This is a genomic window from Ammonicoccus luteus, from assembly GCF_050880385.1.
GTDB lineage: Bacteria > Actinomycetota > Actinomycetes > Propionibacteriales > Propionibacteriaceae > Enemella.
In genome coordinates this window covers 1-54,884 of the sequence record NZ_JBNZCI010000008.1, presented here as the reverse complement: position 1 = coordinate 54,884, position 54,884 = coordinate 1, and the positions used below count along the sequence as shown (strand labels likewise).

General features: G+C 67.8%; 60 protein-coding genes (1 of these 60 running past the window's edge). 32 read left to right on the top strand and 28 right to left on the bottom strand.

Going from position 1 to position 54,884, the window contains the following annotated elements; translation table 11 throughout:
* A protein-coding gene (gene dnaB / locus ACQ260_RS15415) for a replicative DNA helicase (RefSeq protein ID WP_432560433.1) crosses the window boundary here: on the top strand, positions 1 to 177 show its 3' end. It extends 1,137 nt beyond the left edge of the window; only the last 177 of its 1,314 coding nucleotides appear in the window; its start codon lies off the left edge, out of view; it ends in the stop codon at positions 175 to 177.
* A 22-nt stretch (positions 178 to 199) separates the two neighbouring features.
* Here the strand turns inward: dnaB and ACQ260_RS15410 are convergent, their stop codons facing one another.
* Positions 200 to 1,117 (bottom strand): Gmad2 immunoglobulin-like domain-containing protein, encoded by a 918-nt coding sequence (locus ACQ260_RS15410; RefSeq protein ID WP_432560354.1) that lies wholly within the window; start codon positions 1,115 to 1,117, stop codon positions 200 to 202.
* A gap of 142 nt (positions 1,118 to 1,259) precedes the next feature.
* On the opposite strand from ACQ260_RS15410, the gene ACQ260_RS15405 reads away from it, so the two are divergent.
* On the top strand, positions 1,260 to 2,624 hold the full coding sequence (locus tag ACQ260_RS15405; protein WP_432560353.1) for an MFS transporter: 1,365 nt from the start codon (positions 1,260 to 1,262) through the stop codon (positions 2,622 to 2,624).
* Here ACQ260_RS15405 and ACQ260_RS15400 read toward each other — a convergent pair.
* Positions 2,532 to 2,978, bottom strand: coding sequence for a nuclear transport factor 2 family protein (locus ACQ260_RS15400; protein ID WP_432560352.1), 447 nt, complete (start codon positions 2,976 to 2,978; stop codon positions 2,532 to 2,534). The genes ACQ260_RS15405 and ACQ260_RS15400 overlap by 93 nt on opposite strands.
* A gap of 234 nt (positions 2,979 to 3,212) precedes the next feature.
* A complete protein-coding gene (brnQ, locus tag ACQ260_RS15395; RefSeq protein ID WP_432560351.1) occupies positions 3,213 to 4,712 on the bottom strand; it encodes a branched-chain amino acid transport system II carrier protein in 1,500 nt (499 codons plus the stop codon).
* A 160-nt stretch (positions 4,713 to 4,872) separates the two neighbouring features.
* On the opposite strand from brnQ, the gene ACQ260_RS15390 reads away from it, so the two are divergent.
* From ACQ260_RS15390 to pflA, 3 genes are all read left to right on the top strand, one after another.
* Positions 4,873 to 6,450 carry a DUF4139 domain-containing protein gene (locus ACQ260_RS15390; protein WP_432560350.1) on the top strand — a complete coding sequence of 526 codons (1,578 nt, stop codon included), beginning with the start codon at positions 4,873 to 4,875 and terminating at the stop codon, positions 6,448 to 6,450.
* A 109-nt stretch (positions 6,451 to 6,559) separates the two neighbouring features.
* Positions 6,560 to 8,821 carry a formate C-acetyltransferase gene (gene pflB, locus ACQ260_RS15385; RefSeq protein ID WP_432560349.1) on the top strand — a complete coding sequence of 754 codons (2,262 nt, stop codon included), beginning with the start codon at positions 6,560 to 6,562 and terminating at the stop codon, positions 8,819 to 8,821.
* A gap of 13 nt (positions 8,822 to 8,834) precedes the next feature.
* Positions 8,835 to 9,641, top strand: coding sequence for a pyruvate formate-lyase-activating protein (pflA, locus tag ACQ260_RS15380; protein ID WP_432560348.1), 807 nt, complete (start codon positions 8,835 to 8,837; stop codon positions 9,639 to 9,641).
* A gap of 745 nt (positions 9,642 to 10,386) precedes the next feature.
* Here the strand turns inward: pflA and ACQ260_RS15375 are convergent.
* The 8 genes from ACQ260_RS15375 to ACQ260_RS15340 form a co-directional block, all read right to left on the bottom strand.
* Positions 10,387 to 10,995, bottom strand: coding sequence for a response regulator transcription factor (locus ACQ260_RS15375; RefSeq protein ID WP_432560347.1), 609 nt, complete (start codon positions 10,993 to 10,995; stop codon positions 10,387 to 10,389).
* Positions 10,992 to 13,025, bottom strand: coding sequence for a sensor histidine kinase (locus ACQ260_RS15370; RefSeq protein WP_432560346.1), 2,034 nt, complete (start codon positions 13,023 to 13,025; stop codon positions 10,992 to 10,994). The genes ACQ260_RS15375 and ACQ260_RS15370 overlap by 4 nt, the downstream gene beginning before the upstream one ends.
* A 9-nt stretch (positions 13,026 to 13,034) precedes the next feature.
* Positions 13,035 to 13,745, bottom strand: a complete 711-nt coding sequence (locus tag ACQ260_RS15365) for a hypothetical protein (protein WP_432560345.1) — start codon at positions 13,743 to 13,745, stop codon at positions 13,035 to 13,037.
* 129 nt (positions 13,746 to 13,874) lie between these two features.
* The gene (locus ACQ260_RS15360) at positions 13,875 to 14,270 is read right to left on the bottom strand and encodes a type II toxin-antitoxin system VapC family toxin (protein WP_432560344.1); all 396 of its coding nucleotides are present in this window, start codon (positions 14,268 to 14,270) and stop codon (positions 13,875 to 13,877) included.
* A complete protein-coding gene (locus ACQ260_RS15355; protein WP_432560343.1) occupies positions 14,267 to 14,500 on the bottom strand; it encodes a type II toxin-antitoxin system Phd/YefM family antitoxin in 234 nt (77 codons plus the stop codon). The genes ACQ260_RS15360 and ACQ260_RS15355 overlap by 4 nt, the downstream gene beginning before the upstream one ends.
* 117 nt (positions 14,501 to 14,617) lie before the next feature.
* Entirely contained in the window at positions 14,618 to 15,256 is a 639-nt protein-coding gene (locus ACQ260_RS15350; protein WP_432560342.1) for a response regulator, read from the bottom strand.
* Complete coding sequence (locus ACQ260_RS15345; protein WP_432560341.1) at positions 15,253 to 15,579, bottom strand: sensor histidine kinase; 327 nt, start codon at positions 15,577 to 15,579, stop codon at positions 15,253 to 15,255. Before ACQ260_RS15345 ends, ACQ260_RS15350 begins: the two co-directional genes overlap by 4 nt.
* Positions 15,580 to 15,602: 23 nt before the next feature.
* A complete protein-coding gene (locus ACQ260_RS15340; RefSeq protein WP_432560340.1) occupies positions 15,603 to 16,814 on the bottom strand; it encodes a histidine kinase in 1,212 nt (403 codons plus the stop codon).
* A gap of 206 nt (positions 16,815 to 17,020) precedes the next feature.
* Between ACQ260_RS15340 and ACQ260_RS15335 the strand changes: the two genes are divergently transcribed.
* Positions 17,021 to 17,359, top strand: a complete 339-nt coding sequence (locus ACQ260_RS15335; RefSeq protein WP_432560339.1) for a hypothetical protein — start codon at positions 17,021 to 17,023, stop codon at positions 17,357 to 17,359.
* A complete protein-coding gene (locus ACQ260_RS15330; RefSeq protein WP_432560338.1) occupies positions 17,347 to 17,787 on the top strand; it encodes a hypothetical protein in 441 nt (146 codons plus the stop codon). The genes ACQ260_RS15335 and ACQ260_RS15330 overlap by 13 nt, the downstream gene beginning before the upstream one ends.
* 357 nt (positions 17,788 to 18,144) lie before the next feature.
* Here ACQ260_RS15330 and ACQ260_RS15325 read toward each other — a convergent pair whose 3' ends face one another.
* Complete coding sequence (locus ACQ260_RS15325) at positions 18,145 to 18,522, bottom strand: hypothetical protein (protein ID WP_432560337.1); 378 nt, start codon at positions 18,520 to 18,522, stop codon at positions 18,145 to 18,147.
* Positions 18,523 to 18,733: 211 nt separating this feature from the next.
* Between ACQ260_RS15325 and ACQ260_RS15320 the strand changes: the two genes are divergently transcribed.
* A complete protein-coding gene (locus tag ACQ260_RS15320; RefSeq protein ID WP_432560336.1) occupies positions 18,734 to 18,991 on the top strand; it encodes a hypothetical protein in 258 nt (85 codons plus the stop codon).
* A 4-nt stretch (positions 18,992 to 18,995) separates the two neighbouring features.
* Here the strand turns inward: ACQ260_RS15320 and ACQ260_RS15315 are convergent, their stop codons facing one another.
* Positions 18,996 to 19,307 (bottom strand): hypothetical protein, encoded by a 312-nt coding sequence (locus ACQ260_RS15315; RefSeq protein WP_432560335.1) that lies wholly within the window; start codon positions 19,305 to 19,307, stop codon positions 18,996 to 18,998.
* 10 nt (positions 19,308 to 19,317) lie between these two features.
* Here ACQ260_RS15315 and ACQ260_RS15310 point away from each other — a divergent pair, with 10 nt between their 5' ends.
* Entirely contained in the window at positions 19,318 to 19,632 is a 315-nt protein-coding gene (locus ACQ260_RS15310; protein WP_432560334.1) for a response regulator transcription factor, read from the top strand.
* Between the two features lie 59 nt (positions 19,633 to 19,691).
* Here the strand turns inward: ACQ260_RS15310 and ACQ260_RS15305 are convergent, their stop codons facing one another.
* Complete coding sequence (locus tag ACQ260_RS15305; RefSeq protein ID WP_432560333.1) at positions 19,692 to 20,396, bottom strand: hypothetical protein; 705 nt, start codon at positions 20,394 to 20,396, stop codon at positions 19,692 to 19,694.
* Positions 20,397 to 20,531: 135 nt separating this feature from the next.
* On the opposite strand from ACQ260_RS15305, the gene ACQ260_RS15300 reads away from it, so the two are divergent.
* The 9 genes from ACQ260_RS15300 (at position 20,532) to ACQ260_RS15260 (ending at position 29,810) form a co-directional block, all read left to right on the top strand.
* Positions 20,532 to 21,704, top strand: coding sequence for a sensor histidine kinase (locus tag ACQ260_RS15300; protein WP_432560332.1), 1,173 nt, complete (start codon positions 20,532 to 20,534; stop codon positions 21,702 to 21,704).
* Positions 21,701 to 22,354: a response regulator gene (locus ACQ260_RS15295; protein WP_432560331.1), complete on the top strand. Its 654-nt coding sequence runs from the start codon at positions 21,701 to 21,703 to the stop codon at positions 22,352 to 22,354. The genes ACQ260_RS15300 and ACQ260_RS15295 overlap by 4 nt, the downstream gene beginning before the upstream one ends.
* A 143-nt stretch (positions 22,355 to 22,497) precedes the next feature.
* Positions 22,498 to 22,731 carry a cation transporter gene (locus tag ACQ260_RS15290; RefSeq protein WP_432560330.1) on the top strand — a complete coding sequence of 78 codons (234 nt, stop codon included), beginning with the start codon at positions 22,498 to 22,500 and terminating at the stop codon, positions 22,729 to 22,731.
* Between the two features lie 138 nt (positions 22,732 to 22,869).
* On the top strand, positions 22,870 to 24,816 hold the full coding sequence (locus ACQ260_RS15285; RefSeq protein WP_432560329.1) for a heavy metal translocating P-type ATPase: 1,947 nt from the start codon (positions 22,870 to 22,872) through the stop codon (positions 24,814 to 24,816).
* Between the two features lie 103 nt (positions 24,817 to 24,919).
* Positions 24,920 to 25,840, top strand: a complete 921-nt coding sequence (locus ACQ260_RS15280) for an NADP-dependent oxidoreductase (RefSeq protein ID WP_432560328.1) — start codon at positions 24,920 to 24,922, stop codon at positions 25,838 to 25,840.
* Between the two features lie 128 nt (positions 25,841 to 25,968).
* Positions 25,969 to 27,594 (top strand): catalase, encoded by a 1,626-nt coding sequence (locus ACQ260_RS15275; protein ID WP_432560327.1) that lies wholly within the window; start codon positions 25,969 to 25,971, stop codon positions 27,592 to 27,594.
* 149 nt (positions 27,595 to 27,743) lie between these two features.
* Complete coding sequence (locus ACQ260_RS15270) at positions 27,744 to 28,424, top strand: alpha/beta fold hydrolase (protein WP_432560326.1); 681 nt, start codon at positions 27,744 to 27,746, stop codon at positions 28,422 to 28,424.
* 61 nt (positions 28,425 to 28,485) lie between these two features.
* The gene (locus ACQ260_RS15265) at positions 28,486 to 29,391 is read left to right on the top strand and encodes a hypothetical protein (RefSeq protein WP_432560325.1); all 906 of its coding nucleotides are present in this window, start codon (positions 28,486 to 28,488) and stop codon (positions 29,389 to 29,391) included.
* An 83-nt stretch (positions 29,392 to 29,474) separates the two neighbouring features.
* Positions 29,475 to 29,810 (top strand): YnfA family protein, encoded by a 336-nt coding sequence (locus ACQ260_RS15260; protein ID WP_432560324.1) that lies wholly within the window; start codon positions 29,475 to 29,477, stop codon positions 29,808 to 29,810.
* Positions 29,811 to 29,910: 100 nt separating this feature from the next.
* Here ACQ260_RS15260 and ACQ260_RS15255 read toward each other — a convergent pair whose 3' ends face one another.
* Together ACQ260_RS15255 and ACQ260_RS15250 are read right to left on the bottom strand one after the other, a co-directional pair.
* Complete coding sequence (locus ACQ260_RS15255; protein WP_432560323.1) at positions 29,911 to 30,387, bottom strand: cupin domain-containing protein; 477 nt, start codon at positions 30,385 to 30,387, stop codon at positions 29,911 to 29,913.
* Between the two features lie 487 nt (positions 30,388 to 30,874).
* Positions 30,875 to 31,150 (bottom strand): hypothetical protein, encoded by a 276-nt coding sequence (locus ACQ260_RS15250; protein ID WP_432560322.1) that lies wholly within the window; start codon positions 31,148 to 31,150, stop codon positions 30,875 to 30,877.
* 149 nt (positions 31,151 to 31,299) lie between these two features.
* Between ACQ260_RS15250 and ACQ260_RS15245 the strand changes: the two genes are divergently transcribed.
* Entirely contained in the window at positions 31,300 to 32,037 is a 738-nt protein-coding gene (locus tag ACQ260_RS15245; RefSeq protein WP_432560321.1) for an SDR family NAD(P)-dependent oxidoreductase, read from the top strand.
* Between the two features lie 25 nt (positions 32,038 to 32,062).
* Positions 32,063 to 32,404 carry a TfoX/Sxy family protein gene (locus tag ACQ260_RS15240; protein ID WP_432560320.1) on the top strand — a complete coding sequence of 114 codons (342 nt, stop codon included), beginning with the start codon at positions 32,063 to 32,065 and terminating at the stop codon, positions 32,402 to 32,404.
* Positions 32,405 to 32,407: 3 nt separating this feature from the next.
* On the opposite strand, the gene ACQ260_RS15235 is transcribed toward ACQ260_RS15240, so the two are convergent.
* A complete protein-coding gene (locus ACQ260_RS15235; RefSeq protein ID WP_432560319.1) occupies positions 32,408 to 33,634 on the bottom strand; it encodes an alpha-amylase family glycosyl hydrolase in 1,227 nt (408 codons plus the stop codon).
* A gap of 319 nt (positions 33,635 to 33,953) precedes the next feature.
* Between ACQ260_RS15235 and ACQ260_RS15230 the strand changes: the two genes are divergently transcribed.
* On the top strand, positions 33,954 to 34,715 hold the full coding sequence (locus tag ACQ260_RS15230) for an SDR family NAD(P)-dependent oxidoreductase (protein ID WP_432560318.1): 762 nt from the start codon (positions 33,954 to 33,956) through the stop codon (positions 34,713 to 34,715).
* A gap of 56 nt (positions 34,716 to 34,771) precedes the next feature.
* Here ACQ260_RS15230 and ACQ260_RS15225 read toward each other — a convergent pair whose 3' ends face one another.
* From ACQ260_RS15225 to ACQ260_RS15210, 4 genes are all read right to left on the bottom strand, one after another.
* The gene (locus ACQ260_RS15225) at positions 34,772 to 35,458 is read right to left on the bottom strand and encodes a CDGSH iron-sulfur domain-containing protein (protein WP_432560317.1); all 687 of its coding nucleotides are present in this window, start codon (positions 35,456 to 35,458) and stop codon (positions 34,772 to 34,774) included.
* 89 nt (positions 35,459 to 35,547) lie between these two features.
* Positions 35,548 to 36,576 (bottom strand): pyridoxal-phosphate dependent enzyme, encoded by a 1,029-nt coding sequence (locus ACQ260_RS15220; RefSeq protein WP_432560316.1) that lies wholly within the window; start codon positions 36,574 to 36,576, stop codon positions 35,548 to 35,550.
* Positions 36,577 to 36,617: 41 nt separating this feature from the next.
* Positions 36,618 to 37,262 carry a response regulator transcription factor gene (locus ACQ260_RS15215; RefSeq protein WP_432560315.1) on the bottom strand — a complete coding sequence of 215 codons (645 nt, stop codon included), beginning with the start codon at positions 37,260 to 37,262 and terminating at the stop codon, positions 36,618 to 36,620.
* Complete coding sequence (locus tag ACQ260_RS15210; protein WP_432560314.1) at positions 37,259 to 38,806, bottom strand: GAF domain-containing sensor histidine kinase; 1,548 nt, start codon at positions 38,804 to 38,806, stop codon at positions 37,259 to 37,261. Before ACQ260_RS15210 ends, ACQ260_RS15215 begins: the two co-directional genes overlap by 4 nt.
* Positions 38,807 to 39,024: 218 nt before the next feature.
* Between ACQ260_RS15210 and ACQ260_RS15205 the strand changes: the two genes are divergently transcribed.
* A complete protein-coding gene (locus tag ACQ260_RS15205; protein WP_432560313.1) occupies positions 39,025 to 39,414 on the top strand; it encodes an ArsR/SmtB family transcription factor in 390 nt (129 codons plus the stop codon).
* Complete coding sequence (locus ACQ260_RS15200) at positions 39,411 to 39,893, top strand: SRPBCC domain-containing protein (protein WP_432560312.1); 483 nt, start codon at positions 39,411 to 39,413, stop codon at positions 39,891 to 39,893. Before ACQ260_RS15205 ends, ACQ260_RS15200 begins: the two co-directional genes overlap by 4 nt.
* Positions 39,894 to 39,941: 48 nt before the next feature.
* On the opposite strand, the gene ACQ260_RS15195 is transcribed toward ACQ260_RS15200, so the two are convergent.
* The 4 genes from ACQ260_RS15195 to ACQ260_RS15180 form a co-directional block, all read right to left on the bottom strand.
* Positions 39,942 to 41,153, bottom strand: a complete 1,212-nt coding sequence (locus tag ACQ260_RS15195) for an ABC transporter permease (protein WP_432560311.1) — start codon at positions 41,151 to 41,153, stop codon at positions 39,942 to 39,944.
* Positions 41,153 to 41,908: an ABC transporter ATP-binding protein gene (locus tag ACQ260_RS15190; protein ID WP_432560310.1), complete on the bottom strand. Its 756-nt coding sequence runs from the start codon at positions 41,906 to 41,908 to the stop codon at positions 41,153 to 41,155. Before ACQ260_RS15190 ends, ACQ260_RS15195 begins: the two co-directional genes overlap by 1 nt.
* Positions 41,905 to 43,041, bottom strand: a complete 1,137-nt coding sequence (locus ACQ260_RS15185; RefSeq protein WP_432560309.1) for an efflux RND transporter periplasmic adaptor subunit — start codon at positions 43,039 to 43,041, stop codon at positions 41,905 to 41,907. Before ACQ260_RS15185 ends, ACQ260_RS15190 begins: the two co-directional genes overlap by 4 nt.
* Positions 43,042 to 43,138: 97 nt before the next feature.
* Positions 43,139 to 43,786: a TetR/AcrR family transcriptional regulator gene (locus tag ACQ260_RS15180; RefSeq protein WP_432560308.1), complete on the bottom strand. Its 648-nt coding sequence runs from the start codon at positions 43,784 to 43,786 to the stop codon at positions 43,139 to 43,141.
* A 74-nt stretch (positions 43,787 to 43,860) separates the two neighbouring features.
* On the opposite strand from ACQ260_RS15180, the gene ACQ260_RS15175 reads away from it, so the two are divergent.
* From ACQ260_RS15175 to ACQ260_RS15160, 4 genes are read left to right on the top strand one after another with little or no spacing between them, the layout of a single operon-like run.
* Entirely contained in the window at positions 43,861 to 44,265 is a 405-nt protein-coding gene (locus ACQ260_RS15175; protein WP_432560307.1) for a VOC family protein, read from the top strand.
* A gap of 41 nt (positions 44,266 to 44,306) precedes the next feature.
* The gene (locus tag ACQ260_RS15170; RefSeq protein WP_432560306.1) at positions 44,307 to 45,122 is read left to right on the top strand and encodes a helix-turn-helix domain-containing protein; all 816 of its coding nucleotides are present in this window, start codon (positions 44,307 to 44,309) and stop codon (positions 45,120 to 45,122) included.
* Between the two features lie 4 nt (positions 45,123 to 45,126).
* A complete protein-coding gene (locus ACQ260_RS15165; RefSeq protein ID WP_432560305.1) occupies positions 45,127 to 45,534 on the top strand; it encodes a VOC family protein in 408 nt (135 codons plus the stop codon).
* Positions 45,535 to 45,580: 46 nt separating this feature from the next.
* The gene (locus ACQ260_RS15160; protein WP_432560304.1) at positions 45,581 to 46,288 is read left to right on the top strand and encodes an alpha/beta fold hydrolase; all 708 of its coding nucleotides are present in this window, start codon (positions 45,581 to 45,583) and stop codon (positions 46,286 to 46,288) included.
* Between the two features lie 14 nt (positions 46,289 to 46,302).
* On the opposite strand, the gene ACQ260_RS15155 is transcribed toward ACQ260_RS15160, so the two are convergent.
* A complete protein-coding gene (locus ACQ260_RS15155; RefSeq protein ID WP_432560303.1) occupies positions 46,303 to 46,779 on the bottom strand; it encodes a nucleoside deaminase in 477 nt (158 codons plus the stop codon).
* 247 nt (positions 46,780 to 47,026) lie between these two features.
* The gene (locus ACQ260_RS15150) at positions 47,027 to 47,572 is read right to left on the bottom strand and encodes a pyridoxamine 5'-phosphate oxidase family protein (protein ID WP_432560302.1); all 546 of its coding nucleotides are present in this window, start codon (positions 47,570 to 47,572) and stop codon (positions 47,027 to 47,029) included.
* Positions 47,573 to 47,731: 159 nt separating this feature from the next.
* On the opposite strand from ACQ260_RS15150, the gene mutA reads away from it, so the two are divergent.
* From mutA to meaB, 3 genes are read left to right on the top strand one after another with little or no spacing between them, the layout of a single operon-like run.
* Entirely contained in the window at positions 47,732 to 49,627 is a 1,896-nt protein-coding gene (gene mutA, locus ACQ260_RS15145) for a methylmalonyl-CoA mutase small subunit (RefSeq protein WP_432560301.1), read from the top strand.
* Positions 49,624 to 51,825: a methylmalonyl-CoA mutase gene (gene scpA, locus ACQ260_RS15140; RefSeq protein WP_432560300.1), complete on the top strand. Its 2,202-nt coding sequence runs from the start codon at positions 49,624 to 49,626 to the stop codon at positions 51,823 to 51,825. Before mutA ends, scpA begins: the two co-directional genes overlap by 4 nt.
* Positions 51,822 to 52,820 (top strand): methylmalonyl Co-A mutase-associated GTPase MeaB, encoded by a 999-nt coding sequence (meaB, locus tag ACQ260_RS15135; RefSeq protein WP_432560299.1) that lies wholly within the window; start codon positions 51,822 to 51,824, stop codon positions 52,818 to 52,820. Before scpA ends, meaB begins: the two co-directional genes overlap by 4 nt.
* 32 nt (positions 52,821 to 52,852) lie before the next feature.
* Here the strand turns inward: meaB and ACQ260_RS15130 are convergent, their stop codons facing one another.
* Complete coding sequence (locus tag ACQ260_RS15130) at positions 52,853 to 53,209, bottom strand: hypothetical protein (RefSeq protein WP_432560298.1); 357 nt, start codon at positions 53,207 to 53,209, stop codon at positions 52,853 to 52,855.
* A gap of 252 nt (positions 53,210 to 53,461) precedes the next feature.
* Here ACQ260_RS15130 and ACQ260_RS15125 point away from each other — a divergent pair, with 252 nt between their 5' ends.
* On the top strand, positions 53,462 to 54,256 hold the full coding sequence (locus ACQ260_RS15125) for a hypothetical protein (RefSeq protein WP_432560297.1): 795 nt from the start codon (positions 53,462 to 53,464) through the stop codon (positions 54,254 to 54,256).
* A 350-nt stretch (positions 54,257 to 54,606) separates the two neighbouring features.
* Complete coding sequence (locus ACQ260_RS15120) at positions 54,607 to 54,831, top strand: hypothetical protein (RefSeq protein ID WP_432560296.1); 225 nt, start codon at positions 54,607 to 54,609, stop codon at positions 54,829 to 54,831.
* Positions 54,832 to 54,884: the final 53 nt, after the last annotated feature.

Genomic DNA, 54,884 nt, shown 5'->3' with positions numbered 1-54,884 from the left:
CTCGAACAGGATGCAGACATCGTGATCCTGCTGCACCGCGAGGACATCTATGACAAGGAGTCCCCGCGCCTGGGCGAAGCGGACTTCATCGTCGCTAAGAACCGAAACGGCCCCACCCGGACCGTCGTCACCGCGTTCCAGGGCCACTACAGCCGCTTCGTGGACATGCAGCACTGACGAATAGCCGGAGGTTCTCGCCTCAGCGGACCGTTATCCGGCGGGTATCGACGTCGAGCGGGCCGGCCTCACCGACCGAGGGGTCGTCTTCTGTGACCTCGATGATGTATTCCCCGGGCGACAGGACCACCTCGAGGCGATACGGCGCCATCGTCATGCCCTGCTCGGTCATCGCGGTCCCCTGCTGCACGATCGCGCCGGTGGGTGTGAGCACCCGCCACGGCAAGGTGGCTTCGAAGACCGCCGCCTGGCCCGTGACCACCACTGGAGAGGACACGCTTGCGCGCTCGGCGGGTGAATCGATCCCCACCAGCAGAAGCGTCTCGGACCACTCGCCACGAGCTTCCGGAGAGGTCCAGTCGACAGCGCCCCACAACTCCTGTGCCGGCGCGCCGTCGATGTGCAGCTGCACGCGCTTCTCCGCACCCAATTGCTCCGTCACCGTATGAATCAACTGTTGCTTCATCGCCGCGGCCGCTGGCGACCCCACGTTGGCCGTCCGCGCCTCGCCGGACAGGTCCACGGTGACCACGCCGTCGTTGTCGGAGATCCCGAGCACGCGGGTCGAGCGATTCCAAGGCCCGACGTAGTCCGGATCCTGCGGTCCGTCGATCATGGCTTCCACGGCACCGCGGGCGGGCGTATCCCCCGCGACACCCCGGGCCTCCCGGGCCAATCGGATCCCGTTCGGGGAATCGACCAAGAAATAGACGAGCGCCTCACGCTGTCCGGCACCCGTCGGCGAGGCTGACCCGGGCGAAGGGGCGGCGGACATCCGTGCCGGGGACTCGGCAGCCGCTGGCTCCGCCGACGTGGCCGTCTCGGCGAGCGAGGGAGGACTGGGGTGTGGTGTCGGACCGGAGGAACCGCCCGGCGTGCATCCCGCGACCACCACGCCACCCATCACCGCGACAACCGTCGCAGCGCGAATCGTCATCATGAGACCCCTCCTCGGGAGAGAGCCCTCGATGTGAGGAAGCTTCCAGGATACGCCCCGACCTGCCGGGACGGAAGCCGCACAGAGGCTCGCGCGCAGGGGCTCCTTCGCCGATGCCCCCACGCCATGCCCTTAGGCTCCCCGCATGACACGCGAGCAACGCCTGGTCCTGGCGATCGCCATCCTCGGCTCATTCGTGTCGTTCCTGGATGGCACGCTCGCGAACGTCGCGCTCCCGGCGATCCGCGCCGAGCTCGGGGGCGGCCTGAGTGCGCAGCAGTGGATCGTGGATGCGTACCTCATCACCCTTGGCGCCCTCATCCTCATCGCCGGGGCGCTCTCGGACGTGTTCGGCCGAATCGGCGTCTTCCGCGCGGGCCTGATCGGCTTCGGCATCACCTCCGCGGCGATCGCTCTCGCTCCGAGCGTCGAACTGTTGATCGTCTTCCGCGCCTTGCAGGGTGCCGCCGGCGCCCTGCTCGTCCCCAGCTCGCTCGCGCTCATCATGGCCAACTTCCGTGATGCGGCCCAGGCTCGCGCGATCGGGTCCTGGACGGGCTGGACGTCGGTGGCCTCGCTCGCCGGCCCGGTCATCGGGGGCGGATTCATCGACCTGCTGTCGTGGCGGGCGGCGTTCGCGATCAATCTGGTCCCCATCGCGGTGGCGCTGGTGTTGATGTCGCGGTTGGCGCAGCGTGACGTACGCCGAGCGGGCGCTGCGGTCGACTTTCCCAGTGCGTTCCTGGTGGTTGCCGGGCTCGGCGGCGTGGTGTTCGCCCTGATCGAGCAGGGCAACTTCGGGTGGTCGCACCCGGGCATCTGGGGCCCGCTGACCGTCGGCGCGGTCGCTCTCGGGCTCTTCGGCTGGCGGCAAACCCGCGTGGACCACCCGATCATGCCGATCAGCCTGTTCCGGGCCCGCAACTTCTCCTGGGGCAACGTGGCGACGGTGTTCGTCTATGCGGCGCTGTACCTCTCCGGCTTCCTCATCGTCGTCTATCTGCAGCAGTCCGCCGGCTTCGGTGCGACCGCCGCGGGGCTCGCACTGATCCCGTCCTCGATCGCGATGATCCTGTTGTCCTCCACCATCGGCAAACTCGCCGGGCGCTTCGGGCCGCGGCCCTTCATGACCGCCGGTCCGCTGCTCATGGGCGCCGGGTTCCTGCTCATGCTCATGATCACCGACCCGCTGAACTATTGGACCCAGTTGCTCCCCGGTGCCGTGGCCTTCGGACTGGGCCTGGCGATCACGGTCGCGCCGCTGACCTCCGCCATCCTCGGTGCCGTCGACACCGCCCGATCCGGCATCGCGTCAGCGGTGAACAACGCGGTGTCCCGGATTGCCGGCCTCGTGGCGGTGGCGTTGGTGGGTTTGATCGTGGGTGCACGCCTGGACCTCGCAGGCCTGCACCGCGGTTTAGTCGTCTGTGCTGCTCTCAGCATCATCGGCGGTGTGGTCTCGTGGATCGGCATCCGCAGACAGCCGGTCGGGAGCCACAGCGCCGGCTGACCGAGACGTGACGTTCAGCGAGGGCTGATCCACCACCCACCGCCACGAGCCGTCCGACTGGCGGCGGGCGATCTCAACGGTGACGCCACCGTCTGGCATCACGGTGGAGGTGAGGGCGAGTTCGCCGGCGATCAGCGGCGGGCTCTGCGCACCCACCTCGACCGCCACTCCACTCGCCACGAAGCTGTCCCAGAACTCCCGGAGCGCAGCCGCTCCACGCGCCACGCCTCCTCCGGTGTCCAGAGCCGCATCGTCCTCGAACAGCGCGACCAGGCCCTCGACGTCACCGTCGGCGACCCGTTCCACGAGCAACTGCAGCAATTGATTGGGCTCGTGCGCCCGCGTTCTGTCCATGTGCGCTCCTCGACGACACCAGCGTGCTCGAGGCACACGTTAGCCAGTCGGGCCCACCACCGAGCCCCGACGCCTCCACCTTGCACCCCGTTGCCGACCTCGCACACGTCCCTTTCGGGTGCGAAGACTGCGACGGTGTGCATAGTCAGCCGTGAGCAGTACGCAGGGTCAGCCGTGAGCAGTGCGCAGGGTCAGCCGTGAGCAGTACGCAGGCCAGTGCCACACCGGCAGCCCTCACGTCGAGGATGTGTCCCGGTCGGTCTCATCCTCGCGTGGGGGTGCGGGCACTCCCGGCTGCGCCAAAGTCGCACCGGAGCGCAGGATGTGCGCGTCGGCGAACCGCTCCGCGTACTCCTCCTCCGCCACCGACCGCCGATCGAACTCCTCGTCCTGCTCCTTGCAGATCGAGCGCCAACCCGTGACCTTCCACAGGACGCCACCCGCGATCCCGCCCACGATTGTCGGCACGATCCAGCCGAAGCCCTGCGCGGCGAGCGGAATCAGGTGATAGATCGACTCCAGCCACGTCGGCATGGTGGCTCCGACCATGCTTACGACGACCGCAGCGGATTCATAGAGACTCACGATGAGTGCCAGCAGCGCCGCGCCCTTCCAGACGCCATCGTTGGGGATGATGCGCCGGGTCAGGCCGAGGACGACGAGGAGGATGGACACCGGATACATCGCCATGAAGATCGGACCCGCGATGGCCACGATGCGCTCGACGCCTCCCATCGCCTGGAAGACGCCGACGACCGCCACGGCCGTGAGGGCGACCCGATAAGGCACTTTGCCCTTGGTGCCTTCTTCGACGAAGCCCGCGACCACCGTCATGAGCCCGATCGCCGTCGTCAGACAGGCGAGTGCCACGGCAACCGCGAGGGCATAAGTGCCGATCGATCCGGAGAGAAGGTGAATCAGCCCGACCAGCAGTGTGGTGCGCTCGGTGTCCGCGGGGAAGTGCGAGTTGCCCGTCGCGCCGAGATATTCCAGCCCCGCATAGACCACCCACAGCGCGGTCGCGCCCACCGCGCTGGCGCCCAGAATCATGACGATGTTGCGCTTGGGCGAGCGGTATCCCTTCTTCACCATGGCCGAAACAAAAATCGTCGCGCAGAGCAGACCGGTCAGAATGTCGCCCATCTGATAGGCCTCGACGAATGCCATATAGAACGGGTTCTCGAGGCCCGTCGCGACCGGCTCCCCCACCGGGCGCACCACGGCGAGGATGACCAGCGTGAACAGGATGAGCAGCAGCACCGGCGTCAGGACCTTGCCGATCCGGTCCGCGATGGACCCTTGATCGAACCCCACGAACGTGGCGATGGCAAAGAACACGACCACGGCAATGAACCGGCCGACGGAGTTGTCGGAGGCAGGAATGAGTGTCCGGACACCGATCTCGAACGCCACCGCCGAGGTTCGCGGAATTGTGATCAGAGTGCCGACCCCGATCATCACGAGGATGTTGTAGACGATGTAGAACCACGGTGCGATCGGCTGCGCGAGGGACTTGAACGTGCCACCGCTGTTGGCGACCGCGGCCACGGCGAGGACCGGCAGCAGGATCCCCGCCAGAGTCAGGCCGAGGAGGCCGATCTGCCAATTGGGGCCCGTCGAGGCGCCGATATAGGGCGGGAAGATCAGATTTCCGGCGCCGAAATAGATCGCAAAGATCGCGAATCCGACCACGAGCGCATCAATCAGTGCTTTGCGACGACTCACCTTGGCCATGGTCGTTCTCCCGGGGGATTTCAACAGATGAGTCATCGTAAATGGATCGCCCGGAACCGAGAGGAAAAGGGACGAATCTTTCACCGGGTCGCCGTGACCGTGCGGAAACGCCCTCGAAGAAGATCCGACGCGTCGCCCCGGGCCGCCCTATCGTTCACGCATGACGCAGTTCTCCACGTCGGTGGCCTCGGTGACCGTTTATCCCGGCCAAGCCCGCATCACACGACACGGCCGAATCACCCTTCCCCCACGCAGCCGGTCGGAGGTGCTGGTGACCGACCTCCCGCTCACGCTGATCCACGAATCGGTCCGGGTGACGGGCCGGGGCCCGGGGTCCATCACGGGCATCGACGTGCGCACCACCCACCACGCAACCGACAACTCTGCCCGGACCGCGGCGCTCCTGGCGGAGCGACAGCGTTTGGCGGTCGCCGCGCAGGAGGTCGTGGACGAGCGGCGTGCCCTGGACGTGCAGCTCACATTGCTGGAGTCGGTGGCGAGTTCCGCCGGCCTGCCCTACGCGAGAAAGCTGGCCACCGGCCTCGCCCCGGATGACCTCGGGCCGGTCGCCGAGCGGATCGCCGCGCAGGTGTCTAACGTGCTGACCAGCCGTCGCGCGCTCCTCGACAAGGAGAAGCGCATCAGTGACGAGCAGGCCCGCGTCGATCGGGAACTCGGCTCCCCCGTCCAGCCAATCCCGGACCGCACCGAGGTCGCGATCGCGGTCAGGACCGCAGACGATGCTGAGGGCAGCGAGATCGAGCTCGAGGTGTCCTATCTGGTCGAGGGCGCGACGTGGGAGCCCCGATACGACCTGCGGCTCGACGAGACCACGGGCGAAGTGGCGGTGACATGGTTCGGGATGGTCCGCCAGTGGTCCGGGGAGGACTGGCCCGCGAGCGAACTCCGCCTCAGCACAGCCCGACCGGCCGCGGCGATCACGATCCCCGAACTCGCCCCGTGGTTCCTGACCGAGCCGGTCGCACACCGTGGCATGCCTGTGCCTTCCGGCCCGGTCGCCGGCGCACCGGCGCCGATGCTGGCCATGGCCGATGCATCCCGGTCGGCGAAGCTGGAAATGGCCGAGCCAGTGGCGTTCGACGAAGCGTCGATGGAGATGGGCGCGACCGCGGCGACCTATGCGGCCCAGACTCCAGTCGCGATCCCGTCGGATGGATCCGAGCACCAGGCGCTCATCACCGATTTCCGTTTGCCGGCCGATGTGGATCATGTGACAGCGCCGGTGCGCAGCGAGGACGTCTTCCTCCGTGCGACGGTGACGAACTCTTCCCCTCACACGCTCCGCGCAGGCAGGGCGTCACTCTTCCATGGCGCCGAGTTCGTGGGCGTCTCGGATCTCGAGGTGCTGGCACCCGGCGAGGAGGTCGAGCTCGCACTCGGCCTGGAGGACCGGATTCGCGTCAAGCGCGAACTGGTCGCCAGGCATGCGGACAAGGCCTTCCTGGGCGCCACCGCACGCCATGAGGCACGCTGGCGCACCACCGTGACGAACCACTCGGGCAAGCCGGCGAAGGTCACCGTCCTCGACCAGGCCCCGGTGTCGAAAGCGCCCGGCATCACGGTGCGCGACGTGAAGACTTCGCCCGGCACGGACGTGAACGATCTCGGGGAAGTGACGTGGCGCCTGGAACTGGCCGATGGCCAGCAGGCACAGGTCGAGCTCGGGGTCCGAGTGGAAGTCGCCCGCGGCGTGAGCCTCAGCGGCTGGCGCGACTGATTTTTCCCGGAGTTCCCAGTGTCAATCCTGAAGGCGCCCGTTCAATTTGGGGCAGGAAAGCGTACCCTTAATAGCGATCGAATGTCCGTCTCACACCCCGAGGGATCACATGACGAGCACGCTTTCGTCCTCCGCCCAGCTCAATGAAGAGTGGGCCGAATTCACCGCAGGTCCGTGGCAGGACCAGATCGACGTCCGAGATTTCATCCAGCGCAACTACACCCCCTACGACGGCGATGCGTCCTTCCTCGCCGGCCCGACCGAGCGCACGCTGGGGATCTGGAACAAGCTCACCGCGATGTTCCCGACCGAACGGGAAAAGGGCGTTTATGACGTCGATTACGAGACCGTGTCCGGCATCGACGCCTTCAAGCCGGGCTATATCGACAAGGACAACGAACTGATCGTCGGCCTGCAGACCGATGCCCCGCTGAAGCGGGCGATCATGCCCTACGGCGGCTGGCGCATGGTCGAACAGTCGCTCAACACCTATGGCTATCCGGTGCTGCCGGAGTTGAAGACGGCCTTCACGAAATATCGGAAGACCCACAACGTGGGCGTCTTCGACGCGTACACGAGCGCCATCCGCGCGGCCCGCTCGAGCCACATCATCACCGGGCTTCCCGATGCCTACGGTCGCGGCCGGATCATCGGCGACTATCGCCGGGTCGCGCTCTATGGCGTCGACGCGTTGATCAACGACAAGAGGCTCGACCGGATGGAACTCGACGCCCAGGCGTCGATCGAAGACGTCATCCGCGACCGCGAGGAGAACGCCGAGCAGATCCGCGCGCTCGAGGAGCTCAAGAGGATGGCGACGTCCTATGGCTATGACATCAGCCGCCCCGCTGCCACGGCGCGTGAAGCGATCCAATGGCTCTATTTCGGTTACCTCGCGGCGGTGAAGGAGCAGAACGGCGCGGCGATGTCGATCGGCCGCAACTCGACGTTCCTCGACATCTATGTCAGCCGCGACCTGGCCAACGGGAGAATTACCGAGTCCGAGGCCCAGGAACTCATCGACGACCTGGTCATCAAGCTCCGGATTGTGCGCTTCCTGCGGACGAAGGAGTACGACCAGATTTTCGCCGGTGACCCGACCTGGGTGACCGAGTCGATCGGCGGCATGGGCACGGACGGCCGCTCGATGGTCACCAAGACCTCGTTCCGCTATCTCCAGACGCTCTACAACCTCGGCCCTGCGCCGGAGCCCAACCTGACCGTGTTCTGGGCGACCGACCTGCCGGACGGTTTCAAGCGCTTCTGCGCCGAGGTGTCGATCGACACGTCCGCGATCCAATACGAGTCCGATGACCTCATCCGCTCCACCGCCGGTGACGACGCCGCCATCGCGTGCTGCGTGTCTCCGATGAAGCAGGGCAAGGCGATGCAGTTCTTCGGCGCGCGGGTGAACATCGCCAAGGCGTTGTTGTATGCGATCAACGGTGGCCGCGACGAGGTCAACGGCAAGCAGGTCTCCCCCGCCGCCACACCGCTCAACGACACCACCAAGCCGCTGGACTACGACGAGGTCTACGCGCGCTATCTGGAGACCCTCGACTGGGTCGCCAGCATCTATGTGAACGCCCTGAACATCATCCACTACATGCATGACAAATATGCATACGAGCGGATCGAGATGGCGCTCCACGACCGCGAGGTGCGGCGTACGCTCGCGTGCGGAATCGCCGGCCTGTCGGTGGCGGCGGACTCGCTCGCGGCGATCAAGTACGCCAACGTCACGCCCGTGGTCAACGAGGACGGGCTCGTCACCGACTATGTGATCGACGGCGACTTCCCGAAGTTCGGCAACGACGATGACCGCGTCGACGACATCGCAGTCGACCTGGTCAGCAAGTTCATGGAGAAGATCCGCCAGTTCGAGACCTATCGCGGGGCGATCCATACCCAGTCGGTGCTCACGATCACCTCGAACGTGGTCTATGGCAAGGCGACGGGCAACACCCCGGATGGCCGCCGTGCGGGCGAGCCGTTCGCTCCGGGCGCCAATCCGATGAACGGACGCGACACGCACGGCATGCTGACTTCGGCGCTGTCGGTGGCGAAGCTGCCGTACGCCGACGCCGAGGACGGCATCTCCCTCACGAATACCGTCGTGCCGAGCGGCCTCGGCCGGGACCAGCAAGAACGGGTCGACAACCTCGTGGGACTGTTGGACGCTTATGTCGGTGAGGGTGGTTATCACCTGAACGTCAACGTCCTCAACCAGGAGACGCTCGTCGATGCCATGGAGAACCCGGACAAATATCCGCAGTTGACCGTGCGGGTGTCCGGCTACGCCGTCAACTTCGTGCGCCTCACAAGGGAGCAACAGCTTGACATCCTCAACCGGACCTTCCACCAAGGCTAAACACCAGGGGGACGTGACGCTGCTCCCGCTCGGCGACGAACTCGCGCCGTTCGGGGTCCGGTCCGAGGAGTTAGAAGCTCTTCGGACCGGACAGGCCGCGCAGATCCACTCCTGGGAACTCGTGACCGCAGTCGACGGACCCGGGACACGCCTGAGCATCTTCTTCTCCGGCTGCCCGTTGCGGTGCGTGTTCTGCCACAACCCGGACACGATCTTCGCCCGCTTCGGGACCATCCGCACGTTGGATCAGGTGAAGGCACGGATCAAGCGCTACAAGGCGATTTTCAAGGCCAGCGGTGGTGGGGTGACCTTCACCGGTGGCGAGGCCATGCAGCAACTGCCGTTCATCGCGAACCTGATCGACTTCTGCCATGAGGAGGGTGTGCACACCGCGCTGGACACGTCCGGGTTCTTGGGCGCCGCCGCCAGCGACGACCTGCTGAGACGGCTGAACATGGTCCTGCTCGATGTGAAGTCGGGCGACGAGGAGACCTATCACCGCGTCACCGGCCGGCAACTGCAGCCGACGATCGATTTCGGCGACCGCCTCAATGCGCTCGGAGTCACGATCTGGATCCGGTTCGTCCTCGTCCCCGGCTGGACCGATGACCCGGAGAACATCAAACGGGTCGCAGACATCGTGACGCGCTGGCGGCACGTCGTGGAGCGGGTGGAAGTGTTGCCCTTCCACCAGATGGGGCGTGACAAGTGGTCGCAGATCGAGTTGGATTATCAACTCCATGACGTTGAGCCGCCGACGCCGGAACAGACCCAAGCAGCCCGGGCGTTCTTCCAGTCCAGGGGGTTCACCACCTTCTGATCCGTTGGGCCGCGCTCGGACATCGGTCGCTCGTCCGAGGCTTGTTGGCCGAGGCTTTGGTGGCTGATAGGACCCCGCTGAAAGAGCTTTAGCTCTCTATCGATAACCTTTCAGGACATCGATTTGAGGAATGGAGGCATGACAATGAGCCGTGGACTTATCGGAACACTGATCAGCATCTTGGTCGTCGTCATCCTGGTCATCGTGATCATGCGACTGATCTGACTGCGCAGGCTGCCTGAGGCAACGACGCCGACGGCACCGAGCCGATTCGGGCCAACGCCGGACTGGAGAGTCCCGCGTTGGCCCGAAGTCGTTTCACGAAGCGCATGGTCCTCGAGAGCGAGTGGGCCGTGCGCTCCACGCTGGCGGCACTGCGCGTGATGAACCGGTTGCCGTTCAGCGACGCGCTGGGGACTGGCGATGCGGCCTCTGCAGTGGGCGGCCAACTCGATCGACCTGGACGCGGCAGCGCAATCGGGTGCATGGCGGCGCGGGGCACTGGTTCCCCTCCCGACCGGGGGTCGCCAAGACCGAGCCGGGCGGCACGCGACGCCTGCCACCCGGAGACGACGTCACAAACCGCGCGCAGAGCGGGGTCCATCGACACAGTCGACGTGGCCCCCACTCTCGTTGCGGTTTGTGACGGGCTGCCGCGCAGCAACCTTTCGGGCCCAGCAGATCGGGACAGGGAGAACCAAGAACACGGCCCGGACGATCAAGATCCTGTTCGCCGGGCGCCGGATCAGCCGCGGGCAATGAGTTGAATACGCGAGCTGACCTGCAGTTTGGTGAGCAGAGCGCTGACGTTGTTCTGCACGGTTTTCACCGATATGTGCAGGCGACGGGCAATCTCGGGATTGTCCAGGCCCTGGCGCACCAACTCGAGCACCTCACGTTCGCGGAGCGTGAGTCCGTCAGCACCGGCCAGGCTCTGGGTGGCGACAGCGGTGCGCACCGATCTGCCCAGGTCGCCCGCGATCACCGTGTCCCCGTCGGCGATGGCGGCGACCGCGCGTGCGATGGCGCCGGCCCCGGCCCCCTTGAGGATGTAGCCGCGCGCGCCCGCCCGAAGACACCGGGTCAGGGATGCGGTGTCGTCGTGCATGGTCAGGATGAGCACGCCGGCGTCGGCGCGCAGCCGCAGGATCTGCTCGGCCGCCGTGGCCCCGTCGGCTCCGGGCATATCGAGATCGATCACCGCGACCTCGAAGTCGGTGCTCCGGGCCAGGTCGATCAGCTCGGTCCCGTCCGTGGCCGACCCGACCACGTGGATCCCCTCGACAGTGTCCAGCAGAGCCTCCAGGCCGGCCAGGAATACCGGATGGTCATCGGCGAGAATCACGCGGATCATCGGTGTCCCTCCGGGCGCAGGGGCAGTTCGGCCCGGATCCGGCAACCACCGTCCACCGGCGAATCCAGCGTGAGCGATCCGCCGAGTTCGGTGGCCCGTTCGGTCATCGCGCGGATCCCCACCCCGGGCGTCGACCCGGCGAGGCCGCGGCCGTCATCGGTCACCGTCAACACCAGCCGATCATCCTCGACCCGGCCGGCGACTGCGACCCGGGTCGCCTCCGCGTGCCGGGCGGCATTGCGGACCGCCTCGATCACGATCCGGAAAGCAGCGACCTCGACCGCCGACTCCAGGTCGGCCGGCAGCTCCAGGGTCACGGTCCGGTGCAGGTGATCGGCGACCTCCGGGATCGCGCGGGCGAGCGCGTCGGAGAGCCCGGCCTGCTCCAGCGCGGTCGGGCGCAGTTCCTGGATGAGCCGGCGCACCTCGGCGATCGCGCCGGTGGCCTGCTGCCCGATGGCGTCGAGCTGGGCGGTGATCCGCGCGGGGTCGGCGCCCGCCTCGGTCAGGTTGCGGGCGGCCTCCGCGCGCAACTGGATCCCACCGAGCACCGGCCCGAGCCCGTCGTGCAGATCCCGCTGGACCCGGGCCCGTTCCTCGGAACGGATGGCCGCCAAGCGGTCACGGCTCTCCGCGAGCCGCCGGTCGATCCGGATGCTGTGCAGCACCAGCGCCGAGACAGCGGCGACCTCGCTGAGGACGCGGAGATCGCGCGGGGACAGCCCTTCCCCCGGTGCCCGTTCGGCGCTCCGCAGCAGGCCGACCTCGGCGCCGGCCACCACCAATGGCACTTCGGTCACGCCGTGGCGGTCAGCCGGTCCGGTTCCGCTGGCCGCCACCACATCGCCGCCCTCGTCGGTGAACGCGACCCACGGCACCCGGAGGGTTCGGGCGAGTTCGGCGGCGGCATCCTGCAGCACCTGTCCCGGTTGGGTACGCGACTGGTTGGCCACCCGGTCGGCGATGGTGTTCGGGTCGCCGTTGGTGCCGAGCAGGAAACGGTCGAGCAGGAACCGGATGAGCCGGTGGACAGGGAAGGCCAGCGCAGCCACGGCCAGCCCGGCAACCACGGGCCACATCGAACCTGGCAGCCAGCGGACCGCGGCGGCATAGGTTGTGACGAGCACCAGGCCGGTCAGGCCGGCCGTCACGGCGAGGTGGGCGACCACCCCCAGCTCCCAGAGGCGGCGCCGCAACACCGCCACCGCGATCGCCGCCGGGAGCAGCAGCAGGGCGACTGCCGCGGGCGCTTCCGCGGAATCGGTGCCGAACAGCACCAACGGCGCGGTCACGATCGCGATGATCGCGGCAGCGGCCACCCAGCGCAGCCGCTGCCGCTCCCCTGCATCCGCCCCGCGCCACCGCCAGATCAGCGCGGCCGCGGCCACGACGTTGAGCACGGGCAGGAGGAGAAACAGCCCACTGAGCAGGCCGTCGATCACCCCGATCAGGCCCTCCCAGCCATAGGGATTGTCGAACTGCTCCAGGCTGCTCGAGCCCAGTGGACCCGGCGCCAACGCGGTCGCGAGCAAGGCCAGCGCGCCCCAGGCGAGCACCGCGCCCTCCACGACCCGCCAGCCGCGACCGGCGAGGCGCCCCTCGGGGAAGCGCAGCAGCACCACCAGGACGGCCACCTGCGCCGGCACCCAGACCCAGTTCGTGATCCACAGGATCGGGTCCAGCGGTCGAGCCCCGGCGGACACCGCGTACGGCACCCAGCCGAGCGTCAGCATCGTCGACAACTGGGCCAGCCCGGCCACCGTGAGCAGCCGGCCCATCGGGTGCCGCGGTTGACGGTGCAGGAGCACGGCGCCGGTGGTGGCCAGAATCGCGAAGCCGAGCACCGACGCCCCCGCACTGATCCGGGACAACACGGTGTCCTGGGCGCCTTGGCGGGGCAGCACCGCCACGATCGTGAGGGTCGGGATGGCCAGGGCCACGGTCAGCACGAACGCACCCGCGCCGACCCCCGCCCCTCCGGTGCGCGCGGGGGCAATCGCGCCGCTGCGGCGCACGACGGCTTCTCCCACTCCTGGATTCTAGGCCTGAGCTGCGACCCGCGCGGGCGCCGTGGTGGGCTCGGCTTCAGTCTCGTCGGGGGCGGTTCGGCGCAGGATGCGGGTCAGGGCCCAGTACGCCAGCCCCGCGCCGATGAGCAGGGCACCGGCAGGTCCGAGCATGGGCATGGAGAGGGCGCCCAGGGCGATAACGATGGCGGCCACGACCGGGATCACTCGCCGGATCGCGCCGATGACCGCAATGGCCACGACGGCCAGCGAGAACGCCGACCAGATGACCATCATCGAGATCGCGAACAAGTCGATGGATTCGATGTCGAGAACGTGCGGCGCCACCGCGGCGAGGTGCGGCACGACGAAGGCCTGGGCATACACCGTCGCGGCCTGCAGAATCGTCACCGCCATCAACACGACCGGAACCCATGGCGGCAGGGACCGCCCGGTCCGGCCGCGGAGGTGCCCGAGCCGGGAGACCACGACGGCCAGCGCCACCAGGGCACAGAGGTGAATGGTCTGGAACAGCTGGAACGGGAGCTCACCGCCGTACTGGGAGAGCTTCGTGTCGGGGCTGATGCTGAACATCAGCGGGGCATACCAGGCACCGTTGGCCACCAGGACCAGTCCGACCGCAGCCAGCGCGATGCCGGTGGCCCGGGTCGTCCGAGCGGTGGAATGGGCGGTGGAATGCAGGGATCTGGTGAGTTGCGTGGATCGGCTCGATGGGGCGCTCATGGGGGTTCCTTCCGTGACTGCCGCCGGATTCGGGGCGTGTCATAACGGTCTCCCCAGGGCATTCCCGGCCGACAGAGCTGGAACTCCCGCCGCTGCGGGAAGTCCTCCCGGACCGTTACCTCCGGCTGCTCACCGGCGGGGATCCCGTCGAGCGACCGGCGGGACCACGTCGGCTCCGAGCAGCACCGCATCTGCGGTCACCAGCGTGAGGGACTCCTGGTGGGCTTGAGCGAGCAGCATCCGGTCGAAGGGGTCGCGATGCGGCAATCCCGACACTTTCCGGACGGTCCACGAGTGGATCGGCGCGACCGGCAGCCAGTCCAGCCCGCTCCGCTCGATCAGGTCCGGAAGTTCGTCAGGGGTGGTGATCTTGCCGAGTTCCTGCTTGATGGCGATCTCCCACACGCTTGCGGCCGAGACGAAGACGCGAGGCTGGCGTTGCAGCCAACCCCGCGTACCCTCACCCAGTCGTGGAGAATCCTCCAGCAACCAGAGCAGAACATGGGTGTCGAGCAGAGCGGTCATGCGTCCTCGAACAGATCCTGAATCTCCGCCATCGGCTCGTCGAAGGCGTCCGGATCATAGGTCAGTTGATCGCCGGCAAGCCCGAACACCAGATCGACGCGGACGTGTGGCACCAAGTCGGCCACCGGCTTGCCGGCACGGGCGATCGTGATCCGCTCACCGGCCTCGACCCGCTCAAGCAGGCGCGACAACGAAGTCTTCGCCTCATGCACATTGACCGTCTGACTCATGAATCTAGCTTAGCCAAGCTTAGCCAAGCCAGCAAGGTGGCCGCTCTCATAGGCGTGGATCAGGTCGTCCGGGTCAACGTCCTTGAGCAGCAGGACTCACCGGCCGTTCGCGGGGCCTCACACCCCCCGGTCACGAGCGAGCGCAACGAGTGCGGCCCGGACCCGCACACCGAGCTTTGCGAGGATGGCTGCCACGTTGTTGCGCACGGTCTTCTCGGCGAGGAAGAGTGTCCGGGCGATCTCCTGGTTGGACCGACCGGTCGCGACCTGCCGGACGATGTCCCGCTCACGGTCGGTCAGTTCCGGGAAGGGGCTGTCCGCTCGGGCCGGCTCGGCGGTGACATGTTCGACGAGGCGGCGCCCGATCGCGCCGGCATAGACCGTCCCGCCCGCTGCGACCGTGAGCACGGCGCGAGCGATCTCGTCCCGGTCGGCATCCTTGAGCAGATAGCCACGGGCACCCGCTCGCAGCGCACCCAGGAGCTGCTCGTCCGAGGCGTTCATCGTCAGCACCAGCGTCGGCACCGCCGGGAACCGGCTGGTGAGTTCACCGATCGCGGTAATGCCGTCCACCCCGGGCATCGCCAGATCGCTGAGAACGACGTCCGGTGCCAGCTCGGCCACCAGCGCCAGCAACCCTGCACCATCAGCGGCCTCGCCGACGACCTCAAGCTGGGGGTACCCGGCCAAGGCGGCGCGCAGGCCGAACCGGAACATCGGGTGATCGTCGACAATGACGACGCGCGCCCGGTTCACGACCGCACCCCGGCTCGCAAGGGCACGGTGAGGGTGACCCGGGTGCCGGCGGGTGACCTGTCCAGGTCGAGTCGTCCACCCAACTCAGCAGCCCTCGCCCGCATCGAGGCCAGCCCGATCCCGGGTTGCGCCGTCGCGGCGAGACCGGTCCCGTCGTCGACGATCCGGACGAGGAGTTGACCTTCCGGTGCCGAGACCGCGACCGCGATGTCACCGGCCGAAGCATGCTGGTGGGCATTGTGGACGGCCTCGGTGACGACCCGGAACACGCCATCCTCCACGAGGGCCGGCAGGCTGGGGATGTCCTCGAGCGCGATCCGCACCGGAGTCGACCCAGCCGGGCCGGCTACGCGCCGGCGCAGGGCGGTCGCAAGGTCGACCCCGACGAGATCGGCGGGCCGCAGACCGTCGAGACGCGGCGTACCTCGACGACCGATCGATTGGCCTCCTCGGTGAGGGCGGCCGTGATCGTCGTCGCCGTCGCGGTATCCCCGGCTGCCAAAGCGTCGGACAGCGCGTTGAGCCCCAGTCGCATCCCGGTCAGCGATGGCCCCAGCCCGTCATGGAGCTCACGCTGGAGTTGCGCCCGCACTTCCTGGCGGCCATAGAGGAAGCGGTCCACTCCGGCGCGCAGGCGGTCCCGCAGTGGCCCGAGCACGATCGCGACGACGAGCGAGGCCAACAACGCCGAACCGACCCGGCCCACGCCCGCAAGCTCACCGATCCCGGTGGAAATGAGATACACCACGGTGATCGCCAGCGCCAGCACCCCGGCCGTGACCGTGCGTGGGACAGCGGTGTCAATGCCGAGCAGGCCATAGCGGACGACGCCGACGGCAATGGCCACCGGCAACAGCCACAGGGTCACTGCTTGCAGGGCGCTGGCCAGCGGCGAGGATCCGAGCGACTGGGTCACGATGACGGCCACGACGCTCACCAGGAGCCAGGCCCGCTGCAGCCGTTCCGGATGGCCGGCCCGCACCAACCGGACCACACTCAGCGCCCAGCCACCGGCCACCCCGGTCCCGGCGAGCAGCAGCGGAATCCAGGCCACCCACGTCCGGGCAGGTTGATCTCCCAGCGGCCAGGCGTACGCCGGATCGAGCTGGGCCCGCAACCACTGGACCTGGAGCAGAATCGCGCCGATTCCGGTCAACGCCGCGACCGCCCGTTCGGGCCACTGACCGAGCCGACCCGTCGGGTAGAGGACGGGCAGCAGCCCGATCAGGAGATAGAGCCCGAGCCCGCCGAGAAGATCCACGCCGAGGCCCACCGCAGTCCCCTCCCACACCAGCCAGCCGACTCGGCCGGCGTTCTCACCGGCGACACCGGCCTGGGCGAGAGAGCCCGCCGCCAGGAAGAGCCAGCCCACACCGAGGCGAGGACGGGCACGCACCAACCACGCTCCGACGAGCGCGAAGCCGAGCGCGACCACCGAGAGCGCGACCGGCCCGAGCGCAGCGCCGAGCAGCAGACCGGTGCGGCGCTGCACGGTGATCTCCGCTGCCGCCGCGATGCAGCCGAGAGCGACCGCCACGACGACGATGGCGACAACCACCACCCCGAACCTCGGCACCGGCCGGGGCCGCTGAGGGTCTTGTACGGACCACATACCAGACATCATCGGCCCGCTCACCCGGTTCGAACAGGGGCGACGGTCCCGAATCCGCGGGGCGGAACGCCCGAAAATCAGGGCTACTCGACCCTGGTGGCCCATCCGGCGAGCAGGCGATGGTGAGGATCACCACCACCGAAGGAACCGACATGACCACCGTCCGCACCACCACCCCGAAGGCCGGCACCCGCAGGGCCGCCGGCTCATGGCCGATTGCCGTCAGAACCATCGCGTTCCGGATCCTTGCCGGGCTGTTCGCACTCCTGCTCGTCGTCGGGTTCGGCGCCTGGCGCCAGATCCTGTCGCCGTGGTTCGTCGCCACCGACAGCACCGACCATGGCTGGCCGCGTACGCCCGAACTGCATCTGATCGCCGACGCCTCGGCGGCGCTGCTGTTCTCGATGATCGGGACGGCGCTCGTTGTCTGCGTCCTCCGGCCCGCGGACAGTCCGGTCTGGCCGCCTGGGCCGCCGGCATGCTCGCGCTGACCGGCGGGTTGGCCTGGGTCTCCGCTGCCATCCAGGGCCATGATGCCCAGCCGGCCCTGGTGACCTCGCTGGTCTGGCTCGCCCTCGTCGCCGTCCTGTTCCTGGTGCTGCACCCGGAGCGCGATCGCGTGCGCCGACTCGGCAGCCCCGACACCAATCCGCCCGGACCACGGACCCGTCCGGGCCTCCTTCTCGCCGGGGCCGCCGGACTCGTTCTGGCAGCAGGCGCGGTCGCGTGGCGGCTCCGCGGCGGGATCTTCGAGAGTCCGCTCGAGGACGACGTGCTCTCACTCAGCTATCTCGGCCTCGGTTGGGCCCTGGCCGGATGGATCGCCCGGTCCGGCCGGGCGGGCTGGCGCACCTTGGCCGCGATCGTCGCGATCTCCATGGTGTACGCGGCGCTGGCCGTGGTCTCGCTCGCTGCCTGAGCCATCGACACGACCGAACCCAGAAATCGCAGGCACCCACGAGGCCTGGACGGTGAGGCAAGGCAACGTTGTGCGTTGGCAACTGGCCGGGATGGTCACAAACCGCATTCTCAGCGGGGTCCATGACAACTATTGCGATGAACCCCCCTGAGGACGCGGAAATTTGCACGCTGCGCGACAGCCAGACTGTCGAATGCTTCAGCCGCGGCTCCCGTCCGGTGCAGGGATAGGACTCCGCCCGGTGCAGGAGTGGCTCGCCACGGCTTGGCCCCCCGGCTCCGCCTCACGGTGCCCGCGCTGGCCAGGAGGGATGACGCCCAAGGGCTGAAACGCCGGCACCGGGCCGGCGGTGGCGCTTCAGCCGACGCTGCCCCGCTTGGGTTTCGGCTTCACGACCGGCTTGCCCTCGAACTTGATCGGAATGGGCCCGCCGATCTCAATGGACCGTGGCAGCGTCCTTCCCTCAGCCAGGGCGGCGAACATCGAGGGCATCCAGCGTTCGGGGGTTTCCACGGTGTGCCACACATTGGGCAGATCGTTCTCGGGCATCTCGCCGAGGCTGAAGACGATCACCATGCAGCCCGGCGGCACCTGAGTCGGCACCCCGTCTCCGTCGACAACCCAAACAACCGAGTCGTCGGGACCGGACAGATGGTCCCGGACGCGTTCGGGCAATGCGCCCCGCCAGGCCTCGGCTGCCGGTCCGAAAAGGGCAACCCGCACGTCAGCAGTCATCGGAACTCCTTGGGACGCAATTAATCACGATCCGCCGTGATAAAGATAGGATCCCGAACGCGACGGCCTTTTGGCAAGAGGCACAGAGAACCGTGCCATGACGCGGACACGTCGCCGATCACCCCCGGGGCGCGACAAACCCGCATTCGCACGCGAGCACAACCACCTGCACCCGATCCCGCAGCCCGAGCTTGGTGAGGATGCGACTCACATGGCTTTGATGGCTGCCTCGCCCAGGATCAATTCGGCGTTCGACGCCTGGGCGTTCCACACGATCATCTTCGCGCCGTTCCTGCTCGGTCTCCTGCTCGCGCCGGTGCTGGCCGCGATCGCCCTGTGGCGGGCCAAGGCCGTGCCGGTGTGGGCGATCCCAGTCGCCGCAGTCTCCTCGATCGTTGCGGGCCTGGGCAGCGACCAGCCGCCGATCGCCTTCGCCCCCGCGCTGCGGCACGTGTCGAGACGTCGCTGAACGGTCAGCGACGCCGCAGTTGGGGCAGCACCAGCAGGGCGACGCCGAAGTGCACGGCTGTTTCGGGGTACGCCGGGTGCACCCAGCTCGGTGCGGTGAGGCCGAGCACCACCATCAGGGCGATGCCGGCCAGGATGCCGGTCAGCGCCCAAGCGGCCGGGGTGCGCCGGCGGGTCGCGAGCAGGGCGATGCCAAGGGCGGTGCCGAAGAGGAACATGCCCACGAATGCGGCGCTGCCCACCATCCCGCCGATCTCGCCCATCATCAGGGCACGGACAACGGTGCCCATCAGGAACACCGCGGCGAGCAGCCCCATGCTGACGGCCGTGAGACGGCGGAACCACCGCACCGCACCCCTGCCACCGTCCACGGTGCTCGCGCGGTTGGTGGAATCGTTCGTCGAACGGTCCAACCACCGCGCGGCGCCGGAACCGAGCGCACTGGCCCGCCTCACCGGACGGGAACTCGACGTCCTGCGCGCCATGGCCGACGGGCTGTCGAACGCCGAGATCGGTGGTCAGCTGTATCTCGCCGAGACCACGGTCAAGACCCACGTCAGCCGGATCCTCGACAAGCTCGGTGCCCGCGATCGCGTCCAGGCCATCGTCATCGCCCACCGGGTCGGGCTGGAGCCGGAATAGCCGATCACGGCGGACGAATCCGGGAGCCGGTCGCGAACGGCGCTCGGGGCCGAACAGGGCTAGCCGGCCACCGGGTCGGCGGCGACCGCTGCTCGCGGCCGGACCCGAGCCCGGCGCACGAGCAGGATCCCGACCCAGACCACCCACAGCCACCACATCACCACCCCGAGCGAGAGCACGCCGGCGATCGGATAGGTGGCGGGTGCACCGGCGAGCAAACCGTTGGCGATCAGCACCAGCCCCAGGACGAGACCCACCACCGGGATGGCCGGCGGAAAGCCGCCGTCGCGCCACAGCCCCACCCCTGACAGCGCGACCGCCAACCCTGCGGGCGCAGCGATGCTCGCACCGAGGTGCCAGGCGATTCGGTCTGCGGCAATGACCGCGTCCAAGCCGGCTCCATCCGCCACGAGCCCCGCGGCGGCCGCGATCCCGGCGATCGAGGCAACCTCGAGAACGACGGACACGACCATCGCCGCAACGGCCCAGTCCAGCAGTCCGGACCGGCCGACCGCCTCCCGGATCCCGATGATGATGAGGATCCGCCCGGTGAGCACCAGCGCCATCCACCCGGCCAGGAAACCGGCTCCGTCGGCGATGCCGACATAGACGTCGGGAACCTGCGCGATCGGCGTACCCGGCTCGTTCGACGGGAACCCGCCGGCGATCGCCATGCCGACGAACTCGGTGAGATAGGTGACCAGACCGATGAGAATGAGGCAGCCACCCTTGGTGGCGCGCCGGGCGGAAGTTTTCGTATTCATGTCCATGCCTCTACGGTCGGCCTCCGCTGGGCATCACGACATCCGCCAATCACGGTCGACCGATCATCCCCGAGGACGATTCGGTGTGTCCGCCGGACGACGGCGTGCGGCGCGGGCAGCCAATACAGTCTGGGCATGCGACACAGCGTGCGGACCCGGGTCGTCGACGGGGCCATCGCGGCGCTGCTCCTCTGCCTCGCGCTCGTCGAGGTGCTGTCCGCGCACGGGATCATCGACGGGCTGGTCGCGGATCCGGCCGCGACCCGCGGCGCGCTCAGCCTCGACCTCGCTCTGGCCGCCCTCACCATCCTCCCGGTCGCGGCCCGCCGCGCCCAGCCGGCAGCCGTTCCCGTCGCGGTCTTCGGCTTGCAGATCATCGTCAACCTTGCCGTCGCCCATCACTTCCCGTTCTTCGGCGGGATGATCTCCTTGGGGCTGCTGACGTACACCCTGGGACGGCACGCCCCAGCACGCGCGGCCCGCTGGGGGTGGGTGGGTCCGGTTGGCTGGGCCGCCACATTCCCGGTGCACACGGTGTCGGCCCGGGAGCCGGCCAGCTTGGTGTACGCGGGGATCCTGCTCAGCCTGCCCTGGGTGGTCGGGCTGGTGATTCGGCGTCTTGCCGCGCAGCGCGACGCATTGGACAACGCGCTGTCGCAGTTGACCCAACTGGAGGCGGCGCGGCAGGAAGCAGCCCTGCTGAGTCAGCGGGCACAGATCGCGCGCGAGATGCATGACGTGCTCGCGCACGGAGTGAGCGTGATGGTCGTGCAGGCCGGCGCGGCCCGGCTGGGCGTACCCAAGGATTCACCGGCGCACGAGCAACTCCTCGCCGTCGAGCAAACCGGCCGACGGGTTCTCGGCGAGTTGCGCCGCACGGTCGGGCTGCTTCGCTCCGGGGGCGCGGACGAGGGGATTCAGCCCGCTCCTGGCCTGCGGGATCTGCCGGATCTCGTCGACTCCATGCGCGCTGCCGGTCTGACGGCGGCCTTCACGCCCAGCCCGATCGGACGGGTGGATGCGCCGCGGGAGCTGGTGGCCTATCGGGTGGTGCAGGAGGCGTTGACCAACTGCGTGCGCCATGCCGGCCCAACAACCGTGACCGTTGACGTCACCGACGAGGGTGATTCACTCTGGGTGCGCATCGCGGACGAGGGCGGTCGGCCGTCGGCACCGGCCGAGGGTGGCGGGTTCGGGCTGGCCGGGCTCCGCGAACGAGTTGAGCTCTATGGCGGCACGCTGCGCGCCGGACCGCACGGTCGGGGCTTCGAGGTCAAGGCTGTGATCCCCTGGGAGGCTCCGCGGTGACGAAGGTGTTGCTGGCCGACGATCAACAGCTGGTGCGGGCCGGGTTCCGCTCGATCCTCGAGCACCAGCCCGATCTGAGGATCGTGGGTGAAGCCGGTGATGGGGCCGCGGCCGTGCGGCTGGCGGCCGAGTTGCGGCCGGATCTGATCCTGATGGACATTCGCATGCCGGTCATGGACGGGCTGACGGCCACCCGGGAGGTGCTGGCGCTGCCCGATCCACCCCTGGTGGTGGTCCTCACCACGTTCGATGCCGATGAGTATGTGTACCGGGCCCTCCGCGACGGGGCGGTCGGGTTTCTGCTGAAGGACACCTCGCCGGAGGAACTCGTCGCTGCGGTCCGCAGTGCCATGGCCGGCGACCGGATCCTGTCACCGCAGATCACCCAGCGGCTCATTGCGGCATACACCTCGACCCCCGATCCGGTTGCAGCCCACCGGGCGACCGAACGGCTGAGCGAACGCGAGATCGAGGTGCTGCGGCTGGTCGGCAGGGGTTTGTCCAACTCCGAGATCGCCGGCGCTCTGTTCATCGCCGAGGCAACGGTGAAGACCCACATCGCCCGACTGCTGCAGAAGCTCGGGTTGCGCGATCGCGTGCAGGCCGTGGTCTTCGCCCATGAGCACGGCCTGGTGCGGGTCGCGGAATGAGGCCGCCGGTTCTCCCGGGACCGACGTGATCGCTGCCGAATGGAACTTCCCGGGCGACTTGATCTGCGTCAAGGAACAGAACGCCGGATCTTCGTAATTTTGAATCAACGAAGAACACGTCGCACAAGAGAAGGAAGCGCCAAATGAGCACCGCAACCACCAAGAAGACCGTCCTCCGCGCCGAGGGCTTCTCCTGCCCGTCATGCGTGAGCAAGATCGAGAAGCAGGTCGGCCGCATGAAGGGCGTCGAGTCGGTGAAGGTCCATTTCGCCTCGGCACGCATTGAGGTCATGCACGACCCCGCCACAGCCAAGGTCGATGACCTGGTCGCCACGGTCAAGAAGGCCGGTTACACGGCCACCCCGTCCGCGTTCTGACCCGGCGCGCGGACGCCATAACGCAAACCCACCCCCAGCTATCCCCTTCAGCAGCCGGGCCCGGACACCCCCGCCGGGCCCGGCGCAATGTCGGGGCCCTCGGGCACCAACCCACCCCCATCACCCGAAAGGAAAGTCATGAACAAGGTCCACGCGTGGCTTCGCAGCCACTGGGCCGTGCCCACGGTCTCGGGGCTGCTGATCCTGGCCTCGCTGACCGCGAGCCGGGGTTTCGGCTCCGAGCTGTGGGGCGACATCCTCATGGTCGCCGCCGCCGTCGTCGCCGGCACCCCTGTCGTGCTCAAGGCCGTGCGCGCTCTCACCGCCAAGGTGATCGGCATCGACCTGCTGGTCTCGGTCGCAGCTATCGGCGCGATCCTGGTCCGCAACTATTGGGAGGCCGCCGCGGTGACCTTCCTGTTCGCGATCGGCCACGCGCTGGAGGCGGCGACGCTCAACAAGACGCGCTCCGCGCTGGCCGAGCTCATCGCCGTCGCCCCCGACACCGCGATCGTTCTCCGTGACGGCGAGCAGGTCGAAGTCGGTGCGGCCGACGTGATCCCCGGCGAAACCGTCCTGGTCAAGAACGGCACCAAGGTGCCCGTCGACGGCGTGGTGTCCGGCGGCACCGGAGCACTCGACGAGGCCTCGATCACCGGTGAGTCCATCCCGGTCGAGAAGGTCGCGGGCGACAAGGTCTTCGCCGGCACCATCGCGACCGGCGGTTTCCTGCAGGTCACCGCGACCGGCGTCGGCGCCGACACGACGCTGGCGCGGATCATCCACCGGGTCGAGGAGGCCCAGGACGCCAAGGCCAAGACCCAGGCGTTCATGGACCGGTTCTCGAAGTGGTACACCCCCGGCATCATCCTCCTCGCCCTCGTCGTCGGCCTGCTCACCCGCGATGTCGTGCTCGCCCTGACGCTGCTGGTCATCGGCTGCCCCGGAGCGCTCGTCATCTCCATCCCCGTCTCGATCGTCGCCGGCATCGGCCGCGGTGCCCGCGACGGCATCCTGATCAAGGGCGGCGAGTTCCTCGAGACCTCCGCGAAGATCAACGCGGTCGCGTTGGACAAGACCGGCACGCTCACCGAGGGCCGTCCCCAGTTGACCGACGTGATCGCCCTGGACCCGGACTTCTCAGAGGACGACGTCCTGCGCCTGGCCGCCCGCGCCGAGGCCGGATCCGAGCACCCGCTCGCCCGCCCGATCGTGACCGCGGCCACCGACCGGGGCCTGCCGGTCCTGGGCCTGCCCGAACACACCGAGCCCGTCCCGGGCAAGGGCATCGTGGCGCTCGTCGACGACCAGCGGATCGCCGTGGGCAACATGGCCCTGATCCGTGTCGAGCAGGCCGACACCCGGGAGACGACCGACGCCGGCGCCACCGCGGTGGTCGAGGAACTGGCGGCGGCGGGGCGCACCCCCATGGTCGTCGCCCGCAACGGCCACGTCATCGGAGTCGTCGCGGTAGCCGATCAGATCCGCCACGATGCGGCCGAGATGGTCCGGCGCCTCCACGGCGCGGGCGTCAAGAAGGTCGTCATGTTGACCGGCGACATCGAGCCGGTCGCCCGGGCGGTGGCCGCGCAGGTCGGCGTCGATGAGGTACGCGCGGGTCTGCTGCCCGAGGACAAGCTCGAGGCGGTTGCGGAACTGCGGCGCCAGGGGTACACGGTCGCGATGGTCGGCGACGGCGTCAACGACGCACCGGCCCTGGCGACGGCGGACATCGGCGTCGCGATGGGTGCCGCCGGCACCGGCGTGGCGATCGAAACCGCGGACATCGCGCTCATGAAGGACAACCTGCTCAAGCTGCCCGAGGCGGTGTCGCTGGCCCGGCGCACGGTCAACAACATGCGCCAGAACATCACGATCGCGCTGCTGACCGTTGCGGCCCTGCTCGCCGGCGTGCTGTTCGGCGGCGTGACGATGGCGATCGGCATGCTCGTCCACGAGGCATCCGTGCTGGTCGTGATCGTGAACGCGATGCGGCTGCTGCGCAAACGCGCCGACAAGGCGGACGCACGATTCGCCGAGGCCGGCGTACCGTCCCCGGACCGCGCTGCCGCACAGCGCGCCTGAGCCACCCACCCGACACGCACGCAGCTGACCCCCGCACTATGAAGCGGGGGTCAGGCTGCGTGCGGGCCCATGCGCTCAAATCACCTATAGAAGAGGAAATGACATGTCCCGTGTATATGTGTTCGGGGAGTACGGCGGCCCGGAGACCGAGGCGCTGATCGAGCGCCCGGTCCCGACGCCGGGGCCCGGCGAGATCCTGGTCGAGGTCCGGGCCGCCGGGGTGAACCCGGTCGACTGGAAGATCCGGGCGGGCCTCCTCGGGCAGTCACCCAGCCGCAAACTGCCGGCGCCGATGGGCCGGGAGGTCGCGGGAGTCGTCGCGGCGACCGGGGCCGGGGTCGAGGCCTTCGCCCTCGGGGACGAGGTGCTCGGCCCGGTCGCCCCCGGCCAGGGCGGGTTCGCGGACCACGCGCTGCTGCGGGCTGACGAGGCCGTCGCGAAGCCGGCGGAGCTGTCGTTCGAAGCGGCGGCGACGATTGCGGTGGCGGGGACGACTGCGTACGACCTCACCCACGCCATCGAACTCGACGCCGGCGCCACCGTCGTCGTGCTCGGCGCGGGTGGCGGGGTCGGTTCGCTCGCCGTGGAGATCGGGCGGGTGCACCGGTTCCGGGTGATCGGCATCGCGTCCGAAGGAAAACGGGAGCTCGTCGAGGGTCTGGGCGCGGAGTTCGTGCCCTCGGGCGACGGCGCCGCGGCAGCAGTGCGGGAACTCGCGCCCGACGGTGTGGATCTCATCGTCGATCTCGTCGGCGGGGAGGCGTTGCGGGCGCTGGCGCCGCTCGCGAAATCGGGCGACCACATCCTGTCCGCGCCGGATCCCCGGACCGCCGAAGAGTTCGGCGGCGGCGGGCGACCGAACGACCCGGACGCGTTGCGGAAGATCACCGAGGTCATCGGCTTCGGCGTCATCACGCCGCGGGTGTCGGCGACCTATCCCTTGGACCGGGCGCGCGAAGCGCTTGCTGCGGTCGAGGCCGGACATGCCCTGGGCAAGACAGTGATCGTTCCGCAGGAGCGGTGAAAGGCGATCGACGCGGCCTATCACTGCGATCGGTTCAATCTGGCCGGGGGGTCATTGTGCGCCGTCAAAGGAGCCTCATAAGCTCAGGATTGCCAACGATGTCAAGAATCGAGCGATGCGGAGTCACAATGACCCAGCCAGAGGACTATCAGCAGGCCCCGACGCGTCAGGAAGCCGCCGAGTTGCAGCGCAAGCTGACCACGACGCCGGAAGAAAACCACGGGACCTGCCCCGTCACCCACCTGACCACGAATGCGGGCGCGCCGGTTCCGGAGAACCAGAACAGCCTCACCGCCGGTCCGCGGGGGCCGCTGCTCGCGCAGGACGTCTGGCTGCACGAGAAGCTGGGCAACTTCGTTCGCGAGGTAATCCCCGAGCGTCGCATGCACGCGAAGGGCTGGGGTGCGTACGGCACGTTCACCGTGACCCACGACATCACGAGGTACACGCGGGCCAAGATCTTCAGCGAGGTCGGCAAGCAGACCGAGATGTTCGCCCGGTTCACCACGGTGGCCGGCGAACGCGGCGCGGCCGACGCCGAGCGTGACATTCGCGGCTTCGCGCTGAAGTTCTATACCGAAGAAGGCAACTGGGACATGGTCGGCAACAACACGCCGGTCTTCTTCATCCGTGACCCCAGGAAGTTCCCCGACCTCAACAAGGCCGTCAAGCGGGAGCCGCGCACGAACCTGCGCAGCCCAACGTACAACTTCGACTGGTGGTCGCTGCTCCCCGAGTCGCTGCTCCAGGTCTCGATCATCATGAGTGACCGTGGCATCCCGCGCACGTTCCGCCACATGAACGGGTTCAGCTCCCACACCTACAGCTTCTGGAACGAGGCCGGCGAACGCTTCTGGATCAAGCTCCACTTCATCACCCAGCAGGGCATCGAGGGCCTCACCGATGCGCAGGCCGAGGTGCTGGTGGGCAAGGACCGCGAGAGCCACGGCCGGGATCTGTCGGACGCCATCGAGCGCGGCGAGTTCCCGAAGTGGACGATGTATGCGCAGATCATGCCCGAGGCGGAGGCGGAGACCTATCGCATCCACCCCTTCGACCTGACCAAGGTCTGGCCGAAGAGCGACTATCCGCTGCACCAGATCGGCGAGTTCGAGCTCAACAAGAACCCGGACAACTTCTTCTCCGACGTCGAGCAGGTCGCCTTCGCGCCCAGCAACCTGGTGCCGGGCATCGGCGCATCGCCCGACCGGATGCTGCAGTCGCGCCTGTTCAACTATGCCGATGCGCAGCGCTATCGGCTGGGCACGAACTTCCACCAGATCCCCGTGAACGCTGCGCGCTGCCCGGTCAACAGCAACCACCGCGACGGCATCGGCCGGGTGGATGGCAACTACGGCAGCCTGCCCCACTACGAGCCCAACAGCTACGGCCAGTGGCAGGAGCAGCCGGAGTTCCGCGAGCCGCCGCTGCGGATTCGTGGCGACGCGGACTTCTGGAACTTCCGGGAGGACGACGACGACTACTTCAGCCAGCCCGGTGCGTTCTTCCGGTCGATGGACGACGCCCAGAAGCAGCGTCTGTTCGACAACACCGCCGCCGCCATGGACGACGCCCCGGACTTCATCAAGGAGCGTCACGTCGCCAACTGCACCAAGGCCGATCCGGCATATGGTGCCGGGGTCAAGGCCGCGCTGGAGGCGTATGCGGCGGCCGACCACGACATGTTCACCCCGCCCGAGGTCGAGAAGGAGTTCCCCAAGGCGTCCCCGGGCGCTGAGGACATCGAGCTCTGAGTTCCTGACATTCGCATAACAGCGGGCGGCTCCTTCGCGGGAGCCGCCCGTTTGCGTGTCCGACAGACCGAACGGGTCTGCGGGCACCTGCATCCTGCGCGTTGAGCCGTTCGACTTCGAACCCGGCCGCAGGGGTGATCGAATGGACCATGCGGCTTCTGTTCTTGCACGGCGCGGGCGGGTTCATCGACGACGGTCCCCTGGCTGCGGCTCTCGGCGACGCCGTCGGGCTGACCCCGGACATGCCTCGCCTGCCGGATGACGACATGTCTTTCGAGGCTTGGGCCACACCCATTCGGGAACACTTGAGTCATCTGGATGCGGACGATCTCGTGATCGCGCATTCGTTCGGGGCGTCGATCCTTTTGCGCGTCCTCGCCGAAGGGTCCGCACAGTTTCCGCGCGCCCACCAGCGGGCTCGTGTCGCCCTGCTCGCGATGCCGGATTGGAGCGACGCCGGCTGGGACGTCTCGGACTATGCGTTCCACGGGCCTGAACCAGAGATGATTCTGTCACTCCATCATTGCCGCGACGACGAGGTCGTGCCCTTCGCGCATCTGTGGCTCCATGCCTCCCGGTTGCCTGCGGCGCGGGTGTGGGAGTACAGATCGGGCGGACACCAGTTCACCGGGCTGGCGAACCGAATCGCCGCAGACGCAGGATCAAGAAGCGGGGTGGCGCGGGCTCGGGTGTTTGACGGCCCGCCAGCGTTTGTGGGCGGGCAGGCCATCCGCGGCCCGAGCCGTCGAACTATCCGGCCAACGTCAGCCCGCACGCGTTGCGTTACGCCTTGTCAGGATTTGTCCCCAGGTCCGACCTTGGCCGGATAGTTCTACACAGGTGAGGTATCCGCTCCGGTCCGGACGCGGGCCGGCCACCCATGGTCCGGACATGACTCACCGCATGCAGGAGATCGACGCCCATTTCAACCACCACGGCCTGCTTAAGATCCAGCAGGTGCCGCATCTGCGACCGGCAGTGTTTCGCCTCGCCCGGCTGGGCCGCATCGTTCGTGTGCTTCCCGGGATCTATGCCACTGCCGACACAGCCGGCCAGCCGCGGACCCGGATGGCGGCACTGGTCCTGAAGGACCCCGATGTCGTCTTCACCGGGATGTCCGCCGCAGGCCTGCTCTGGGATGCCGCCCTGCTGCCGGACACGGTGGAGGCCGCCGGCCGACTCCGCTGCTCTGCCCCCGGATTCACGGTCCGACCCCGGAGAATCAAGGACGACTGGATCGCGGAGGTCGACGGTGGAGTGCGTGTCACGAACCCTGCGCTGACCGCGATCGACCTGATTCCAACCGAGGGCGGCCGATTCATCGACCACCTGTTCCGCGAGGCACCCAGGCGCGGCGCCGACGTGCTCGACCTGCTGTGGGCGGCACTCCACGCCCACCCTCGGCGTTCGGGCAACCAAGCCCGCATCGAACTCCTCCGACAATCGCGAGCGCTCCCATGGTCCGAGGCCGAGCGACTCGCGCATGAGCAGCTGCGCACGGCGGGCATCACGGGATGGCTGACCAATCACCCGATCTCGATGACTGGCGCGACCCATCGTGGAGACCTGGTCTTTCCCGCCCTCCGACTGGTGGTCGAGTTGGATGGCTTCGAGTTTCACAGCAGCCGAGCGGCATTCGAGAAAGACCGGGCCATCCAGAACGCGCTCGTGTTGGCCGGGTGGCACGTGCTCCGATTCACTTGGCCCGTCATCGAGAACGGTTCCTGGCTCGCTGACCTGAGAAGCTTTATCGATCACCACCCCAATCGTGAGGCCGTCCTGCGTGATGCCCCATGACCTGCCCGGCCCAGCCCAGACCAGACCCGCCCCAAAAGAGCACTATCGCTTGCAGCGCGCAGCGTCATGACACACTCGCGATCATGACGCTGCGATCCATCATCCTTTTCGTCCTGGCCGCTCTCACCGAGATCGGCGGCGCATGGCTGATCTGGCAGGGCGTGCGGGAGCACCGCGGCTGGATATGGATGGGCGCCGGCGTCGTGTCGCTGGGCATTTACGGCTTCCTGGCCACGCTGCAACCGGACGCCAACTTCGGGCGGATTCTCGCCGCCTACGGCGGTGTCTTCGTCGCCGGCTCGCTCCTCTGGGGCATGGCCGTCGACGGGTTCCGTCCGGACCGCTGGGACGTGGCCGGCGCGCTGGTCTGCTTGGTGGGCGTCGCGATGATCATGTATGCCCCACGTGCAGCCGCCTGATGCCCCTATCGATCCTCCGAACAGGACACGGAAAAGGGAAACGCCGCCCACCGGCGGGGTGGGCGGCGTTGATTGACGAACAGATGGTCCGGATGGGGCCTCAGGCGTGGCCATCCGCCTTGCCGGTGCCCGGCTGAACGGTCCAGCTCGGCGGCTCGTCCTTGCCGGACTCCTCGTCGGCTTCGGCATCCTCCGCCGTGGCCTGGACGATGCCCTGGGCGTGGTGCACCGGCGCATAGACCGCATACAGCCGCATCGGCTCGTCGCCCGTATTGATCACGTCATGCCAATATCCGGCCGGGACCTGGATCGACCAGTCGTCCTCGACGTCCTGCTGGAAGTCGAGATCGTCCTCCGCCGGGCCCATCACGCAGCGGCCCTTGCCGGACTCGAGCCGCAGGAACTGATCGGTCTCGGGGTGAACCTCCAGACCGATCGATGCCCCGACAGGGATCGACATGAGCGTGACCTGCAGATATTTCCCAGTCCACGCCGTCGTCCGATAGTTCTCGTTCTCGACCGTGGCCTTCTCGATGTCGAAGGCATTGGGCTTGGGGCCGGGATCGTTGATGTCCATGATCGCTTCGAAATCCTCTCTCAAGCTTTGGCCAACCACTCGAACCTCTCACACGGCGTGGCCGCGGCAGCAGGCGGGTGACAGCCAAGGGAATGAACTGAGCTCAGTGGTCGCGAAGCGATGGCGGGACATAGCCCGGAATGTCTTTCCGGCTCCGCTCGAAGGCCTCAGCGAATCGTCGCTTGAGCCTTGCCATCTCGTCGCTGGTCACCTTGCGCATGAGTGCTTCCCTTCTGCAATCGGGGCCTCAGGGGCCGCATCGATCGCCACCGGCCGAATGGACATCGCCGGTCGGGTGAAAGGAGCCGTACAGGGTGAACGGCATACCCCATGGGGCATCGTTGCGCCAAAAATACTACCAGGTAACTTCGTGGATCAATGTCTCGATCTGGCCACGATTTCGACCCGACGCCGCGCATCCACGGGTGCGCCGGCACGGCGCGCTGACGGAGGGGCGCGCCGGGGGCGGACCCCCGGCGCCCCGGCCTCACTTCTTCTTGGCGCCCTTCTTGACGGCCTTGGCCTGCTTCTTGGCCGCCTTCTCGACATCCTTCGCAGCCTTCTTGGAGTCGCGCTTCGCGGACTTGCGGGCCTTGGCGTCAGCCTTGGCGGACTTCGAGTCGAGCTTGGCGAGCTTGGACTGCTTCTTGGCCAACTTGGCGTCCTTGTCGGCGTTCTTCTTCAGCTTCTTGGCAGCCTCCTTGCCGTCCTTCTTCAGCGCCTTGGCGTCCTTCTTGGCGAGCTTCTTGGCGTCTTTCGCCATCGGATACTCCTTCGTATCGACAAGTGAATAATGTCCCGAGTCAACCAGTGGGTCGGCGAACCGTCAATAACCAGTTGCCGATTGCCCGGACAATACCCGTCTCCGCCGATCATTCGAAGGGCGCCTCCGCACGGGCTAACGTGGAGGTCATGGCGCGGATATTCATCACAGGATCTGCCGACGGGCTGGGCCGCAACGCGGCGGAGGCGCTGCTCGCTGACGGTCACGACGTGGTGGTGCACGCCCGCTCCCACGAACGGCTCAATGCGGTGGCGGACCTGCGGGAACGGGGGGCGTACGCGGTCGTCGGCGACCTGTCCGATCTCTCGGCCACGCGCGAGTTGACCGAACAGGTGGACTCCCTCGGGCAGATCGACGCGGTCATCCACAACGCCGGGGCCGGCATCGGGTCGGGCAAGATCCTGCTCCCGGTGAACGTCGTGGCCCCCTATGTCCTGACCGCCTCCATGCAGCGTCCAGGCCGGCTCATCTATCTCAGCAGCGGAATGCACCGCGGTGGCTCCGCCGCCTTGGACGGCCTGGATTGGTCAGGTGCCACCGAGACCGCGGACTATTCCGACAGCAAGCTTCTGGTCACGGCGCTCACGATGGCAGTCGCCCACCGGTGGCCGGACGTGCTCAGCAACGCCGTGGACCCCGGTTGGGTGCCCACGCGGATGGGTGGCCCGAATGCGCCTGACGACCTCGATCAGGGCCATGTGACGCAGGCGTGGCTCGCGGTGAGCGGCGATGAAGAGGCGATGACCTCGGGTGGCTATTGGCACCACCAGCGGCGGGAGGACCCGCACCCGGCCACGCTGGACCCGGCGTTTCAGGGCGCGCTGATCGAGGCGCTGACCCGACACACAGGCATCCCCCTGCGCTGACGCCACCGACACAAGAGGACCCGCCATGATCCCGACCGACGCCGCCGAGCTGGCCAATCGCATCCGTGCCGCTCTGTCCACCCGGGACGGGGTGCGGGAGGTCCGGATGTTCGGTGCCCTGTGTTTCATGCTCGACGGCAAGATCCTGGTCGGCACCATGTCCGACGGCAGCCTCCTGGTCCGCATCGACCCCGAACGGAACGCCACGCTCCAAGAGCGACCCGGCACCTCCACCCCGGAAATGGGCAGGGGAAGGTCGATGGGGCCGGGCTGGCTCCGCGTGGAGCCCGCGTTGGTGGACGACGACCTCGACTTCTGGATCGACGAAGCGATCGCCTTCAACCCGCGGGCGAAGTCGTCGCGCTGAGTTCTAGTCGGCCTGCCAGGCGTACGCAGGCGCCCCGTTGACCAGGACCTCCGCGCGGGGGCGCGAGCCGAGGTCGAGGCGCACCGACATCCGGCCGCCGTCGCCCATCACGTCATAGGTGATCCATTCGTCCTGCTTGCCGGTCACCTCGAGGCGGCCGCGGGTGACCCAGGCGTTCCGCCGACGCAGACCGATGAGGTCCTGATAGATCCGGAACAGCCACGCCCCGTTGGGAGCGAGGTCGGCCGGTGCGGGTGGCAGCGGCGGCCGGACCGGCGCGTCGGCCCATTGGCCGTCCACCTTTTCGCCGCGGAATCCCTGCTCGTCCCCGTAGTACACACTCGGCATCCCCGGCACCGTCATCAGCACCACTGCCGCCAGAGCGGCGCCGACGTCACCGACCTTGCTCGCAATCCGATCGACGTCGTGGTTGCCGACGAACGTCTGGGTGACGAGCTCGCGGGAGAACTCGTCATGGCGCTGCAGGGCCCAGGCGAGTTCCCACATGTTCTGGTCGACGAGTGAACTCCAGATCGCCTTCCACAGCTCGTATTGAGTCACGGAGTCGAGCGACGCAGCGCGGGCGATCTCGGCATAGTCCCCGTGAATGACCTCCCCGATGAAGATCGCGTCGGGATGATGTTCGCGGACGCGTCGGATCACCGCGGTCCAGAACTCGGCGGGGACGGCGTACGCCACATCGAGCCGCCAGCCCGCCGCTCCGCGACCGAGCCAATGCACCATTACGTCGACGACAAAATCCGCCACCCGGGGGTCGGAGTGGTCCAGCAGCGCGAGGTCACCGTGGCCCTCCCATGGTTCGGGCACGCCGTCGCGCACCCGGACCATGCCGCCGCCGGCAGCCACGCATTCCTCGACCAGGGGGTGCAGCACTCCAACGTGGTTGAACACCCCGTCCAGGACGATCGCGAGCCCGCGTCGATGACATTCCGCGACGAAATGGTCCCAGTCCGCGTCGTCCCCCAGGCGGCCGTCGAGCCGCAGGTGGTCGACGGTGTCGTAACCATGCGCCGTCGACTCGAAGATCGGCCCGAGCAGCAGCCCGGAGCACCCCAGCTCGATCGCATAGTCCAGCCAGGCGTCGAGCTGCCGCAGCCGGTGGCCGGCGTCCTCGCCCGGGAAGTGCAGGACACGGCGTCCGTGGATCGGTGCGCCGACGGCGCCGAGCGGATAGATCTGCCACCAGATGGCGTGATCGAGCAGGGACACGGGACCTCCTGACCAACGTAACCGACAACGTTAGCCCTCACCGCTCGCACCACCCACCCGGCCCCGGGAGTGCATCCGGCGGCGTTGGGGACCGTGCAAGCGCATGTCCAGACACCAAGGCGCATTCAGGAGATCCGAGGACGAGAACGGATCGAACGACCTTGCGAGAAGCAATCTTCGAAAGTTAGCAGGATCGCCCCCCTCTCAGCTAACCCGCCATTCTCTGGACGAGAGGGGGTCCAGATCTGAGCAGAGCATGAGATCCGTTGAGTTCTGGCTAGGTTCAGCAGCGTTCAACCGAACGTTAGGAGCTCTCGATATGTTCGATCTTTCCGGCCAAGTCGCGGTCGTCACCGGTGCCTCGAGTGGGCTTGGACTCCAGATGTCCCACGGGTTGGCCGAGCACGGTGCCGAGTTGGTCATGCTGGCGCGTCGCATGGACAGGCTGGAGGCTGCCGCCGCGGAGGTCGCCGAGCAGTGGGGAGTGCGCACCCATGCAGTGACCTGCGACGTCACTGACCTCGCGCAGATTCAGGATGCGGTGAAGAAGGCCAAGGAGTTGTGTGGGCGGATCGACATTCTCGTCAACAATGCGGGCGCGGGCGCGGTTACGCCCGCCCTCGACATGACCGATGAGCAGTGGAACTGGGACCTCGCGGTCGACCTCTCCGGCGTCTTCCGGATGTCCCGCGAGTTCGGGCGGGAGATGGTCGCAGGCAACTACGGCCGGATCATCAACATCGCGTCCATGTACGGCATGGTCGGCAACACCACCGCGCCGGCACCTGCCTATCACGCCGCGAAGGGTGGCGTGATCAACCTCACTCGCGCTCTGGCGGCCGAGTGGGCACCCAACGGCGTGACCGTGAACTGCCTCTGCCCGGGCTATTTCGAGACCGAACTCACCGCGCCCATCCTCGAGAGCGACTCGTTCCAGGAGCACATGGGGCGCACGGTGCCGCTGCAGCGCCACGGACAGTCGGGCGAACTCAACAGCGCGTGCGTGTTCCTCGCGGCCAAGGAGTCGACCTATATCACCGGACAGGTGGTGACGGTCGACGGCGGCTATACCGCCGTGTAGCCCTTGGAGCCGGATCCGCGCGAACGACCGGAATGCAGCCGTTCGCGCGGACCGGCTCACCTGTCTGCGAACCCGACCTTCTCGTGGGTGCCGTCACAGAGCGGCTTGATATCGGAGTGCCCGCAGCGGCACAACGTCCGGCGGGCTCGCGTCTCCACCGTCTCCCCGTTCACGACCACCGGCACCGATCCGGTCACCCAATAGGACGAATCGTTGACGACGGCGATGCGGACCGGATAGTCCGGTTCGTCGGCCTCGGCGTCCTCACTCGGTCGATAGGACAGCGCGCCCGACGGGCAGCGGTGGATCATCGACTGCATCTCCGCACGCACCGCCTCGTCCTCGGTGCGGCCAACCATCTTCCAGACGTTGTCGCGGTGCTTGGCGCAGAACCCGGCGTGCTCGCAGATCGAACGGTCGTCATGCACGACGACCCCCGTGCCCGGATAGGCCTTGGCCCGCTCGGCATAGGTGCCTTCCGGAGGGTTCGGCGTGCCGTCGAACCCGATCTCCCGGTGCGTGAGATCGCAGAACGGCTTGGTCTTCGATTCCCCGCAACGACACAGCCAATAGTCGCCGTTCGGCTTGCGGTGCTCCTCGGTGTCGATCTCGGCCCCGATCTCCCAGTCGGCGGAGTGCTTGTCCTCCACTTTGATCGAAGCACGAACGAGCGGAATGCCGCCGCTCACGATCAGCGGCCCGCCGGAGACAGTGATCTGGGGATTGATGTCGTTGTCGCTCATGGGCGTCCTCTCTCGGGCGTCCGGGGCCACGCCGCCCCTCACGCGGTCAGCCTAACCACCCGCTCCGACACCGGCAGCAGGCGGCCCAGTCAGGTCGGGCTCGGCCCCTCGGTGTTGATGAGGACCACGACGGCGTCGCCGGCAAGGTGGGCGGCGACCCTCCGTTCGGGGTCGGCGAGGAACGCACGCACACCGGCCAGTGTTGCCGCGCCGCAGGGCCCGGCCGCTATTCCCTCGGCGGCGAGTTCGTCGACGGCGTCGAGGACCTGGGCGTCCGCCACCGCGACAGCCGCGTCGCAGCCGTCCCGCAGCACCGGCCACGCCGTCGCGGACACCGTTGCACAGTTCAGTCCGGCCATCACCGTGCTCGCCGTTGTCACGGAAGTCGGCGATCCGGCGACAAGACTGGTCAGGACGCAGGCCGCGGTGTCGGGTTCGACCAACAGGACGGTCGGGTGCTCGGTCGCCGGCTGGCGATAGTGCCGGACCACCGCCTCCGCCAATGACCCGACCCCCACCGGCACCACGACCAGATCCGGCGCGCGCCCCAACTCCTCGTCGATCTCCAGCAGCAAGGTGCGATAGCCGGCAACGATCCGGGCGGGGACCTCCGCGTACCCCTCCCACGCCGTATCCTGCACCAACTCCCGGCTCCCGTCCGCCGCCGCGAATCCGGCCGCGGCGGCCACCGCGGCGTCATAGTCCCCGTCCACCCGGACGATCTCGGCGCCCTCCGCCGCAATCAGCGCTGCGGTGTCGGCGCGCATCGTGCGGGGGACGAAGATCCTGGCGGGCACGCCGAAGTGGCCGGCCATGCGCGCGATCGCACGCCCGTGGTTGCCCTCTGTGGCGGTGACCAGCGTGGCGCCCGGGTTCCGCTGGAGAACGTGATGGCACGCCCAGGAGGCGCCCAGAATCTTGAACGCCGGCAGACCCAGCCGCTCGGACTCGTCCTTGACGAGGACCCGCCCGACGCCCAGCTCCGCCGCCAGCCCCGGCGCCGGGCGCAGCGGTGTGGGCCGATAGCCGGGCAGCGCCCGATGAAAGCCGCGGGCCCCCTCGCTGGGTGGCTCGGCGAGCCAGCGACGGGCTTTCGGAGCGGCATAGCAGGAAGTCATCCCCTCATCGTGGCAGGCTCGTGGCGCCTCGCTGCGCCGGTTCAGTCCAGCTCGCGGAGGCCGCCGCGCACAGCCCACAGTGCTGCCTCCGTCCGGGACTTCAGCCCCAGCTTGCGCAGGATCGAGCCCAAGTGGGTCTGCACCGTCCGTTCGCTGAGGGACAGCGACCGCGCGGCCTGCCTGTTGGACAGTCCCTCGGCGACGAGCGCCAGAACCTCGCGCTCTCTGGCGGTCAGGTCCTCCCGGCCGGCGTCGCCCTCCTCGCTGAGCGTGCGTTCCGTCGCCGCATCCAGGTGGGCGGCCCCCTGGGCGGCTGCGTGGATCGCTATCGCGATCTCATCGACGTCGGAGTCCTTCATGACATAGCCGGAGGCACCGGCGGCGAGGGCGTCCCGGATGCGTTGGCTCTCGCCGAAGCTGGTGACGGCGACTACTTGCACAACGGGATAGCGCACCCGGATCTCTCGCGTCGCGCTGATCCCGTCCTGACCCCGCATCACCAGGTCCATCAGCACGACGTCGGGCAGTGCATCCTCTGCAGCGAGCCGCTCGAGTGCGGCCAGGGCGCTGGCGCCATCCACTGCCTCCCCCACGCATCGGATCCCGGGCTGCTCCTCGAGATAGGCCTGCAGGCCCAGGCGGACCACTTCATGGTCGTCCACGATCAGCACCCGCACGTCGGTCATGTCCCCTCCACTCTGCCGGAGCGGTCTCGGTCGGGTATCCCGACGGCGAGCGCGCCGGGCAGCACCGCACGCACCAGCGTGCCACCACCTGTCGCCGGGCCGAGGTGCAGCGAGCCGCCGACTCGTTCAGCCCGTTCCCTCATCGACGTCAACCCGAGCCCGCGGCGTGGACCCGCGGACATGCCCACCCCATCATCGGCGACCTCGATCACGAGCGTGGCGGCGTCCTCCGGATCGGGCTGCAACGTGACCGTCACCCGGTCGGCCTGCGCGTGCTTGATGACGTTGTGCAGGGCCTCGCGGATGATGTGGTACGCCTCCAGGACCGCATCCCCTGCCACTGTCATGCCGTCCTCGGGGCACACGACCGACCCGTCGATCCCCTCGCGCGCGGAGAGTGACGCCACGAGCTGACGGGCGACCGCGACCAGACCCTCGTCGTGCAACACCGTCGGATAGAGCTCGAAGATCAGCGAACGCATGTCCTCCAGCGCGGCGTGCGCGAGCTCGCCCAGCGTGGCGACGTGGCGCTCCAGCTTGCCCACGGCCTCGGCCGCGTCCCCGGCCACCTCGTCCGGCTGCCCCGGGCGCACCCGGTCCAGCAGAAACTTCGCCGCCCGGACATGCAGATTGATCGAGAACAGTTCCTGACAGGCCGAGTCGTGGAGCTCTTGGGCGAGTCGTTGCCGCTCCAGATGCTGGGTCCGCGAACGCGATGCCGCGAACAGCCGCGCGTGCTGCACCGCGACCGACACCTGGTCGGCCATGGCCGTGAAGAAGGCCACGTCGTCGAACGTCGGCTGGCGTCCCGGCCGGCAATAGATGTTCAGCGCACCGATCGGGGCATCGCGGCCGGCCAACGGCACGGACACGAATGTGCCCCACTCGAACCCGGTGAGGTGGTCGTGCAGCGGGGCCCACCTGGGGTCGGCCAGCATGAGCCGCCGGCGGTCGGGGGTGACGATCGGTTGCCCCGTCCGCAGGCTCGCCAGCGAGGAGAATTCGGCGCCCAGCGCGGCGGCCTGCAGGATACGGTCCGAGAAGTCGGGACCGAAGTACGCCACCGGCGCAGCCCCGTGCAACTGCATCCGCCAGGTGTCCGTGTCGATCAACAGGATCTGGGCGGCGGCCAGCTCGACGGTCCGGATCATCTCCGCACAAATGGCGTCGAGCGTCTCGCGCAGAGAATCGGCGTACGCCACCCGCGACGCCGCCCGGGCGAACGCCGCCAGCCGCCGTTGTGAGCGCTCGGCATCGGTCACGTCCCTGAGCACGACGACCTGTCGCTCGCCCACGTCGCTGCGGCGGATCTGCAAGGTCCGGTCGATCCCGAACTCGTGCCGGCGCAGGACAGGGCGACCTGAGTCCTCGGCGAAGGCGGGGCGCCAGTCTGCGAGGGGCCGGGTGCCGATCAGCGCCTGCTCGGGCCTGCCCAGGGTGGCTGCGGCCGCCGCATTGGCGTGCGTGCATCGTCCGTCCCGGTCCAGCAGGAGCATCGCGTCGATGGAGGCATCGAGAACCGCCAGCAGGGTCTGGTCGGTCACCGGTTCTGCTCTGTCACCGCCCACCGCCCGCCTCCTTTGGCACGCCGTGAGATGGCGCCGTCTTGGACCGATCCTTCCAGCAATCAACGGGAGCGCAACCGGTCGGCGTACGCAATAGTGCGGAAATTCGGGCACAGGCCCAGGCCCAGACCGTGTTCGATCCAGACCCTCTCCCCCGACTCTTGACACGTGACTTTTTGGTCACCTATTGTCGAGGCATGGACGACGACCTCGTGTTCAAGGCACTGGCGGACTCAACCCGTCGGCTGCTCCTGGATGCGCTCTTCGAGCGGGACGGCCGCTCGCTCGCGGAACTGGAGGTAGTGGTCGCCGCCCATGACATCGAGATGACCCGGTTCGGGGTGGCGAAACACCTGCGCCTTCTCGAGTCCGCCGGGCTCGTCAACTCCCGCAAGCAGGGCCGGGAGAAGCTGCATCACCTCAATCCCGTGCCGATCCAGGCCATTCACGAGCGGTGGATCGGCAAATACACCGAGCGAGCCGGGATCGCCTCGGTTCTCCTCGACCTCAAAGGCCGCCTGGAAGGCGGACCACCCACACTCCCACCGACAGACGCACCCACGGATTCAGAGAGGCCACGGCCATGAGCAACGTTCAGATCTACAGCATCTATATCAAGGCGCCCGCGCAGCAGGTGTGGGACGCGATCACGCAATCCGAATACACGACGCGCTGGGGCTATGGCGGCGGCACCGAGATCGACCAGCAGGTCGGCGGCCGTTATCGCAACACCTCCACCGACGAGATGAAGCAGATGGGCCTGGGCGAGGATGCCGTCGTCGGCGAGGTGATCGAGATCGATCCGCCCAGGCGACTGGTGTTGGCCTGGGCGCCCACGTGGCATCCCGAGTCGGAACCCACCCGACTCACGTGGGAGCTGACCGAATATCCGAGCGGCCTCACGTTCGTGAAGCTGACGCACGACCTGTCCGCGGCCCCCGAATATGCCGCCGAGGTCGCCGGCGGCAACGATCCCGGCTCGGGCGGCGGCGGGTGGCCGTGGTGCCTCGCGGGCCTCAAGACCCTGCTGGAGACGGGGCAGCCGATGGACGAGCCGGCTGCCTGACAACACGACGGGCCCACGCGACCAGTGCGTGGGCCCGTCGCTGCCTTCTCACTCATAGCGCAGCGCGTCGATCGGGCTCAGCTTTGCCGCCTTGTTGGCCGGCAGCAGACCGAACACGACTCCGATCAGCGAGGAGAACAGCACGGCGATGATCGTGACGGGGATCGACAGGACGAACTCATAACCGAGGATGGCCGCGACGAGGGCGGTGAGTCCGTAGGCGAACATGATGCCGATCAGGCCGCCCAGCGAGGTGAGCACCATGCTCTCGATCAGGAACTGCTGCAGGATCCGGCCGCGCGTGGCGCCGAGCGCCTTGCGTACGCCGATCTCCCGCGTCCGCTCCGCCACTGACACGAGCATGATGTTCATCACCCCGATGCCGCCGACCAGGAGCGAGATCGCGGCGATGCCGCCGATGATCGCAGTCATGATCGTGGTGACCGACGAGATCTCCTGCTCGAGTTCGCGCATGTCGGTGGGCTTGAACTGGGCCTCCTCGGGATTCACCACCAGCGTCTCGTTGAGATAGTCCGCGGCGTTCTGCCCGGCCTCGGTGACGTGCTCGACGTCGGTGGCGACGACGGCGTACTGCGAGAACCCGGGCGCCTGCGGGAACACCGACTCCCACGCGGTCAGCGGGATGAAGCAGGTCTGCAACGTGAAGCCCAGCGTGGACTGCTCCTCGACGACGCCGATCACGCGCACGGGCTGGGCGTTGATCTCGATGATCTCGCCGATCGCCCGGTCGGGGGAGGCGAAGAGCGAGGTGGCCGTGTCGCGGCCCAGGACGATGACCTGCGCAGCCCGGTTGACGTCCTCCTGCGTGATGAGCCGTCCCGCCACCGGGGCGAGATTGCTCAACTCGAAGATCTCCAAGTCGCCGGCCCGGATATAGACGCCCTCGGCCTTCTCGGTGCCGTTCTCGAGGTCCGTCATGTCCATGCGCTGCTCGATGAAGCTCTTGACGTGCGGCAACTGACGGATCCGCTCGACATCGACCGGTCGGATCTGCGGCGGGGACGCGATGGGCCCGGCCGTGAAGGCGCCGGCACCCGGCGGACCGAACTCCATGGTGACCATGGCCTTGTTGCCGCCGGACAGCGAGTTCTTGAGCTGCTGCTCGCCCATCTGGCCGATCGCCACGATCGTGATGATCGAACCGACGCCGATGATGATCCCCAACATGGTGAGGATCGACCGCATCTTGTGGGCCATGATCGACGACAACGCCATGCGGAAGCTCTCGATGACGTTCATCAGCCTGCCCGCTCCGGCTCGGCGTCAGCCACGCCCTCGGCGTCGCCGGCGGTCGCGACCCGGCGACCCCGGATGCGCTCGTCCGATTCGATCCGCCCGTCCCGGATGCGCACGATCCGATCGGCGCAATTGGCGATGTCCTGCTCGTGGGTAATCATGATGATCGTCGTGCCGTCCGCGTTGAGATCGCGGAACAGTTCCATGATCTGGGCGCTGGTCGTGGTGTCGAGCGCCCCGGTCGGCTCGTCGGCCAGGATGAATTTGGGGCCGGTCGAGATCGCCCGGGCAATCGCGACCCGTTGCTTCTCGCCGCCCGAGAGCTGGTTGGGCAGGGACCGGTGCTTCGCCGCCAGGCCCACCCGGTCCAGTGCCCTCTCCGCGATCTCCCGACGCTCCGCCCGCGAGCGGCCCGCATAGATCAGCGGCAGTTCGACGTTCGCCACCGCGTTCGACCGGGCGAGCAGGAAGAAGTGCTGGAACACGAACCCGATCGACTCGTTGCGCAGTTGTGCGATGCGGCGTTCGTTGAGTTCGTGGACGGGTTCGCCTTCGAGGACGTACGCCCCGGAGGTCGGCTTGTCGAGCGTCCCGATGATGTTCATCAGCGTCGACTTGCCGGATCCGGACGGGCCCATGATCGACACGAACTCCCCTTGCTCGACGTCGAGGGACACGTCCTTGAGGACATGGAGGGACAGATCGCCGGTGCCGAAGACCTTGTTGATCCTGTCCAGGGAGAGGATTGCGCTGCTCATCGGATGACTTCCATGCCCTCCACGGAGGTGGCGTCGGGGTTCAGCAGGATCTCCGTGGCATCGTCCAGGGGCGAGGTGATGGCGATCTGCCCATCGGCCTCGGCGCCCACCGTGACCGTCCGCTTCGCGAGGCGGTTGTTCTCGACGACGAACACTTGGTGACCGCCCTGCTCATCGCGCAGCACCGCGCCGGTGGGCACGTCGAACGAGTCCGCACCCGTGGTGTTGATCTCCAGAAAGAGGGTGTTGCCGGGCACGAGGTCGGCCTGGGTCTCCAGTTTCGCGACGAATTCATATTGCGCCTGGCCGCCCTGCTCCTGGCCCTGACCGCCCGCTGCCTCCATCGGGAAGGTGCTGACATAGGCGATGGTGCCGCGCCACTCCTTGCCCGGGAGAGCCTTGCTGGTCGCGGTGAACGGCAGGTCCTGCTTGATCTGCGCCCGCTGCAACTCGGTCAGCGAGCCCTTCACCTCATAGGGGAGATTGGACACCACGCGGATCAACGGCTTGGTCGCGGCACCCTGGGCGACGGCGTTCCGCTCGTCCTCGTTCACCATCTCGACGATGCCGTCGAAGTTGGACCGCACGACAAGGGCGGCGACCTGCTCGTTCAGCTCCTCGACGTCGAGCTCGGCCATCCGGACCTCGGTGCGCGCCATCTCCAGCTCTTCACGAACCTGGTCACGCTGCGTCTTCAGCTGGTCGGCCGCCTCGGTGGTGGGTGCCCGCCGGAGGTCGCGCACGAGGTTCGCATGGTTGGTTTCGAGCGTCGACACCTTGCGCCGGGCGGTCTGGATTTGAATGCGTGCCTTCTCCTGCTGGATGGTCAGCGTGGAGTTGGCATAGGCATAGAGCTCGTCGCCCTTCTTCACCGGATCCCCCTGGGCGACCTCGATCCGATCGACCCGGCCCTTCGTGGCATCGACATAGAAGTTCTCGGATTCGGCGGTGTGCACCGAGCCCGAGATCAGCTGTCGGTCGGCGCTCTTCAGGCTGCGCACGGACTCGATGTTCATCGTCGATGCGCCGGTTCGCTGGGGGCCACCCAGGAGGCCGGGCAGCAGCAACATGCCTGCCACCAGAACGACTGCACCGACCAGGACCGCGCCGATGATCCAGCGCTTCTTCCGCATAAGGGGCTTCCTCTCCCAGCAGGCCGGGTTCGAGGTTTTCCTCCGCAGGGGATCGGCACCGAACTTCCAAGCGGTGCGCACCCGGCCTTAATAGAACCTAATGGTCAGGGTGTCGCGAACGGCCCTGAGCGGACCCTGGTTGGCCACCGACATTTCGACCCAGCCCCTGCAACAGCGAGTCCAGGGTGTCGTCGAGTGCATCGAGCGCTCGGTCGGGATCGGGATGCGCCGCAACCCACAGGGCACCTTCGTTGAGCGCGCCGGACAGCAGGATCGTCGCGGACTCAGGATCGCCGCGCAGGAGGCCCTCGGCGGCAAGTTCCCCCAAGCCCTCCGCCAGCATCCGTCGGGAATGCTGCGCGTCGAGCTCACGCCAGGCCTCCCAGCCCACGACGGCGGGCCCGTCCACCACCAGGATCCGGCGTACTCCGGGCGCGGTCGCTGCCGCCACGAAGGCCAGACAGCCCGCCTTGATCGGGGCCCAGGCTCCCGAACCCGGCGCGACTTGTTCGGCAGCCTTCACGACAGCAGCCGCAACCTCGCCCATGACGCTCGCCAGGACGTCGGCGAACAAGGCCTGCTTCGATCGATAGCGGTGATAGACCGCGCCGCGTGTCACGCCGGCGGCGGCGGCGACCTCCTCCAGCCGCACGTCCGCGTACCCCTCCTTCGCGAACGCCGCCCGCGCCTGCTCCAGAATCCTGCGGCCGGTCCGCTCGGCCTCCTCGCGACTCGCTCGTGCCATCCGCGACCTTCCTTTACAAACTTTGTGTATGTATCATCGGAATACAAACACGGCGTATGTAAAGGAGCATAGCCATGACCCTCACCAGCCTCTACCCCGTGCTCATGACCGACGACGTCCCCGCGACCGCCGCGTTCTTCACCCAACTGCTCGGCTTCGACACCACCTTCGCCGCGGACTGGTACGTCTCGCTCACCCGCGACGGCTTCGAACTCGCGGTCCTCCAGGCCGGCCACCCCACGATCCCCGCGTCCTACCCGCGCGCGACGTCGACCGGGCTGCTCGTCAATCTGGAGGTCGACGACGTCGACGCCGAGTACGCGACGCTGGTCACCGAGCGCGGCCTCACACCCCTGCTCGATATCCGCACCGAGGATTTCGGCCAGCGACACTTCATCGTCGCCGGACCCGACGGGGTGCTGATCGACGTGATCACGCCGGTCCCGCCGACAGCCGAGTACGCCGCCGCGTTCGGCTGAGCCTCTCGCCAACGGCGACGTCGACTACGTACCCTCGTCACATGGACATCGCCCACCCCGTCCATCGCGGGCTGCGGGGACTGGTGAACCGCATGCAGGGGTACGACTTCCGCCTCGACCCGCATGCCGTCCACCATGGCGTGCCCAGCCCGGCCGCAACGGTCATCATCAGCTTCGACGAGCCGCTGGACGTCGGCTGGCAGGACGACCCGACCAGCCGCGTCCAGCGGTGGCTGCTCGCCTCGGGCATGCACACCCGGCCGGCCATCATCCACACCCACGGCACCCAGCACGGCATCCAGCTCGACCTCACCCCCGCGGGGTGCCGGGCGCTCCTCGGCCTGCCGATCGGACCGATCGCGCGGGGACTCGCCGACCACACCGACGTGCCGCTCGGAATCCCGGAGCACCTGCACGCGCGGCTGGCCGATGCCCCCTGGCCAACGAGGTTCGGCCTCCTCGAGGACCATCTCCTCCGACTCGCGACGCGCGACCGCACCCGCGTGCCCGACGACTTGGCGCAGGCCTGGCGCGTACTCGCCACCACCCGCGGCCGCGTCGGCGTCGCCGACCTCGCGCGCGGGATCGGGTGGTCGCGCCGCCATCTCGTCAACCGCTTCACCGCCGAGTTCGGGCTGCCCCCGCGGGACCTGGGCCGCTTGCACCGGTTCGGGGCGGCGCAGAGGTACGCGCGGCAGGGCGTCCCGTGGGCCGAGGTTGCGGCGCGCGCCGGCTATGCCGATCAGGCTCATCTGTCGCGCGAGTTCCGGGAGTTCGCGGGGCAGACGCCCACGGCGTGGCGGGCCGAAGCGTTCCCAATCGTTCAAGACGCCGAGGACCCGGCCGCGCAACGCTAGAGCCATGACGAAACCCACGGTGTTCCACAGCCTGGCCTTCCGCGACGCGGACGCCGGCATCGCCTTCCTCACGGCGCTCGGCTTCGAAGAGCGTCTGGTCGTCCGCAACGAAACCGACCCCGGCATCGTCGAGCACGCCCAGTTCCACTGGGGCGGCAACGGCGCGATCATGTTCGGCTCCGCGCAACGGGCCGACACCCCCGGCAGCGAATGGGAGCGCCGGGTCGGCGTCGCCTCCTGTTATCTGGTCGTGCCGACCGATGCGGACGTCGACGAGGTCTATCAACGCGCTATGGCGGCCGGCGCGACGTCGCTGCAGGAGCCGGTCGGCCAGGACTACGGCGGTCGCAGCGCCGGCGTCGCCGACCCCGAGGGCAACCAGTGGTCGATCGGTTCCTATCCAGGAGAGTGAGCGGGAACGCCGCGCTCTGGTCGGGGCGCCGTGTGATGATTCAGCCATGACCACCCAGATCGTGTTGGTGCCCGGATTCTGGCTCGGCGATTGGGCGTGGGCCGCGGTTGTGCCGCCGCTGCGCGACCGCGGCCACGACGTCGTTGCTCTGACCCTGCCGGGGCGCGCACCGGAGGCTCCCGGGACCGCGGTCATCACTCCTCAGGATCAGGCGGACGCGATCCTCGCGGCCCTGGATCACCGGGCCGATCGAAGGGTCCTGGTGGTGCACAGCGGAGCCGCGATCCCCGGGACCATGGTCATCGACCGGGCGCCCGACTTGGTCGACCACGTCGTCTGGGTGGACACCGCCCCCAGCCGCGACGGCGCCGCGATGAATGCCGAGTTCACCGGTGCCGCCTTGGACCTGGCCGACGTGTGGCAGGAGGAGTTCGAGCAGGGCGCCATGCGAGATCTCACCGACGACCAGCTCGAGACCTTCAGGGCACGCGCCGTCCCCGAACCGGGCGCGGTGGTGTCCACCGCTGTCGAGCTCCGTGATCCTCGACGTCACGACGTGCCGGGGACCGTCGTGTGCACGTCGTTCCCTGCGAGTGAATTCCGGAGCCATGCGGAGCAGGGCGTGCCGTTCCTCGCTGCCCTGCTCGACTATCGCGCCCTCGAGTTCGTCGACCTGCCCACGGGCCACTGGCCGATGTGGTCCCGACCCGAGCAGCTTGCCGAGATCATCGACGCGGCGGCCGCGCGCCGCTAGCCCCAGCGAGCCGGTCAACCGCTGACGCGACGCGCGTGCAGTGCGCGGACGCGAGCGGCGAGTTCCGGGACCGGGCCTTCCACAGCGACATTGGGCGCGACTTGGCTGATCGGCAGCGCGGCCACCGGTGAGTAGGGCAGACCGAGTTCGGCGGACCAGCGGACCAGTTGCTCCGAGGACGAGGCATAAACAATCCGGCCCAGACCAACCCAGGCATGCGCGGCCGCGCACATGGGGCAGTGCTCGCCAGAGGTGTACACGGTCGCACCGGACCGCTCGCCCACCTCAAGGTGGCGCGCCGCCCAGCGTGCGATCGCGAACTCCGGGTGCTGCGTGCGGTCGCCGCCGGCGACGTGGTTGTGGTCCTCGAACAGGACCTCGCCGGACGCCGCGACGAGCACGGACCCGAACGGTTCGTCCCCGCTCGCCAACGCCTGTTCGGCGAGCTGCACGGCGCGCTCCAGGTGCTGCATATCTTCATCGCCGATCACAGCACCGAACCCTATAGCGGCGGCGCATGTAACTATTCGGCCAATGTCGGCGACAGCCAAGAGCATTGTGCCTAGTCACCAATCTTGTTTGGTGCGACTTTGGCCGGATAGTTCGATACCTGGGCAGTAGGGCGGTGACAGCACCTGGGTCTAGGCATGCGTCGGCCGGCAGCACCTGGGTCCAGGCATGCGTCGGCCGGCAGCACCCCGATCTCGACACCGGGGGCCGCACCCAGCAGCTCTGGCTTCAGGCCTGCCGCAGGCCGGCGTCGAAACCGTCGATCGAGCGCTCGTTCTTCTTGCGCTGATAGTCGAGGATCCCCTCCGGGCCCTTGTTGTCGGCCCACTTCGCCATGAGGTCGCGCTGGCCCGCGTAGTCATAGAGCGGCACCCCGAACCCACACGACGTCTGGCACTCGTCCACGTCGACGACGAACACCTGCCGCGCGCCCTCCAAGGGCGGAAACCACCCGCACGCCTCCGCCCACTCGACATCACCGGGCTGGATCATCCGCGCCCGGCCATAGAGGCGGAGAATCCACGGCTTGCCTTCGACGGAGCAGAACATGATCGTCATCCGCGGGTCCTGCTGCGTGTGCGCGGCGGTCTCGTTGCCGGAACCCGTCCCGTTGAGCCAGGCGACGCGGTGCGGGGAGAGGACGCGAAAGGTGTCCAACCCCTTGGGCGAGACGTTGACGCGGCCGGTCGGGGCCGCGGTCGCCACGAAGAACATGTGCTGACGGCCGATGAAGTCGGCCAGCTGCGGTTCGATCGACGGATAGAAGGTGGCCATGACTCAGCCTGTCACGCATCCGCGGAGTGCGGGCGGTCGCCGGCGTGGTCGACCCGGGACGCGGTGGCGAGGGCGACTTCAGGAGGTCGGGGATTCCTGCCCCCAGCGTCCGGGGGGATGGCTAAAGTGAGGCGCGTTGGACTAATCGGAAGAGGCGCCATGGTCGAGAACGACACGCTGGACAGCCAGGAACGAGTCCCTGACGAGCTCGAGTTGGGCTCGGTGTTCCCGAGCCCGACGCGCGAGCAGTGGGAAGCGGAAGTGCTCAAAGTGCTCAACCGCCGCCGCCCCCCGGGCCAAGAACTCCCGATCGACAAGGCGATGGCGCGACTGCGCAGCAAGACCGTTGAGGGCATCACGATCGAGCCCCTCTATACCCGCGACGACCGAGCGCTTGGTTTTCCCGCCCTCGCTCCCTTCGACCGCGGCGCCACGATCCGCTCGGGCGAGATGGACGGCTGGGATGTCCGCCAACTCCACGAAGACCCCGAGGCCGCCACCACCCGCCAGCACGTGCTCAACGATCTCGAGCGCGGGGCCAACTCGGTGTGGCTGCGGACGGGCAGCGACGCGATCGACCCGGCGGATCTCGGTGCCGTGCTCGAGGATGTCCTCCTCGACTTGGCAGCTGTGGTCGTCTCGAGCCGCGAGCACCAGACGGCGTCGGCCGCCGCGCTCGCGCAGGTCTGGAAGGACCGCGGGATCGATCTCACCACCGCGACCGGCAACCTCGGTCTCGACGCGCTCGGCCTGGCCGCTGTCACCGGAACCGCCCCCGACCTCGGCCCCCACCGCGAATGGGTCGCCGCCGCCCTCGAAGGCCTCCCCGGCGTCCGGGCGCTTTCCGTCGATGCGCTGCCCTATCACGAGGCAGGCGCCTCCGACGCCGACGAGCTGGGTCTCGCGATCGCGACCGGGGTCGCCTACCTTCGCGATCTCGAGGAGGCCGGCATCGCCCCGGCCGACGCGTTCGGCCAGGTTGAATTCCGCGTTTCGGCGACCGCCGATCAGTTCCTGACGATCGCCCGCCTGCGGGCGCTGCGACGCTTGTGGTCGCGGGTGGGCGAGGTCGTCGGTGTCCCGGCCGAGCTGCGCGGAGCCCGTCAGCACGCGGTCACGTCGTGGCGGATGATGTCGCGCGATGACGCCTATGTGAATGTCCTGCGCACGACGATCGCCTGTTTCGCCGCCTCCGTCGGCGGCGCGGAGGCGATCACAGTGTTGCCCTTCGACACGGTCCACGGGCTCCCGAACGACTTCTCCCGGCGCATCGCCCGCAACACCCAGGTCATCCTCGCCGAGGAGTCGAACATCGCTCGGGTCAACGACCCGGCGGGCGGCTCGTTCTTTGTCGAACAGCTCACCGACCAGCTCGCCGAAGCCGGCTGGGCCTGGTTCCAGCAGATCGAGGCCGCGGGCGGCATGACCAAGGCCGTCAACACTGCGCTCATCACGGACCGCCTCGCCGCCAGCACGGCCGAACGCGACCGCCGCCTGTCGGACCGGTCCGCGCCCCTCACCGGCGTGAGCATGTTCCCGCAGTCCGTGGAGCCGGTGATCGACCGTACGCCGCGGCCCGTGGCCCCCGAATCCGCACTCCCCCGCCGCCGCGACGCCGAGATCTTCGAAGGCCTCCGCGACCGGACCACCGCGCTCGCCGAGACCAACGGTCGCCAGCCGGCTGTCCTGCTCGCCGCGCTGGGCACACGCCGCGACTTCGGCGCACGGGAAACCTTCACCACGGCTCTGCTCGGCGTGGCCGGGATCGGCGCCCCGCTCGTCGAGGGCACCGACCCGAGTGCCTTCGCCACCGGCCTCAAGGAGGCCGGCACCAAGGTGGCCGTGTTGTGCTCCTCGGCGAAGATGTACGCCGAGCACGGCGCCGCGGTCGCCAACGCGCTCCGCGACGCCGGAGCCACCACGGTCCTGATCGCCGGCAACGCGAAGGAACTCGGCGACGCTCCTGAGGGCACGGTCGACGGCACCCTCTTTGCCGGCGTCGACACGGTCCCCCTCCTCACGTCCATCCTCGACACCCTGGAGACGGCACGATGAGCAGCATCCCTCGGTTCGATTCGATCGATCTCGGCACGCCGCAGGTCCCGGACGACGCCGCAGCGGCGTACGCGAAGGTCGCCGGCGACGCCGCCACCAACGTCTGGGACACCCCCGAGCACATCCCGGTCGGCACCCTCTATGGCGACGACGATCTCGCGCAATTGGACTTCCTCAGCACCTATCCGGGGATCCCGCCGTTCCTGCGGGGACCGTACGCGACGATGTACGTCAACCAGCCCTGGACCATCCGGCAATATGCCGGGTTCTCCACCGCCGAGGAGTCCAACGCCTTCTATCGCCGCAATCTGGCCGCCGGCCAGAAGGGGCTGTCGGTCGCGTTCGACCTCGCGACCCACCGCGGCTATGACTCCGACCACCCCCGCGTCGAGGGCGACGTCGGCATGGCGGGCGTGGCGATCGATTCGATCCTCGACATGCGGCAGCTGTTCGACCGCATCCCGCTGGACCAGATGTCGGTCTCGATGACGATGAACGGCGCGGTGCTGCCGATCCTGGCGCTCTATGTGGTCGCGGCCGAGGAGCAGGGCGTCAAACCGGAGCAGTTGGCCGGAACCATTCAGAACGACATTCTGAAGGAGTTCATGGTCCGCAACACCTATATCTATCCGCCGGAACCTTCGATGCGGATCATCTCCGACATCATCGCGTTCACCTCTGCGAACATGCCGCGGTTCAACTCGATCTCGATCTCCGGTTATCACATCCAGGAGGCGGGGGCGACGCAAGACCTGGAGATGGCGTACACGCTGGCGGACGGCGTGGAGTACATCCGCGCCGGACGGGTCGCGGGTCTCGAGGTCGACGCCTTCGCGCCTCGGCTGTCGTTCTTCTGGGCGATCGGGATGAACTTCTTCATGGAGGTCGCCAAGCTGCGGGCCGCCCGGATGCTGTGGGCCAAGCTGGTCAACGACTTCGAACCGAAGAACCCGAAGTCACTGTCACTGCGGACTCACTCCCAGACCTCTGGCTGGTCGCTGACCGCACAGGACATCTACAACAACATCGCCCGCACCTGCATCGAGGCGATGGCCGCGACCCAGGGTCACACCCAGTCGCTGCACACCAACGCCCTCGACGAGGCCATCGCGCTGCCCACGGACTTCTCCGCGCGCATCGCCCGCAACACTCAGCTGTTCCTCCAGCAGGAGTCGGGCACTACGAAGGTGATCGATCCGTGGGGCGGGTCGGCCTACCTGGAAAAGCTCACCTATGACCTCGCCCGCCGCTCCTGGGCCCACATCCGTGAGGTCGAGGAAGCCGGCGGCATGGCCAAGGCAATCGAGGCGGGCATCCCCAAGATGCGCGTCGAGGAGGCCGCGGCCCGCACTCAGGCGCGCATCGACGCCGGCCGTCAGCCGGTGGTTGGCGTGAACAAATATCAGGTCGACCAGGACGAGCCGTTCGAGGTGCTCAAGATCGACAACGCGCAGGTGCGCGCGAGCCAGATCGCGAAGCTGGAGCGGCTGAAGGCCGAGCGGGACGAACAGGCCTGCCAGGCTGCGCTCGACAAGTTGACCTGGGCCGCCGAGAACCGCGACGACGCGGACCCCGAACGCAACCTGCTCAAGCTGAGCATCGACGCCGCCCGGGCCAAGGCCTCGGTCGGCGAGATCTCCGCGGCCCTGGAAAAGGTCTTCGGCCGCTTCACCGCCCAGATCCGCACGATCAGTGGGGTCTATTCGAAGGAGTCCGGGGACACGTCCGATATCGAAGTTACGCGCAAGCTGGTCGAGGAGTTCGCCGAGGCCGAAGGCCGCCGGCCCCGCATCCTCGTGGCCAAGATGGGCCAGGACGGTCACGACCGCGGCCAGAAGGTGATCTCGACCGCGTTCGCCGACCTCGGCTTCGACGTCGATGTCGGTCCGCTGTTCCAGACCCCGGGTGAGGTCGCGCGGCAGGCCGTCGAGGCCGACGTCCACGTCGTGGGTGTGTCGTCGTTGGCCGCCGGGCACCTCACCCTCGTGCCGGCTCTGCGCCGGGAGCTCGACGAGCTGGGTCGCGACGACATGATGATCGTCGTCGGTGGCGTGATTCCGGAGCAGGACTTCGAGGCCCTGCGCGCCAGCGGTGCCGACGCGATATATCCGCCCGGCACGGTCATCCCGGTGGCCGCCCGCGAGTTGCTGGAGAAGCTCGCCGCCCAGGTGGAGTCCGAGGCTGCTGACCCGGCATGAGGCATCGCCCCGATATTCCCGAGCTCGCCGAGCAGATCACGCAGGGATCCCGGGCCGCGATCGCGCGCGCGATCACACTCGTGGAGTCCACCCGCCCCGACCACCGCGAGCTCGCGAAGGCGCTGATCGGCGCGCTGCCGCGCTCCGAGGACGCGATCCGGGTGGGCATCACCGGCGTGCCGGGGGCGGGCAAGTCGACGCTCATCAACGCCCTCGGGCTGCGGTTGATCGACCAGGGACATCAGGTGGCGGTGCTCGCCGTCGACCCGTCGTCGTCCCGCACCGGCGGCTCGATCCTCGGTGACCGCACCCGCATGGGCGAGCTGACGTCGCACGACCGTGCGTACGTCCGTCCCTCCCCATCCGGCAACCACCTCGGCGGCGTCGCCCGGGCCACCCGGGAGTCCATGCTGGTGATGGAGGCCGCCGGCTATGACGTCGTGCTGGTCGAGACCGTCGGCGTAGGCCAGTCCGAGGTCGCCGTCGCGGACATGGTCGACACCTTTCTCCTGATCTCCCTCGCCCGCTCGGGCGATCAACTGCAGGGCATCAAGCGCGGCATCCTCGAGATGGCCGACGTGATCGCGGTGAACAAGGCGGACGGTGACTATGTGAACGCCGCCAAGGTCGCCGCCCGCGAACTGCAGGTCGCGATGCGGTTGATTCAGCCGGAGGGGCGGCGTACACCGGTGCTCACCTGCTCCGCCGAAACCGGCGCCGGCCTCGACGACCTGTGGGGCAAGGTCCTCGAGCACCGCGCCGAGCTGGAGGGGGCGGGCCTCGCCGAGCGTCGGCGGGCCCAGCAGCTGCAGTGGCTGTGGGCCCTGGTCGAGGACCAGTTGCGGGATGCGGTGCGGGCGTCGCAGGGGGTACGCGGGATTCGCGCTCGGGTCGAGTCCGAGGTCGGCGACAACAGTCTCAGCGCCATCGAGGGCGCCGACCAGATCCTGCGCGCGCTCGCAGAGGACATCCCGGGTTTCCGCTGGGCGCAGTGAAACTTGCAGGCCTGCGGCCGGGGAACTGAGTGTCACTGGCGAGTTGACACCGCGAGCGCCACTAGCCACAGATCGGAATAGCTCTCGTAGCGGATCGGGCCAGTGCCCTTCGCAGATCGCGCGTTTCGTAGACTTCCCGCAAACTTCACGTCGAAAAAGGGGTGCTCAAAGTGGCGCGGCGTCGCGGATTCTTCGCTGAAATGCAACACCAGATGGCGGTCGCAAAGCGGGAACAGCAGCGGCAAGCAGCCGCAGCGACGCGCGAGGCTCAACGCCGTGCACGAGAAGCAGAACGGTCGGCAGCCGCGGCTGCTCGGGCCAAATTGGCTGCTGAACGCGCAGACGAGCGCGCACGTATCGCAGCAGAGCGCGAGGCAGCCAAGCTTCATGTTGAGGCACAAGAGGCGAGAGCTGAGCTTCTCAACTCGCAGCTGCGAGAAAGACTCGAAGAACTCAGCGCTATTCTATCCGCAACCTTGGATGTTGACGATCACGTGGACTTGGAGTCCTTGCGACGACCGGCGCTATATCCACGGTTCACATCTCCCTTCGCACAGCCGCTGGAACCTCCCGCTCCTATCTATGCGCCCCCGGAGCCACGCTTCATACCCCCCTCGCCCCCAAGTGGGATCTCGGCCCTTGTGGGCAAGAAGAAGCATGAGCAGGCGATCCAGGACGCCCGAACGCAGTTTGAGCGGCAACACGCGCAATGGCGCGATTTCGTCGCCAGCATTCCCATTCGGCAGCATCGCGCGGCTCAGGAATATCACGCAGCGGAGGAGTATCGGCTGCAGCAACTGCGCGCGCACCAAGCGATCCACGAGGAAGAATGTCGCCGCATTGACAATGAGGTCAAGGAGGCAAATATTCCGCTTGAGAAGCTTATCGCGGCGCACCACACGGGCGAGGCATGGGCAGTCGATGAGTACTTTCGGATTGTTTTCAGCAATTCCGTCTATCCAGACGAATTGCCCGTCCACGTTGAACATTCCTACTCGCAGGAACACCGAGAGCTGCACATCGACGTGGAGTTGCCCAACCCTGACAGCATGCCGACCGCAAAGGCATACCGATACGTCAAGACGTCCGACACAATCGCCGAGTCGATTCAATCAGCCAAGGAACAACGCGAGCGGTACACGCACGTGGCACACTCCATAGTTCTCCGGACAATGCATGAGGTTTGGGAGGCTGATCGACATGAGCATATTGACACCATTTCGTTGACTGCGAGCGTTACGCATCTGGATCCCGCCACTGGTCAACCAAAGCTAACGCCCCTCGTCGCTGTTGCAGCTGATCGCAGGACATTCGAGGGAATCGACCTCGCGCACGTAACGCCAACGGAGACCCTCCACTATCTCAAAGCAGTCGTTTCCAAGAACGCCCACGCGCTAATTCCGATCTCTCAGCACGAAGGGGTGCGACGCGGATGAGTCAAGGCCCAGCGATGCGCTTTAACCCTCCGCCAGGGTGGCCGCCTCCCCCAGCCGGGTGGATGCCCTCCTTGGGCTGGCGGCCCGATCCGACTTGGCCGCCAGCCCCTGCCGGATGGGAGTTCTGGGTTCCTGACCCAACTCCGGAGCAGGCCAACTCCCCAGCAGGCGCAGACCGAGTCCCGTCGAGTGATGCGCCGACCTCGGGAGCTGTTGACAACCACACCACCACGTCCTGGGCCGACGCCGCACCCCCACAACGACCGGAGGTCTATTCAACAACGGCTACCCCAAGGGGCAGCGCCGCAGGGCAGGACGACATTGAGGGACATAGGACTGAACAGGTCGAGTTGGCGGCGGAGATTGAAGCTGCCAAAGCCGAGCTCGTCGAGCTCAAGGATTCAATCCTGCTCCAGCAGGTCGGGATCTACGAATATCGTCATCCACTTGAGACCGCCGACGAGTTCAAAGATCGCCTGAAAGAGCTCCGAATTCGGGTAAGAGAAACGATCAAATCGTCCGAAGCCATCCTTGCTTCAGATCGCTTTGCGGGCTCTTCACAATTCGGGGTGTAGAGGGTGGTTGAGTCCGGTCGGCGCGTCGATGGCCGGGTAAGGGTCGAGGTCTT

Excerpts from the sequence above, each read along its gene's own strand:
- ACQ260_RS15410 (WP_432560354.1), bottom strand. The coding sequence starts at position 1,117 with ATGATGACGATTCGCGCTGCGACGGTTGTCGCGGTGATGGGTGGCGTG.
- ACQ260_RS15405 (WP_432560353.1), top strand. The coding sequence starts at position 1,260 with ATGACACGCGAGCAACGCCTGGTCCTGGCGATCGCCATCCTCGGCTCA.
- ACQ260_RS15400 (WP_432560352.1), bottom strand. The coding sequence starts at position 2,978 with ATGGACAGAACGCGGGCGCACGAGCCCAATCAATTGCTGCAGTTGCTC.
- brnQ (WP_432560351.1), bottom strand. The coding sequence starts at position 4,712 with ATGGCCAAGGTGAGTCGTCGCAAAGCACTGATTGATGCGCTCGTGGTC.
- ACQ260_RS15390 (WP_432560350.1), top strand. The coding sequence starts at position 4,873 with ATGACGCAGTTCTCCACGTCGGTGGCCTCGGTGACCGTTTATCCCGGC.
- pflB (WP_432560349.1), top strand. The coding sequence starts at position 6,560 with ATGACGAGCACGCTTTCGTCCTCCGCCCAGCTCAATGAAGAGTGGGCC.
- ACQ260_RS15375 (WP_432560347.1), bottom strand. The coding sequence starts at position 10,995 with ATGATCCGCGTGATTCTCGCCGATGACCATCCGGTATTCCTGGCCGGC.
- ACQ260_RS15365 (WP_432560345.1), bottom strand. The coding sequence starts at position 13,745 with ATGAGCGCCCCATCGAGCCGATCCACGCAACTCACCAGATCCCTGCAT.
- ACQ260_RS15360 (WP_432560344.1), bottom strand. The coding sequence starts at position 14,270 with ATGACCGCTCTGCTCGACACCCATGTTCTGCTCTGGTTGCTGGAGGAT.
- ACQ260_RS15355 (WP_432560343.1), bottom strand. The coding sequence starts at position 14,500 with ATGAGTCAGACGGTCAATGTGCATGAGGCGAAGACTTCGTTGTCGCGC.
- ACQ260_RS15335 (WP_432560339.1), top strand. The coding sequence starts at position 17,021 with ATGACCACCGTCCGCACCACCACCCCGAAGGCCGGCACCCGCAGGGCC.
- ACQ260_RS15330 (WP_432560338.1), top strand. The coding sequence starts at position 17,347 with ATGCTCGCGCTGACCGGCGGGTTGGCCTGGGTCTCCGCTGCCATCCAG.
- ACQ260_RS15325 (WP_432560337.1), bottom strand. The coding sequence starts at position 18,522 with ATGACTGCTGACGTGCGGGTTGCCCTTTTCGGACCGGCAGCCGAGGCC.
- ACQ260_RS15320 (WP_432560336.1), top strand. The coding sequence starts at position 18,734 with ATGGCTTTGATGGCTGCCTCGCCCAGGATCAATTCGGCGTTCGACGCC.
- ACQ260_RS15315 (WP_432560335.1), bottom strand. The coding sequence starts at position 19,307 with ATGGGGCTGCTCGCCGCGGTGTTCCTGATGGGCACCGTTGTCCGTGCC.
- ACQ260_RS15305 (WP_432560333.1), bottom strand. The coding sequence starts at position 20,396 with ATGAATACGAAAACTTCCGCCCGGCGCGCCACCAAGGGTGGCTGCCTC.
- ACQ260_RS15300 (WP_432560332.1), top strand. The coding sequence starts at position 20,532 with ATGCGACACAGCGTGCGGACCCGGGTCGTCGACGGGGCCATCGCGGCG.
- ACQ260_RS15290 (WP_432560330.1), top strand. The coding sequence starts at position 22,498 with ATGAGCACCGCAACCACCAAGAAGACCGTCCTCCGCGCCGAGGGCTTC.
- ACQ260_RS15285 (WP_432560329.1), top strand. The coding sequence starts at position 22,870 with ATGAACAAGGTCCACGCGTGGCTTCGCAGCCACTGGGCCGTGCCCACG.
- ACQ260_RS15280 (WP_432560328.1), top strand. The coding sequence starts at position 24,920 with ATGTCCCGTGTATATGTGTTCGGGGAGTACGGCGGCCCGGAGACCGAG.
- ACQ260_RS15275 (WP_432560327.1), top strand. The coding sequence starts at position 25,969 with ATGACCCAGCCAGAGGACTATCAGCAGGCCCCGACGCGTCAGGAAGCC.
- ACQ260_RS15270 (WP_432560326.1), top strand. The coding sequence starts at position 27,744 with ATGCGGCTTCTGTTCTTGCACGGCGCGGGCGGGTTCATCGACGACGGT.
- ACQ260_RS15265 (WP_432560325.1), top strand. The coding sequence starts at position 28,486 with ATGACTCACCGCATGCAGGAGATCGACGCCCATTTCAACCACCACGGC.
- ACQ260_RS15260 (WP_432560324.1), top strand. The coding sequence starts at position 29,475 with ATGACGCTGCGATCCATCATCCTTTTCGTCCTGGCCGCTCTCACCGAG.
- ACQ260_RS15255 (WP_432560323.1), bottom strand. The coding sequence starts at position 30,387 with ATGGACATCAACGATCCCGGCCCCAAGCCCAATGCCTTCGACATCGAG.
- ACQ260_RS15250 (WP_432560322.1), bottom strand. The coding sequence starts at position 31,150 with ATGGCGAAAGACGCCAAGAAGCTCGCCAAGAAGGACGCCAAGGCGCTG.
- ACQ260_RS15245 (WP_432560321.1), top strand. The coding sequence starts at position 31,300 with ATGGCGCGGATATTCATCACAGGATCTGCCGACGGGCTGGGCCGCAAC.
- ACQ260_RS15240 (WP_432560320.1), top strand. The coding sequence starts at position 32,063 with ATGATCCCGACCGACGCCGCCGAGCTGGCCAATCGCATCCGTGCCGCT.
- ACQ260_RS15230 (WP_432560318.1), top strand. The coding sequence starts at position 33,954 with ATGTTCGATCTTTCCGGCCAAGTCGCGGTCGTCACCGGTGCCTCGAGT.
- ACQ260_RS15225 (WP_432560317.1), bottom strand. The coding sequence starts at position 35,458 with ATGAGCGACAACGACATCAATCCCCAGATCACTGTCTCCGGCGGGCCG.
- ACQ260_RS15220 (WP_432560316.1), bottom strand. The coding sequence starts at position 36,576 with ATGACTTCCTGCTATGCCGCTCCGAAAGCCCGTCGCTGGCTCGCCGAG.
- ACQ260_RS15215 (WP_432560315.1), bottom strand. The coding sequence starts at position 37,262 with ATGACCGACGTGCGGGTGCTGATCGTGGACGACCATGAAGTGGTCCGC.
- ACQ260_RS15205 (WP_432560313.1), top strand. The coding sequence starts at position 39,025 with ATGGACGACGACCTCGTGTTCAAGGCACTGGCGGACTCAACCCGTCGG.
- ACQ260_RS15200 (WP_432560312.1), top strand. The coding sequence starts at position 39,411 with ATGAGCAACGTTCAGATCTACAGCATCTATATCAAGGCGCCCGCGCAG.
- ACQ260_RS15195 (WP_432560311.1), bottom strand. The coding sequence starts at position 41,153 with ATGAACGTCATCGAGAGCTTCCGCATGGCGTTGTCGTCGATCATGGCC.
- ACQ260_RS15190 (WP_432560310.1), bottom strand. The coding sequence starts at position 41,908 with ATGAGCAGCGCAATCCTCTCCCTGGACAGGATCAACAAGGTCTTCGGC.
- ACQ260_RS15185 (WP_432560309.1), bottom strand. The coding sequence starts at position 43,041 with ATGCGGAAGAAGCGCTGGATCATCGGCGCGGTCCTGGTCGGTGCAGTC.
- ACQ260_RS15180 (WP_432560308.1), bottom strand. The coding sequence starts at position 43,786 with ATGGCACGAGCGAGTCGCGAGGAGGCCGAGCGGACCGGCCGCAGGATT.
- ACQ260_RS15175 (WP_432560307.1), top strand. The coding sequence starts at position 43,861 with ATGACCCTCACCAGCCTCTACCCCGTGCTCATGACCGACGACGTCCCC.
- ACQ260_RS15170 (WP_432560306.1), top strand. The coding sequence starts at position 44,307 with ATGGACATCGCCCACCCCGTCCATCGCGGGCTGCGGGGACTGGTGAAC.
- ACQ260_RS15165 (WP_432560305.1), top strand. The coding sequence starts at position 45,127 with ATGACGAAACCCACGGTGTTCCACAGCCTGGCCTTCCGCGACGCGGAC.
- ACQ260_RS15160 (WP_432560304.1), top strand. The coding sequence starts at position 45,581 with ATGACCACCCAGATCGTGTTGGTGCCCGGATTCTGGCTCGGCGATTGG.
- ACQ260_RS15150 (WP_432560302.1), bottom strand. The coding sequence starts at position 47,572 with ATGGCCACCTTCTATCCGTCGATCGAACCGCAGCTGGCCGACTTCATC.
- mutA (WP_432560301.1), top strand. The coding sequence starts at position 47,732 with ATGGTCGAGAACGACACGCTGGACAGCCAGGAACGAGTCCCTGACGAG.
- scpA (WP_432560300.1), top strand. The coding sequence starts at position 49,624 with ATGAGCAGCATCCCTCGGTTCGATTCGATCGATCTCGGCACGCCGCAG.
- meaB (WP_432560299.1), top strand. The coding sequence starts at position 51,822 with ATGAGGCATCGCCCCGATATTCCCGAGCTCGCCGAGCAGATCACGCAG.
- ACQ260_RS15130 (WP_432560298.1), bottom strand. The coding sequence starts at position 53,209 with ATGAAGCTTGGCTGCCTCGCGCTCTGCTGCGATACGTGCGCGCTCGTC.